Source organism: Streptomyces hygroscopicus subsp. hygroscopicus (genome assembly GCF_001553455.1).
In the GTDB taxonomy this organism is placed as follows: Bacteria; Actinomycetota; Actinomycetes; order Streptomycetales; family Streptomycetaceae; genus Streptomyces; species Streptomyces hygroscopicus.
In genome coordinates this window covers 1-46,224 of record NZ_BBOX01000053.1, presented here as the reverse complement: position 1 = coordinate 46,224, position 46,224 = coordinate 1, and the positions used below count along the sequence as shown (strand labels likewise).

The 46,224-nt window shown below is 72.5% G+C and carries 39 protein-coding genes and 1 pseudogene; 28 read left to right on the top strand and 12 right to left on the bottom strand.

Translation table 11 applies throughout. The features are described from left to right. Window positions 1–9: 9 nt before the first annotated feature. Window positions 10–264: pseudogene (locus tag AXW62_RS47540) on the top strand (SpnB-like Rossmann fold domain-containing protein); the annotation flags it as partial. A gap of 107 nt (window positions 265–371) precedes the next feature. On the opposite strand, the gene AXW62_RS43800 reads toward AXW62_RS47540, so the two are convergent. Continuing rightward, a complete protein-coding gene (locus AXW62_RS43800) occupies window positions 372–791 on the bottom strand; it encodes a hypothetical protein (protein ID WP_060943765.1) in 420 nt (139 codons plus the stop codon). A 216-nt stretch (window positions 792–1,007) separates the two neighbouring features. After that, complete coding sequence (locus tag AXW62_RS07275) at window positions 1,008–1,769, bottom strand: DJ-1/PfpI family protein (RefSeq protein WP_060943764.1); 762 nt, start codon at window positions 1,767–1,769, stop codon at window positions 1,008–1,010. Between the two features lie 642 nt (window positions 1,770–2,411). On the opposite strand from AXW62_RS07275, the gene AXW62_RS07270 reads away from it, so the two are divergent. The 3 genes from AXW62_RS07270 (at window position 2,412) to AXW62_RS07260 (ending at window position 5,460) form a co-directional block, all read left to right on the top strand. After that, window positions 2,412–3,449: an ABC transporter substrate-binding protein gene (locus tag AXW62_RS07270; protein WP_060943763.1), complete on the top strand. Its 1,038-nt coding sequence runs from the start codon at window positions 2,412–2,414 to the stop codon at window positions 3,447–3,449. Beyond that, the gene (locus AXW62_RS07265) at window positions 3,446–4,525 is read left to right on the top strand and encodes a FecCD family ABC transporter permease (protein ID WP_060943762.1); all 1,080 of its coding nucleotides are present in this window, start codon (window positions 3,446–3,448) and stop codon (window positions 4,523–4,525) included. Before AXW62_RS07270 ends, AXW62_RS07265 begins: the two co-directional genes overlap by 4 nt. Window positions 4,526–4,641: 116 nt before the next feature. Beyond that, a complete protein-coding gene (locus AXW62_RS07260; protein WP_060943768.1) occupies window positions 4,642–5,460 on the top strand; it encodes an ABC transporter ATP-binding protein in 819 nt (272 codons plus the stop codon). Between the two features lie 131 nt (window positions 5,461–5,591). Here the strand turns inward: AXW62_RS07260 and AXW62_RS07255 are convergent, their stop codons facing one another. Continuing rightward, window positions 5,592–6,461: a LysR family transcriptional regulator gene (locus AXW62_RS07255; protein ID WP_060943761.1), complete on the bottom strand. Its 870-nt coding sequence runs from the start codon at window positions 6,459–6,461 to the stop codon at window positions 5,592–5,594. 275 nt (window positions 6,462–6,736) lie between these two features. On the opposite strand from AXW62_RS07255, the gene AXW62_RS07250 reads away from it, so the two are divergent. Continuing rightward, a complete protein-coding gene (locus AXW62_RS07250; RefSeq protein ID WP_060943760.1) occupies window positions 6,737–7,549 on the top strand; it encodes an EamA family transporter in 813 nt (270 codons plus the stop codon). Between the two features lie 450 nt (window positions 7,550–7,999). On the opposite strand, the gene AXW62_RS07245 is transcribed toward AXW62_RS07250, so the two are convergent. Further along, the gene (locus AXW62_RS07245; RefSeq protein ID WP_060943759.1) at window positions 8,000–8,764 is read right to left on the bottom strand and encodes a nucleotidyltransferase domain-containing protein; all 765 of its coding nucleotides are present in this window, start codon (window positions 8,762–8,764) and stop codon (window positions 8,000–8,002) included. A gap of 188 nt (window positions 8,765–8,952) precedes the next feature. On the opposite strand from AXW62_RS07245, the gene AXW62_RS07240 reads away from it, so the two are divergent. Beyond that, window positions 8,953–9,417 carry a TetR/AcrR family transcriptional regulator gene (locus tag AXW62_RS07240; RefSeq protein WP_252368520.1) on the top strand — a complete coding sequence of 155 codons (465 nt, stop codon included), beginning with the start codon at window positions 8,953–8,955 and terminating at the stop codon, window positions 9,415–9,417. A gap of 169 nt (window positions 9,418–9,586) precedes the next feature. On the opposite strand, the gene AXW62_RS07235 is transcribed toward AXW62_RS07240, so the two are convergent. Next, window positions 9,587–10,456, bottom strand: a complete 870-nt coding sequence (locus tag AXW62_RS07235; RefSeq protein WP_060943757.1) for a helix-turn-helix domain-containing protein — start codon at window positions 10,454–10,456, stop codon at window positions 9,587–9,589. A gap of 229 nt (window positions 10,457–10,685) precedes the next feature. Here AXW62_RS07235 and AXW62_RS07230 point away from each other — a divergent pair, with 229 nt between their 5' ends. Continuing rightward, entirely contained in the window at window positions 10,686–11,600 is a 915-nt protein-coding gene (locus tag AXW62_RS07230; RefSeq protein WP_060943756.1) for an alpha/beta hydrolase, read from the top strand. Window positions 11,601–11,826: 226 nt separating this feature from the next. Then, window positions 11,827–12,558, top strand: coding sequence for a class I SAM-dependent methyltransferase (locus AXW62_RS07225; protein ID WP_060943767.1), 732 nt, complete (start codon window positions 11,827–11,829; stop codon window positions 12,556–12,558). Between the two features lie 162 nt (window positions 12,559–12,720). Here the strand turns inward: AXW62_RS07225 and AXW62_RS07220 are convergent, their stop codons facing one another. Continuing rightward, window positions 12,721–13,572, bottom strand: a complete 852-nt coding sequence (locus tag AXW62_RS07220; RefSeq protein WP_060943755.1) for a helix-turn-helix transcriptional regulator — start codon at window positions 13,570–13,572, stop codon at window positions 12,721–12,723. 85 nt (window positions 13,573–13,657) lie between these two features. Here AXW62_RS07220 and AXW62_RS07215 point away from each other — a divergent pair, with 85 nt between their 5' ends. Together AXW62_RS07215 and AXW62_RS07210 are read left to right on the top strand one after the other, a co-directional pair. Beyond that, a complete protein-coding gene (locus AXW62_RS07215) occupies window positions 13,658–14,452 on the top strand; it encodes an SDR family NAD(P)-dependent oxidoreductase (RefSeq protein ID WP_060943766.1) in 795 nt (264 codons plus the stop codon). Between the two features lie 464 nt (window positions 14,453–14,916). Further along, window positions 14,917–16,038 carry an FAD-dependent oxidoreductase gene (locus AXW62_RS07210; RefSeq protein WP_060943754.1) on the top strand — a complete coding sequence of 374 codons (1,122 nt, stop codon included), beginning with the start codon at window positions 14,917–14,919 and terminating at the stop codon, window positions 16,036–16,038. 290 nt (window positions 16,039–16,328) lie between these two features. On the opposite strand, the gene AXW62_RS07205 is transcribed toward AXW62_RS07210, so the two are convergent. The 6 genes from AXW62_RS07205 to AXW62_RS07180 all read right to left on the bottom strand — a co-directional run bounded on the left by AXW62_RS07205 (window position 16,329) and on the right by AXW62_RS07180 (window position 22,767). Beyond that, the gene (locus AXW62_RS07205) at window positions 16,329–17,075 is read right to left on the bottom strand and encodes a succinate dehydrogenase/fumarate reductase iron-sulfur subunit (RefSeq protein WP_060943753.1); all 747 of its coding nucleotides are present in this window, start codon (window positions 17,073–17,075) and stop codon (window positions 16,329–16,331) included. Continuing rightward, on the bottom strand, window positions 17,072–19,030 hold the full coding sequence (locus tag AXW62_RS07200; protein WP_060943752.1) for a fumarate reductase/succinate dehydrogenase flavoprotein subunit: 1,959 nt from the start codon (window positions 19,028–19,030) through the stop codon (window positions 17,072–17,074). Before AXW62_RS07200 ends, AXW62_RS07205 begins: the two co-directional genes overlap by 4 nt. Window positions 19,031–19,033: 3 nt before the next feature. Further along, the gene (locus tag AXW62_RS07195) at window positions 19,034–19,741 is read right to left on the bottom strand and encodes a succinate dehydrogenase (RefSeq protein WP_078961751.1); all 708 of its coding nucleotides are present in this window, start codon (window positions 19,739–19,741) and stop codon (window positions 19,034–19,036) included. 127 nt (window positions 19,742–19,868) lie between these two features. After that, complete coding sequence (locus AXW62_RS45045; protein WP_060943751.1) at window positions 19,869–20,516, bottom strand: helix-turn-helix transcriptional regulator; 648 nt, start codon at window positions 20,514–20,516, stop codon at window positions 19,869–19,871. Window positions 20,517–20,634: 118 nt separating this feature from the next. After that, complete coding sequence (locus tag AXW62_RS07185) at window positions 20,635–22,056, bottom strand: sensor histidine kinase (protein ID WP_060943750.1); 1,422 nt, start codon at window positions 22,054–22,056, stop codon at window positions 20,635–20,637. Window positions 22,057–22,071: 15 nt separating this feature from the next. Then, a complete protein-coding gene (locus AXW62_RS07180) occupies window positions 22,072–22,767 on the bottom strand; it encodes a response regulator transcription factor (RefSeq protein WP_107406240.1) in 696 nt (231 codons plus the stop codon). 221 nt (window positions 22,768–22,988) lie between these two features. On the opposite strand from AXW62_RS07180, the gene AXW62_RS07175 reads away from it, so the two are divergent. From AXW62_RS07175 to AXW62_RS07090, 18 genes are all read left to right on the top strand, one after another. Beyond that, on the top strand, window positions 22,989–24,326 hold the full coding sequence (locus tag AXW62_RS07175) for a cation:dicarboxylate symporter family transporter (protein ID WP_063817529.1): 1,338 nt from the start codon (window positions 22,989–22,991) through the stop codon (window positions 24,324–24,326). 123 nt (window positions 24,327–24,449) lie between these two features. Continuing rightward, window positions 24,450–25,157 (top strand): helix-turn-helix transcriptional regulator, encoded by a 708-nt coding sequence (locus tag AXW62_RS07170; RefSeq protein WP_060943747.1) that lies wholly within the window; start codon window positions 24,450–24,452, stop codon window positions 25,155–25,157. Between the two features lie 227 nt (window positions 25,158–25,384). Then, complete coding sequence (locus AXW62_RS07165) at window positions 25,385–25,978, top strand: NADPH-dependent FMN reductase (protein ID WP_060943746.1); 594 nt, start codon at window positions 25,385–25,387, stop codon at window positions 25,976–25,978. A 9-nt stretch (window positions 25,979–25,987) separates the two neighbouring features. Beyond that, window positions 25,988–27,355 carry a cation:dicarboxylate symporter family transporter gene (locus tag AXW62_RS07160; protein ID WP_060943745.1) on the top strand — a complete coding sequence of 456 codons (1,368 nt, stop codon included), beginning with the start codon at window positions 25,988–25,990 and terminating at the stop codon, window positions 27,353–27,355. Window positions 27,356–27,369: 14 nt separating this feature from the next. Continuing rightward, window positions 27,370–28,641, top strand: a complete 1,272-nt coding sequence (locus AXW62_RS07155) for a DegT/DnrJ/EryC1/StrS family aminotransferase (RefSeq protein ID WP_060943744.1) — start codon at window positions 27,370–27,372, stop codon at window positions 28,639–28,641. Further along, complete coding sequence (locus AXW62_RS07150) at window positions 28,635–29,603, top strand: ornithine cyclodeaminase family protein (protein WP_060943743.1); 969 nt, start codon at window positions 28,635–28,637, stop codon at window positions 29,601–29,603. The genes AXW62_RS07155 and AXW62_RS07150 overlap by 7 nt, the downstream gene beginning before the upstream one ends. Window positions 29,604–29,881: 278 nt before the next feature. Then, a complete protein-coding gene (locus AXW62_RS07145; protein ID WP_060943742.1) occupies window positions 29,882–31,429 on the top strand; it encodes a class I adenylate-forming enzyme family protein in 1,548 nt (515 codons plus the stop codon). Between the two features lie 68 nt (window positions 31,430–31,497). Continuing rightward, window positions 31,498–32,196, top strand: a complete 699-nt coding sequence (locus tag AXW62_RS07140; protein ID WP_060943741.1) for an ABC transporter ATP-binding protein — start codon at window positions 31,498–31,500, stop codon at window positions 32,194–32,196. After that, the gene (locus AXW62_RS07135; RefSeq protein ID WP_060943740.1) at window positions 32,196–34,712 is read left to right on the top strand and encodes an ABC transporter permease; all 2,517 of its coding nucleotides are present in this window, start codon (window positions 32,196–32,198) and stop codon (window positions 34,710–34,712) included. Before AXW62_RS07140 ends, AXW62_RS07135 begins: the two co-directional genes overlap by 1 nt. A gap of 83 nt (window positions 34,713–34,795) precedes the next feature. Next, window positions 34,796–35,569: a class I fructose-bisphosphate aldolase gene (locus AXW62_RS07130; protein WP_143712710.1), complete on the top strand. Its 774-nt coding sequence runs from the start codon at window positions 34,796–34,798 to the stop codon at window positions 35,567–35,569. A 49-nt stretch (window positions 35,570–35,618) separates the two neighbouring features. Further along, on the top strand, window positions 35,619–36,740 hold the full coding sequence (locus tag AXW62_RS07125) for a 3-dehydroquinate synthase II domain-containing protein (protein ID WP_060943738.1): 1,122 nt from the start codon (window positions 35,619–35,621) through the stop codon (window positions 36,738–36,740). Beyond that, a complete protein-coding gene (locus AXW62_RS07120) occupies window positions 36,730–37,734 on the top strand; it encodes a UbiA family prenyltransferase (protein WP_060943737.1) in 1,005 nt (334 codons plus the stop codon). Before AXW62_RS07125 ends, AXW62_RS07120 begins: the two co-directional genes overlap by 11 nt. 204 nt (window positions 37,735–37,938) lie before the next feature. Beyond that, window positions 37,939–39,126 carry an acyl-CoA dehydrogenase family protein gene (locus AXW62_RS07115; RefSeq protein WP_060943736.1) on the top strand — a complete coding sequence of 396 codons (1,188 nt, stop codon included), beginning with the start codon at window positions 37,939–37,941 and terminating at the stop codon, window positions 39,124–39,126. Then, window positions 39,123–40,292, top strand: coding sequence for an SDR family oxidoreductase (locus tag AXW62_RS07110; protein ID WP_060943735.1), 1,170 nt, complete (start codon window positions 39,123–39,125; stop codon window positions 40,290–40,292). The genes AXW62_RS07115 and AXW62_RS07110 overlap by 4 nt, the downstream gene beginning before the upstream one ends. After that, entirely contained in the window at window positions 40,289–41,308 is a 1,020-nt protein-coding gene (locus tag AXW62_RS07105; protein ID WP_060943734.1) for an NAD-dependent epimerase/dehydratase family protein, read from the top strand. Before AXW62_RS07110 ends, AXW62_RS07105 begins: the two co-directional genes overlap by 4 nt. After that, window positions 41,305–42,831 (top strand): PEP-utilizing enzyme, encoded by a 1,527-nt coding sequence (locus AXW62_RS07100; protein WP_060943733.1) that lies wholly within the window; start codon window positions 41,305–41,307, stop codon window positions 42,829–42,831. Before AXW62_RS07105 ends, AXW62_RS07100 begins: the two co-directional genes overlap by 4 nt. Then, window positions 42,824–43,150, top strand: a complete 327-nt coding sequence (locus AXW62_RS07095; RefSeq protein WP_060943732.1) for an acyl carrier protein — start codon at window positions 42,824–42,826, stop codon at window positions 43,148–43,150. The genes AXW62_RS07100 and AXW62_RS07095 overlap by 8 nt, the downstream gene beginning before the upstream one ends. After that, window positions 43,138–46,224 (top strand): AMP-binding protein (locus AXW62_RS07090; RefSeq protein ID WP_060943731.1); only part of this gene is annotated, 3,087 nt, incomplete at its 3' end. The genes AXW62_RS07095 and AXW62_RS07090, both read left to right, overlap by 13 nt.

Sequence of the window (46,224 nt, the reverse complement as noted above, 5' to 3'; positions counted from 1 at the left end):
CGGTGGCGGGTGGTCGCCAAGGACGGGGTGGTGCGGGGAGGGACGGTCGTTCCGTGGCGGACGGTGTCCGGGCACGGGTGGTACCGGGGGCCGGGGCGGTGTCCGGTGGCGGGGCGGCGCCCGGGGTTGGCTGTCCGCGCCGCCCACGCCGTACGGTCCTGGCTGGCCGGGGAGCGGTTCGCCCCCTCGCGTCTGGTGCTGGTGACCCGGGGCGCGCTCACCACGGCGGCCGGTGAAGACATCGAGGACCCGGCCGCGGCTGCGGTGTGGTCGCTGGCCGAGCCGGGGCCCGGTGCGATGGTGGCCGCGGCTCCCGGCCCGGTGCGGGCGGTGGCCGGTGGGTGCGGGAGGGGCCGGGTACGGCGGCGGACTCAGACGCCGAGCCGGCCACCGGTCAGCCGTGCCAGCGGGCGGCGGCGCCGGGCGGCGCGCTGCCGAAGGACGACCACGGTGGCGCCCGCGGCGGCGGCCCCCGCACCGGCGGCGGCGGTCAGTACCTTGCGCCCCTTCACCGCCATCCAGACCGTACCCGCCGCCGAGGCCGCCTTCTTGGGCGCCTGAGCCGCCACGGTACGGCTGGTTGCCACGGCCTTCTCGGCGGCCACCTGCGCCTTGTCGGCGGCGGCCTGAGCGGTGTGCGCCGCGCTGGCCGCCGTGGCCTTGGCCGTGGTCTTGGCCTTGGCTTCCGCGTCGTTCGCCGTGTCCTTGGCCTTTTCCGCCGTCTCCTTGGCCTTCGTGGCGGTGGCCTTCGCATTCCGGGTCGTGGTGTGTGCGTTCTTCTTCTCGCTCATGTCCTCCGCGTTACCACTCGGCCCGACAGCAAACCCGCGATGCCCGGCGGGCGCGGCCACCGGGGCAGCAGCAGCACCGGAAGCGGTGCGCCGCGCCGGCGCGCCCCCGGCTCACTCGGCGTCCACGCCGCCTCGCCGTGTGAACAGCGTGCCGCCCCGCCGCGTGAACGGCACGCGACCCCGCCGTGTGAACGGCACGAACCCGCCCGCCCTGGGCTACGGCGAGGACGCCGTCCAGACCGTGCCGCGCGCCTCGTACTCCAGCATGCCCTCCACTCCGATCGCCGCGTCCGCCCCGAGTTCGCGTCTGACCAGCCACAGGCCGAGCTCCAGGCCCGAGGAGATGCCCCCGGCGGTGACCAGGTCCCCGTCGTCGACGACACGGGCGTTCTTGACGATGCCGCCCTGTGCCGCCAGATCGGCCTTCGCGCCGTGGTGCGTGGTGCAGGGACGGCCCTTGGTCAGACCGGCGGCGGACAGCAGCAGCGCCCCCGTACAGAGCGAAGTGACCGTCAGTCCCTTGCGCGGCGCGGCGGCGAGCGCCCGTGGCAGGACGCCGCTGTCGATCTCCGCCCAGATTCCGGGGCCGTCGCGGCGGGAGTACCCACCGCCGGGCACCACGATCACGTCCGCTTCCTGCGGCGCCCAGCGGTGTGCCACCCGGATCTCGGTGCCGTACGCCGCGCGGACCGCCCCGAGCCGCCCGGTGGTGACGTAACGGACCCGCACCCCGCCCGCACTGTGCATGGCGGACGTGGAGAAGACCTCATAGGGAGCGATGCAGTCCAGCTCCTCCACTCCGTCGAACATCACGATGTCGACGCGCAGCGGCCCGGTCCGCCGTGGCGCGGCCGTCGTCTTCCCGGTGGTCATGGCGGTGGCCGTCCCGGTGTTGACGGCCGTGGCCGTCAGCGTCCCGGCGGCCAGAGCCGTCGCGCCCGCCGCCGTCGTCCGGCGGAGGAAGTGTCTGCGTTCCAATGTCCGGCTCCTGTCCCTCGCGCTCGTCGCGGTCGTCCCGGTCGTCCCGGTCGTCCCGGTTCAGTAGTCGGCCCGGAGGAGGAAAGAGTTCCGGCGTCCTGCGCGATCGTGGGAGCGGGGCCGCCGCCTTTCCGGAGTGATACATGCCACTTCACCTCCTCGCCTGGTCTCATTCGCCCCCATACGGGGTGCGCCCGCGCCCACCTCGCCGTAGCGGACACCGGCCGCCGCGCGTTACGGTCTGAGGAAAACGACGGCGTGACGGAAGTCCGGTGAGAACCCGGCACGGTCGCGCCACTGTGTGTCCGGCGGAAGCCCCGTACGCGGAAGCCCCGTACGTGGGAGCGCCACCGGATGAGTCAGACCCGCCGCCGTCGTATGAGCACCAACGACAGGGACGCGTGTTTCCCCAGGAGGTTCCGCCATGGCCCAGCTCTTCTCCGGTGAGGGCAGCCACGTTTCGGCGCATGACGCCGGCCGTCCGTTCGGCCGCTCCGGCCACTGACCCGGCCTCAGCCGTACCGGCCGCTCCGCCGCAGCCTGCGACGAGGCCGTACGCCACCGTGCCGGGCCGAGAGCGCCCGCCGCCCCGCCACCCACCGCCGCGGACCCCGTCCGAGCCCCGCCCCGCAGAGGAAACCTGTGCCCCCAGCACGTCCCGCCCGTATCACCGCACTCCTCCTGGCCGGCGGCCTGCTGCTGGCCACCGGCTGTGGCGGCGGTCCGTCACCGGCCGCGTCGCCGTCGAAGGGCGCCGCCGGATATCCGCGCACGCTGGACAACTGCGGCCAGAAGGTGCGCGTCACGGCCTCGCCGAAGCGGGCGGTGTCGCTGAACCAGGGATCGACGGAGATCCTGCTCTCGCTCGGCCTCGCCGACCGGATGGCCGGTACCGCCACCTGGACCGATCCGGTGCCGAAGAGCCTGCGGAAGGCGGCCGCCACCGTGCCCAGGCTGGCCGACAACGCCCCCTCCTTCGAGAAGGTGCTGGACCAGGAGCCGGACTTCGTGTCCGCGTCGTTCGAGTCCACCCTGGGCAAGGGCGGGGTGGCCACCCGTGGGCAGTTCGACAAGCTCGGCGTGCCCACCTACGTCTCCCCGGCCGACTGTACAAAGGACAACGGCGGCGACGGCGACGGAGCCCGCACCGACCGGCTGACCATGGACGACATCCACGGCGAGGTCCGGGACCTGGCGACGGTCTTCGGTGTGGCCGAGCGGGGCGAGAAGCTCATCGACGCGCTCAAGACCCGGGTGAGGGACGCGACCCGGGGCGTCCACGCCTCCGGTGCCACCCTGCTCTACTGGTTCGCCAACTCCGAATCCCCGTACCTGGCGGGCTGTTGCGGCGCCCCGGGCATCATCACCGAGGCCGTCGGCGCCAAGAACGTCTTCGACGACACCCATGAGGAGTGGCCCCAGATCAACTGGGAGACGGTCGCCGACCGCGACCCCGATGTGCTGGTGCTCGGTGACCTCACGCGCAAGCAGCAGTCGGCCGAGAACGCCGCGCAGAAGATCCGGTTCCTGGAGTCCAACCCGGTGACCCGGTCGATGAACGCGGTCCGCCACAAGCGGTACGTCCTGCTCAGCGGGCAGGCCATGAATCCGTCGATCCGCACCGTCGAGGGCATCGAGAAGGTGGCCGCCGTCCTGCGCACGTTCGGCCTCGACCGGTGACGCACCAGGCCGCCGCCGAGGGGCGGGCACCGCAAACGCGGCAGGCGGGGCGCGGACGTCGGCTGCGCTTCGCGGCACTGTGCGCCGCCGGAGTCGCCGCGCTGCTGGTGTCCGTGGCCCTCGCCATCACGATCGGCCCGGCCGATATCGGTGTCGCCGACGTATGGGCCGTGGTGGGGGCTCATCTGGGCCTGGGCAGCTCGGGCCTGACGCCCATCCGGGACGGGATCGTCTGGCAACTGCGCCTGCCACGGACCCTGCTCGCCGCCGTGTGCGGAGCCGGACTCGCGGTGTGCGGTGCGGTGATGCAGTCGTTGCTGCGCAACCCGCTCGCCGACCCCTTCGTGCTGGGGGTCTCGTCCGGGGCGTCCACCGGCGCGGTCGCGGTGGTGGTCCTGGGGGCCGGTGGCGGGGCGGTCACCGTGTCGGCGGGTGCGTTCGTGGGCGCGGTGGTCTCGTTCGCCCTGGTGCTGCTGGGCAGCCAGGTGCTGGGCGGCACCATGGACCGGGTGGTGCTGTCCGGGGTGGCCGCGATGCAGTTGTTCTCCGCGCTGACCTCGTTCGTCGTGATGACGGCCGCCGACGCCGAGCAGACCCGTGGAGTGCTGTTCTGGCTGCTGGGATCGCTCGGCAACGTCGGCTGGAGCGAGGTGTGGGTGTGCCTGGCGGTGCTCGCCGTGGTGCTGCTGGTGTGCGCGGCCCACGCCCACGCCCTGGACGCCTTCGCGTTCGGCCAGGACGCGGCGGCCACGCTCGGCGTCCATGTGGCCCGCACCCGTCTGATCCTGCTGTCCGTCACCGCGCTGCTGACCGCCGCGCTGGTCAGCTCCGCAGGGGCGATCGGCTTCGTCGGACTGGTGCTCCCGCACGCCACCCGTGGCCTGGTCGGCCCCGGCCACGCCCGGCTGCTGCCGGTGACCGCGCTGACCGGTGCGGTGTTCCTGGTCTGGGTCGACACACTGGCCCGCACCGCACTGGACCCGCAGGAGGTGCCGGTGGGCGTGGTCACCTCGCTGATCGGTGTACCGGCGTTCCTCCTGGTCCTCTACCGCTCCCGGAAGGTGACCACGTCATGATCGGTGGCACGGACGCATCCATGGAGACGGACACGGACGCATCCATGGAGACGGACGCGAGCGCGGCCATGGAGACGGACACGGACGCGGTCGTGGATACGGACGCGGGCAGGGGCATGGAGACGGCCACCGCCACGGACTCGGGTCTGCGGGCGGAGCGGGTGACCCGCACCGCGGGCGGCCACCTGATCGTGGACGGGGTCAGTGTCACCCCGCCGCAGGGATCGCTGGTCGGGCTGCTCGGCCCCAACGGCTCGGGCAAGTCCACCCTGTTGCGACTGCTGGCCGGTGTCCTCGCCCCCACCTCGGGGGTCGTCACCCTCGGCGGCCGCCCCCTGAACGACCTGCCCCGCAAGGCGATCGCCCGCCGCGTCGCCGTCGTCGAGCAGAACGCCGCCACCCAGTCGGAGCTGACCGTGGGCGAGGTGGTGCGCCTCGGCCGCATCCCGCACCGCCGCGCCTGGTCGGCCGCGTCGGCCGCGGACGAGGAGGCCGTGCGTCACGCCCTGGAACGCACCGGGCTCATGGACCGCGCCGACCAGCTCTGGCACACGCTCTCCGGTGGCGAACGCCAGCGTGCGCAGATCGCCCGCGCCCTGGCCCAGCAGCCGCGAGAACTTCTGCTGGACGAGCCGACCAACCATCTCGACATCCGCCATCAGCTCGATCTCCTCTCGCTCGTCGCGGACCTGCCGGTCACCACCGTCATCGCCCTGCACGATCTGAACCTGGCGGCGATGTACTGCGACCAGCTCATCGTGTTGCGGAAGGGCCGCGTCGCGGCCTGCGGCACCCCGCGGGACGTCCTCACCGAGGATCTCGTCGCCGAGGTGTACGGGGTGCGCGCGGACATCACCCACGACGACGGCCACGGCCGGCCCCACATACGCTTCCTGGGCGGCCACGGGCCCTCGTCGTCCGTACGGCCAGGGTGACCGGATCAGAGCGAAAAGGCCAGGGTGACCAGGTCAGGTGACCAAGCCAGGGTGACCATGCGATCCGTACCGGCCCCTATCGGAACGGTCCTCGCCGGGGCGGCGGGTCGGCCGTCCCGGTAGGGGCCGGGTCAGCCGTTGCGGTAGAGGGTGGTGAGCAGTTCGACCGCGGTCTGGGTGGCGGGGTGCGGATCGTCCCGCCACCAGGCGAGGCGTACCGCGATCGGCTCCGCGTCGCGGACCGGCCGGTAGGCGATCCCGGGCCTCGGGTACTGGTTGGCGGTGGCCTCCGCCGTCATGCCGACACAGCGGCCCGCGGAGATGACGGTGAGCCAATCCTCGACGTCGTGGGTCTCCTCCGTGGCCGGCCGGGAGTCGGGCGGCCACAGCTCCGCGGTGGTGGTGCCGGTCCGCCGGTCCACCAGCAGGGTGCGTCCGCTCAGCTCGGCCAGCCGGATCGAGCGGCGCCTGGCGAGGGGATCGTCGGCGGCCACGGCGCACAGCCGCCTCTCCAGCCCGACGATGGCGGAGTCGAAGCGGCGCTCGTCGAGCGGTCTGCGGACGACGGCCAGGTCGCAGGCGCCCTCCGCGAGCCCGGCGGTGGCGGAGTTGACCCGGACGAGGTGCAGATCCGTCTCGGGGTGCGCCTGGGCCCAGCGGCGCTGGAAGGCCGGGGTGTGGCGGCCCAGCGCGGACCAGGCGTAGCCGATCCGCAGATGGGCGTGGCCCGATGTGGCCTCCCGGATCAGACCGTCCACCTCGGCCAGCACCCGCCGGGCGTGTGCCACCACGCGCAGCCCGGTGCCCGTCGGGGCCACGTGGCGGGAGGTCCGCCGCAACAGCCTTACCCCCAGGGCGCGTTCGAGCGAGGCCAGGGTCCGGGACACGGCCGCCTGGGAGACGCCGAGCGCGATGGCGGCGTCGGTGAAGGTGCCCTCGTCGACGATCGCGACGAGACAGCGCAGCTGCCGAAGCTCCACATCGGTACCTCTGACATCCATACGCCCAGCGTATAGACGGCACGCCGAACGCATTTTGCGTATGCCGGGGCCGGTCGCACGATCGACGCATGCGAGCCGCCTCCGCGCCACGTATCCCTTCCGCACGACCGACCGGAACCGCAGACCGGATCCCGGCGAGCCCGTCCGCCTCTGCCGCCGAATCCGAATCCGCCTCCGAAGCAACCTCCGAAGCCGCCTCCGCCTCCGTATCCGGCCTTGGGGCGGAGCCGGGACCGGACCCGGCCCCGGGGCCGACCGGGCGGCGGTTCGCCGGTGTGGCCACGATGATCGGCAGTGGTCTGTCCAACCAGACCGGCGCCGCGATCGGGTCCCACGCCTTCCCCGTCCTCGGTCCGGTCGGGGTCGTCGCGATCCGCCAGTACGTCGCCGCGATCGTCCTGCTGGCCGTCGGCAGGCCCCGGCCGCGGTCCTTCACCTGGTGGCAGTGGCGGCCGGTGGTGGGGCTGGCCGCGGTGTTCGGGACCATGAACCTGTCCCTCTACAGCGCCATCGACCGCATCGGCCTCGGACTGGCGGTGACGCTGGAGTTCCTCGGCCCGCTCTGCGTCGCGCTGGCCGCCTCACGGCGCCGGGTGGACGCGTGCTGTGCGCTGGTCGCGGCGGGCGCCGTGGTGGCCCTGATGCGTCCGCGACCCTCGGCCGACTACCTGGGCATGGGGCTGGGGCTGCTGGCCGCGGCGTGCTGGGCGGCGTACATCCTGCTCAACCGCACCGTGGGCCGACGCGTCCCCGGCGCCCAGGGGTCGGCGGCGGCCGCGGTGCTCTCCGCCCTGATGTTCCTGCCGGTCGGGGTCGCCGTCGCGATCCGGCAGCCACCGACGGTGAGCGCCGTGGCGTACGCCGTCACCGCGGGTGTGCTCTCCTCGGCCGTGCCCTACCTCGCGGACCTGTTCACCCTGCGCCGGGTGCCCGCCCAGGCGTTCGGGCTCTTCATGAGCGTCAATCCGGTCCTCGCCGCGCTGGTCGGATGGGTCGGGCTGGGACAGGACCTGGGGTGGCCGGAGGGGATGAGCATCGGCGCCATCGTCGCGGCCAACGCGTTGAGCATCCTCACCCGGCGCGGCTGACGGGACGGGCGCACAGCCCCCGTCCCGGCCCACGCGCCCTGCGGCCATTCGGCCCGGAACTCCGGGAAACTTCACACGCAACAGGATGCTCGCCAGGGTCTCGTCCGTCGTCCCCTTGCCGGACTCGCCCTGCACCGACGGGCGGCGGAGTCGGCGGGGGCACGGGAGAGAGGTGCGCCGCCTTGGCCGGTCCGGGTCGGCGGAGAGCCGGTTGGAGCACCACGAGACCATCCGGCTTCGCGCTGGATGGCCCGGCTTCGGGCTGGATGGCTCGGCTTCGGGCCGGATGGCCAGGATCCGCGCCGCACGACCCGGCTTCGGGCCGGATGGCCTGGCTCGGCGCAGGACGGCTCGGCGCCGAATGGCTCGGCGCAGGACGGCTCCGCGCAGGACGGCTCCGCGCCCGACGGCCCTCGGGGGCGGGGTAGGGTCCCGCCCCCGGGCCGTAGGTCAGCCCGCGGCTTCGAACAGCGCTTCTGCCTCGGCGATCGCCCTGGCCAGGGCGGCGGGCTCCGGCCGCAGTCCCGCCACGATCGCATCGACGTCGCGCAGGCCCGCCCGCTGGAGGAGGCGCTTTTCGTTGGTGACCCACTCACCGCGCGCCGCCAGCACCGCGTGTGCCGTCTGCAGGGCGGCGGTGGCCACCGCGCCCGCGACCTCGGTGGCCTGACCGCGTGCCACGTACGCGGCCGAGGCGTACCGCAGCGTTCCCGCCGCGCGCTCGCGCCACATCGGGGGCGCGCTCTCACGCAGCGCCTCCGGGTACCCGGGGCGGGGGAGGGTGCCGCGTACCACCTGGTTGAGGGCGAGTTCGGCCACCACCAGATAGCTGGGGATGCCCGCGAGGTGGAACATCAGCGGTTCCCAGTGGAAGCGGCCCTGCCGCGACTCGGCGAGCTCGTGTTCCACCACGTCGAGGTCGCGATAGTGCACGTCCACGCGCCGCCCGTCGATGGTCAGCCAGGCGCCCCCGTTGAAGACTCCGCCGCCCCAGCCGCCGATGTCGGAGACCTCGCCCTCCCATCCGACGGCCCGCAGCTCGGCCGGGTCGAAACCGCCCCGGTAGTACAGGGCCAGGTCCCAGTCGCTCTCCGGGGTGTGGGTGCCTTGCGCGCGTGAGCCGCCCAGGGTGACGGCGCGCACGGCGGGCAGGGCGGCGAGCCGTTCAGCGACCTGGTCGAGGAAGATGTCGTCGGTGAGCATGTCGTCGGTCATACCGGATACGATCGTGTGACGTGGATGACGGGCGCGGTGGGTACACCGATCGGACGCTCGAGCGGACGAGGGCGCGGGCAGTACGGCGGCGCCCTGCGGATCGGTGCACCGGGTCCATCACTTCCTGTGGCAGACCCTACCGCTCCGGGGACGTGAGCGGGGCCCGGTGGAACACCGGAGCCGGCGGGGTGCGTGCCCCGCCGCTTTCGGGCGTCGGTACGCTCTACCGCCACTTCGAGACGCGCGAAGCGCTCGTCGCCGAGGTGTACCGCCAGGAGGTCGCCGAGCTCTGCGCGGCCCCCGCCCGACTGCTCGCGCAGTACACCCCGGACGAGGCTCTGCGCCGCTTCCTCCTGCTGCTCGTGGAGCACTCGGCAGTGGGCAAAGGCATGGCTGAAGCGCTGGAGAGCATCATGGCGACGGACTCTCCGATCTACGACGACGCACGCGCCGAGATGGCCCGCGCCCTGGATGAGCTGCTCTCCGCGGGCGTCGCCGCCGGTGCCATCCGCAGCGGCATCAGCGGACGTGTCCTCCTGCGCGCTCTCGGCGGCATCTGCGGAATGCGTGCGAAGGGGTGGGAGGACGATGCGGTACGCATCACCGAGATCTTCCACGACGGGCTGCGCTACGGCGCGGCGAGCCCCAGCTGAACGGCCGTGGCCGTCGACCGGCTCACCGCGTGGCGCGAGGCGCGCCACCGCGTGGCGCGAGGCCGGCGTGCGGGAGGAGACGCTGCGGCGGATGCGGGCACCCCGCCGTGCGCGGGCCCGGAACAGGCCGGGGACCCGCACGCGTACGGCGCCCGCCGGGAACCGTGCGTCAGCGGTCCGCCGCGGGATCGTCGGCGGATCGCGCGGTCCACGACGCGAGGATGCGCAGCCGGTCGTGGCTGGCCGTGCCGGGCTCGGCGGTCAGGGTGATGAGCTGCTGGTCGGGGTCGTCGGCGCAGGTGAGGAAGGACCAGTCGAGGGTGAGCCGGCCGACGACCGGGTGGTGCAGGACCTTCGTACCCGAGCCCTGGACGGCGACGCGGTGGGCGCCCCACCACCGCCGGAAGTCGGGGTCCTGGAGCGACAGCTCGCCCACCAGCGCCGCCAGCCGTGGGTCGTCCGGGTCCCGGGCGGCCTCCATGCGCAGCTGCGCCAGGCTGGTCTGTGCCACCCACTCCCAGTCCGGGTACAGCGCTCTGACGGCCGGTTCGCGGAAAACCAGCCGTACGAAGTTGCGTCGCGCTTCCGGAATCCGCGCGAAGTCGGTGAACAGGGCGGCGGCCAGAGGGTTCCAGGCGAGGATGTCGGTGCGCCGGCCCAGGACGACGCCCGGCGTGGTGGACAGGTCGTCCAGCAGGCGCCGCAGCTGTGGCTGGACCTTCTGCGGTATGCGCCGACGGGGCCGGGCGGCGTCCCTACCGGACAGTTCGAACATGTAGGCACGCTCACCGTCGTCGAGCCTGAGAACGCGCGCAAGGGCGTCCAGCACCGGTTCGGAAGCCTGGCGGCGGCCCTGCTCCAGGCGCGTGTAGTAGTCGGGGCTGATCGACGCCAGCAAAGCCACTTCCTCCCGGCGCAGACCCTTGACCCTGCGCCGGCCGGCCGAACCGGGCAGCCCGACCTCGGCCGGGGTCAGCTCCCCGCGCCGCGCCTTGAGGAAGGCGCCCAGTTCGCTGTGGTGCGCGTCGCTGCTGCTCATGGCCACAAGTCTGACAAATAGCGAGACCCGTGAGAGGGGGCCTGGCGTGTCCCAGGACAGCGCTGTCCGGGGACACCAGACGCCCCTTACCCGTCCGCCTACCGCGTGTGAGGGTCGGTCACGTGACCGGCGGACCGGCCGCCCCGAGGAGGACGGCCCGGCCGGAGGGATCCGTCGCGTCCGCGGTCACGGCACTTTCCCGCCCGCGGCACCCAGGAGACACAGCACCGTGAAGGCCAACGTCACCTTCCCCAGCAACCACCTCGCCATCGCCGGAATCCTCTTCACCCCCGATGGCCCCGGCGGCCGGTGGCCGGCCGTTGTCATCTCCCACCCCGGAGGCGGGGTGAAGGAACAGAGCCCGAGCATCTACGCCGAGCGGCTGGCCGGCGCCGGGTTCGCCGCGCTCGTCTTCGACGCCGCCTACCAGGGCGAGAGCGAGGGCGAGCCACGGGGTCTGGAGAACCCCTTCCAGCGGGCCGAGGACATCAAGTCCGCCGTGACCTACCTCACCACCCGCCCCGACATCGACCCGGACCGTATCGGAGCGCTGGGCATCTGCGCGTCCGGCGGTTACGTTCCCTACGCCGCGCAGACCGACCACCGCGTCAAGAGCGTTGCCACGGTCAGCGCCGTGGACCTCGGGTCGGTGTTCCGTGAGGGACTGGGCCGCACACAGGACCCGGCGGTCCTCGATGCCATGCTCGACCAGGCCGGTGCCCTGCGCACCGCGGAAGCACGCGGCGCGGCCCCGCGGCTGGAAGCGTGGATTCCCGACAATGCGGAGGAACTGCTGGAGACCGCCACCCGGCAGTTCCGGGAGACGTTCGAGTTCTACTGCACCCCGCGCGGCCACCACCCCCGCGCGAACCAGGGGTGGGTGCTGCGCAGCATCGACCTGATCGCCCAGTACGACTCGTACGCGATGATCCGGCTCATCTCGCCCCGCCCCCTGCTGATGATCGCCGGTTCGGAGGCGGAGACCGCCTACTTCAGCAGGGAAGCGATCGAGAAGGCGGCCGAGCCCAAGGAACTGGTCCTCATCGACGGCGCCACCCATGTCGACCTGTACGACAAGGACGAATACGTCACCCCCGCCGTCGCCGAACTCGTCGCGTTCTTCGGCAAGCACCTGGCCGCCTGACCCGAAGCTGCGAGCACAGCGTCCCCGCCGCGCGGACACCCCGGTCCTGGCTGACGCCGCGCTTCGGTGCGCGGTGAGTGGGGTGCGGTGAGTGGGGTCCGGTGGGTGGGGCGCGGCGAGCGGGGTGCGGCGAGGAGGGCGCAGTGAGCGGGGCCGGGCGCAGGGCCCGGCCCGCTTCGGACGGCGCCGTGGCCTCCCTGCCCCGGTCCGCTCTATGCTGACCGCGATGTTCGCACCCCAGGGCCCCACCTTCCGTGAGCTCGTCGTCCAGGCGCTGTCCTCGGTCGAACGCGGCTACGATCTCCTGGCCCCGAAATTCGACCGCACCGCGTACCGGACGCCGGAGCCGGTGCTGGAGTCCGTGACCGGCGCCCTGCGCCGGCTCGGGCCCTTCGGCAGCGGCCTCGACGTCTGCTGCGGTACCGGCGCGGGCATGGGCGTGCTGCGGCAGGTGTGCCGGGAATCGATCACCGGCGTCGACTTCAGCGCGGGCATGCTGGCCGTGGGCCGGGCCCACGCGCCGACGGCACCGGACGCCCCGCGCACGGACTGGGTGCGTGCCGACGCGCGTGCGCTGCCGTTCGGGCCGGTTTTCGACCTGGCGGTCAGCTTCGGGGCGTTCGGCCACTTCGAACCGCGTGAGCGGCCGGGGCTCTTCGCCCAGGTCCACTCGGTGCTCCGCCCGGGTGGCCGGTTCGTCTTCCCGATCGTGGCACCGGCCCGGCCGGGGTCCCGGCACTACTGGTCGCTGCTGGCCTTCGACACCGCCATGCGGGTGCGCAACGCGCTGTGGCGTCCGCGCTTCGTGATGTACTACCGGACCTTCCGGCTCGCGGAGGTGCGCGAAGAGCTGATCCGGGCCGGGTTCGAGGTCGAGCTGCGGGCACTGGAGGAACTCGGCCGACGGGCGGACGGCAGCCCTCGCTGCCGACTGGTGGTGGCCACCCGGACGCGGTGAGCGGGGCGACCGGGTCGGGCGGAGGGGGTCACCCGGGGTGCGTCGAGGGGGCACCCGGTCGCGCTGGGTGAGGTGATCCGGTCGGCCGGAGGGACGTTCCGCTCGGACACTTCTGGAATGTCGCGCAGTCGGCGATGGTGTTCGCGGTGGCCGGCTGTGGCGCTAAGGCGTGTAGTGACTGGCCTGTGCTCCCAGGACGTTCAGCAGGGCCAGGGCCTCGGCGCTGGGAGATCCCGGCGGCGCGGTGTAGAGCACGAGGTACTGGTCTCGGTCGGTGAGAGTGAGGGTGTCGCAGTCGACGGTGATCTCCCCGACGGCTGGGTGGCGGAAGGTCTTCGTGAGCATCGGCGTGCTCTGTACGTCGTGCCGTTCCCAGAGGCGGGCGAAGTCGGGGCTGGCATCGCGGAGTTCGCCGACGAGTCCGGTCACCGCGGGATCGGTGGGGTAGCGGGCGAGGGTGGCGCGGAGCTGCATCACGACGCCCAGCCGGAACTCGGCGGCGTCGGAGAGCCCGTAGAGCCTCGCATCGGCGCGCTGCGGCCCGGGGAAGGCCCGGCGCGCGAGGTTGCGGTCCTCGGGGGCGAGCGGGGCGAAGTCCTCCATGAGCGCGGCCGCGAGGTCGTTCCATGCGAGGACCTCGAACGCGGCGGACATCACGAAGCCGGCCGTTTGCGGCAGTCGTTCCAGGAGCGCGAGGATGCTCGGGCGGACGTCGCGCCGGTGCAGTCCGGTGCGGTTCGGCGCGGTGCCCGCGAGGACGTGGAGGTGGTCGGACTCGGCGTCGGTGAGCCGCAGCGCGCCGGCGATCGCGGACAGGACGTCGCCCGAGGGGCGTGGCGCCCTGCCCTGTTCGAGGCGGATGTAGTACTCGGTGGAGATGTGTGCGAGGACCGCTACTTCCTCGCGGCGCAGACCTGGTGTGCGGCGTCGCGGGCCGGAGGGGAGGCCGACGTCCTGGGGGCGGAGCCGCTCGCGGCGGCTACGGAGGAATGCCCCGAGCTCCTGCTTGTCCATACGGCAAGTGTGCGCGCAGCCCGGCGGCGGATCCTGGTACAGCCTGTGCCTGTATCCGGCCGGCAGCCGGCCGGACGCTGTTGCCATGACGAACAGCACGAACACCACCGACAGCGCACCCATCGGCCTGCTCACCGGCAAGATCATCTTCATCACGGGCGCCAGCCGCGGCATCGGAGCGGCCGCGGCCCGGCTCTTCGCCTCCGAGGGCGCCGCCGTCGTGCTCGCCGCCCGCAGCACCGACGCCCTCGACCGCATCGTGACGGAGATCCGCGCCGACGGCGGCGTCGCCGGCGCCGTCCCCTTGGACCTCGCCGACCCCGCGAGCGTCCGCGCCGCTGTTGACCACGTCGAAAAGCTGCACGGACGGCTGGATGGCGCCTTCAACAACGGCGCGGTTCCCCAGCGGCAGTTCGGCCCGGTCGAGACCACCAGCGACGAGGACATCGACGAGCAGTTCGCCGTGAACTTCCGCGCGCACTGGACCGCCATGAACGCCCAGGCCGCTCTCATGCGGAAGAACGGCGGCGGGGCGATCGTCAACACCTCCAGCATCGGCAGCCGCCGCGCGAACCCCGCCCTGCCCGCCTACGGCGCCATGAAGCGCGCGCTCAACAGCCTCACCGAGACCGCCGCGGTGAACTGGGCCGGTGACCGTATCCGGGTCAACGCCATCACCCCCGGCGGCACCTCCACCGAGATGATCGACACCTGGGAGGCGGCGACTCCCGGCATCGTCGAGCAGATGACCAAGTCGATCCCGCTCGGTCGGATGGCCGAGCCCCGGCAGATCGCCGAGGCGGCCGCGTGGCTGCTCAGCGACCGCGCCTCGTACGTGACCGGCGCGATCCTGCCGGTCGACGGCGGCGCCGGCGCCTGACAAGAGTGGCCCGGGTCTTGAACCGCGCCCCAGGCCCTGTCGACAACATCCAGACCGCGTCGACAGCGCCTGCCTGAGCCGTGTCCGCGCCTCGTACTCCAGCAGGATTTCGCTGTCTGACCTGCGAGGTTCGCTGGGCGGCTGGAGTGTAGCGGGCCGTGGCCTGGTCAGGGGCGGTCTCATGGAGACCGTCCCAGTTCAGCCGGTCGGGGCGGTTGGCGAGGATGAACGTGGCGGGCGGGGTGCGTCGCGGCGTGGACGGCCCCGGTCGCCGCGAGGCGGATGCGCGTTATAGTCCCAGGGTCGCGAAAAACGATGTTCCGCGGGTCCACCCGCCGGACATCGCACATACATCGATGCAGATGGTTCTGATCGGTGAGCGTCTCCTTGCCGAGATCGGGCACCCCGTCCGCTTTCGGCGCTGACCATCGCCGGCGCGTGCCGGCGCAACAGAGGAGCGCAGCGTGCAGAAGACCATCGCCATGGTCGGAGCGGGACTGGGCGGGCTGACGCTCGCCCGGGTGCTTCAGGCTCACGGCGTCGCCGCGACGATCTACGAGGGTGAGGTTTCGGCGACGACCCGTACGCAAGGCGGCCTGCTCGACATCCACGAAGAGACCGGCCAGGCCGCGCTTCGCGCAGCCGGTCTCCATGACGAGTTCCTCACTCTGGTCCGCCCGGGCGAGGACGCCAAGCGTGTGGTCGACCGCCACGGCACGATTCTGTTCGACCTGCCTGCGGACCCCGGTTCGGCGCGTCCTGAGGTGGACCGGGGCGAACTCAGGCGCCTGCTCATCGACTCGCTGGCGCCCGGGACGATCAGGTGGGGTCACAAGCTCGCCTCGATCCGGCACCGTGCAGAGGGCGGCTACGACCTCACCTTCGCGGAAGGTTCCACCACGCGCGCCGACATCGTCATCGGGGCGGACGGTGCCTGGTCGAAGGTACGTCCGCTGCTCACCCCTGCCGAGCCGCTGTACAGCGGGACCTGCTTCATCGATATCGCTCTCGCCTCAGGCGGCCAGGACTGTCGGGCGAGCGTGGCAGCGATCGGCAGTGGCACGCTGATGGCGGTCGCGCCGGGCAAAGGCATCATCGCCCATCGCTACGCCGACGGGCACGTGCGCGGATACGTGGCATTGAACAAGCCCGAGGAGTGGATGAGGTCGATCGACTTCGGCGACCCGTCCGCGGGCCTCCGTCAACTTGCCGATGAGTTCGATGGCTGGTCGCCGCTGCTCACCACATTCGTAACACAGAGTGACGCGGAACCGTGGCTCCGACCCATCTATGTCCTTCCCGTCGGGCTCACATGGGACAGGGTGCCCGGCGTGACGCTCGTCGGCGACGCCGCGCATCTGATGTCGCCCTTCGCCGGCGAGGGAGCGAACCTCGCCATGTACGACGGCGCGGACCTGGCGAGCAAGCTGGTCGAGGAACGTGACACCGAGGTCGCGCTGACCGCCTACGAAGAGCGGCTGTTCCCGCGTAGTAGCGACGCCGCCGGCCGCTCGGCGCGGAACCTGGAGATTTTCTTCGGCCGGGAAGCACCACAGAGCGTAGTAACTCTGTTCGATCACTCCTGATACCTCAGTCCGATTTCGTGATCTTGCTGCGGACCCGGAATGGCTTCCGGTCCCACCCAGGCCATCGGCACCACCGGCTGGGCCCAGCGGGCGGGTCGGCGCGGACCGGACCCGCGAGCGCACCGCGGCACCATCGCGCCCTGCCGCCCCGCGATGACGACGAGCCGATGGCCCGGGGCCATCGGCTCGGATCGCCGGGCGGCGGCGGAGGTCAGCGTCCGGGGACCTCCGCCGCCGGGACACCCCGTCCACGGAGCGTTGGTGAGGGGTGCCGTTCCAGGGGGAGCGGGTCAGCGCTTGACCTTGCGGGTCGCCCGCAGCCACTCCTTGTTCATCGACGTGATGGAGAACAGCGGGATGCCCTTGGGGCAGGCTGTGGCGCACTCACCGGTGAGGGTGCAGCCGCCGAAGCCCTCGGCGTCCATCTGGGACACCATGTCCAGCACCCGGGTCTCCCGCTCGGGAGAGCCCTGGGGCAGTACATTGAGGTGGTTGACCTTGGCCGAGGTGAACAGCATCGCCGCGCCGTTGGGGCAGGCCGCCACGCAGGCGCCGCAGCCGATGCACTCGGCGTGCTCGAACGCGTAGTCCGCGTCCGCCTTGGGCACCGGGGTGGCGTGTGCCTCCGGCGCGGACCCGGTGGGGGCGGTGATGTAGCCACCGGCCTGGATCACCCGGTCGAACGCGGAGCGGTCCACCACCAGGTCCTTGATGACCGGGAAGGCGGAGGCCCGCCAGGGTTCGATGTCGATGGTGTCGCCGTCCTTGAAGGACCGCATGTGGAGCTGGCAGGTGGTGGTGCGCTCCGGACCGTGGGCATCACCGTTGATCACCAGGCTGCACGCACCGCAGATGCCCTCGCGGCAGTCGTGGTCGAAGGCCACCGGCTCCTCGCCCTTGACGATGAGTTCCTCGTTGAGGATGTCGAGCATCTCCAGGAAGGACATGTCCTGGGAGACGCCGTCGAGCTCGTAGGTGGCCATGGCACCGGGGGTGTCCGCGTTCTTCTGGCGCCAGACGCGCAGGGTGAGCTTCATGCGTAGCTCCGCTGAGTGGGGTGGACGTACTCGAAGGTCAGCTGCTCCTTGTGGAGCACGGGGGCGGCGCCGGTGCCGGTGAACTCCCAGGCCGCGGCGTAGGAGAACTCCTCGTCCTTGCGGGCGGCCTCACCGTCGGGGGTCTGGGACTCCTCGCGGAAGTGGCCGCCGCAGGACTCGGCCCGGTGCAGGGCGTCCAGGCACATCAGCTCGGCCAGCTCCAGGTAGTCCACGATCCGGTTGGCCTTCTCCAGCGACTGGTTGAACTCCTCGCCGGTCCCCGGCACCTTGATGCGCCGCCAGAACTCCTCGCGGATCTGCGGGATGCGGTCCAGCGCCTTGCGCAGCCCCTCGTCGGTGCGGGCCATGCCGCAGAACTCCCACACCAGCTCGCCGATCTCGCGGTGGAAGGAGTCGGGGGTGCGGTCGCCGTCCACGGCCAGCAGCCTGGCCAGCCGGTCCTCGGTCTCCCGCACCGCCTCCACGGCCGCCGGGTGCGAGGCGTCGACCTCGTCCTTGTGCGGGTTGCGGGCCAGGTAGTCGTTGATCGTCGCCGGCAGGACGAAGTAGCCGTCGGCCAGGCCCTGCATCAGCGCGGAGGCGCCGAGCCGGTTGGCGCCGTGGTCGGAGAAGTTGGCCTCGCCGATCGCGAACAGCCCCGGCACGGTGGTCTGCAGGTCGTAGTCGACCCACAGCCCGCCCATCGTGTAGTGGATCGCGGGGTAGATGCGCATCGGGACCTCGTACGGGTTCTCCGCCGTGATCCGCTCGTACATGTCGAAGAGGTTGCCGTACTTCTCCTCGACCGCCTTGCGGCCCATCCGGGCGATGGCGTCGGCGAAGTCCAGGTAGACGCCCTGACCGCCGGGGCCGACCCCGCGTCCCTCGTCGCACACGTTCTTCGCGGCGCGGGAGGCGATGTCGCGCGGCACCAGGTTGCCGAACGAGGGGTAGATCCGCTCGAGGTAGTAGTCGCGCTCGTCCTCGGGGATCTCGGCCGGCGGCCGGGTGTCGCCCTTGGCCTTGGGCACCCAGATCCGCCCGTCGTTGCGCAGCGACTCGCTCATCAGGGTCAGCTTGGACTGGTGGTCCCCGGAGCGCGGGATGCAGGTCGGGTGGATCTGGGTGAAGCAGGGGTTGGCGAAGTACGCGCCGCGCCGGTGCGCCCGCCAGATGGCGGTCGCGTTGGAGTTCATGGCGTTCGTCGACAGGTAGAAGACGTTGCCGTACCCGCCGCTGGCCAGCACCACCGCGTCGGCGAAGTACGTGGAGATCTTGCCGGTCACCAGGTCGCGGGCGACGATCCCGCGGGCCCGGCCGTCGATCACGATCAGGTCGAGCATCTCGGTGCGGGCGTGCATCTCCACCCCGCCCGCCGCGATCTGGCGGGACAGCGCCTGGTAGGCGCCGAGCAGCAGCTGCTGACCCGTCTGGCCGCGGGCGTAGAAGGTGCGGGAGACCTGCACACCGCCGAAGGAGCGGGTGTCCAGCAGACCGCCGTACTCCCGGGCGAAGGGCACGCCCTGGGCCACGCACTGGTCGATGATCTCCACCGAGATCTGCGCCAGGCGGTGGACATTGGACTCGCGGGCGCGGAAGTCGCCGCCCTTGACGGTGTCGTAGAACAGCCGGTGGATCGAGTCGCCGTCGTTGCGGTAGTTCTTCGCGGCGTTGATCCCGCCCTGGGCGGCGATGGAGTGGGCCCGGCGCGGTGAGTCCTGGTAGCAGAACTGGATCACGTGGTAGCCCTGCTCGGCCAGGGTGGCGCCGGCGGCGCCACCGGCCAGGCCGGTGCCCACCACGATGATGGAGTGCTTGCGGCGGTTGGCGGGGTTGACCAGCTTGGCCTGGAAGCGCCGGGTGTCCCAGCGCTCGTGGACCGGCCCGGAGGGGGCCTGCTCGTCCTTGATCGGCTCTCCGACGGTGTACTCGGTGTATTCGCTGTACGAGGTCATGGGTCAGCTCACCACTCCGGTCATGACACCGACGGGTACGGAGATGAACCCGACGGTGAGGACGATCGCCAGGCCGTTCGCGAGGGCCTTGAAGGCACGGTCGCGGGTGCGGTTGCCCGCGCCGAGGGTCTGCGCGGCGCTCCAGAAGCCATGCCGCACATGCATGCCCATGGCCAGCATCGCCACGATGTAGATGACGTTCCCGTACCAGGTGGAGAAGGTGTCCACCACGTTCTGGTACGGATGGCCCTCCTGGAATCCGCCGCTGTGCACGGTGCCGGTGGTGAGGTCCAGGACGTGCCAGACGATGAACAGGCCCAGGATCACCCCGCCCCAGCGCATGGTCCGGGTCGCGTAGCTCATCCGTGGCTTGGAGTGGACGTACTTTTCCGGTCGGGCCTTGATGTCGCGACGGCTCAGCTGGTAAGCGGACACACCGTGCAGGATCACCGAGGTCAGAAGGATGACACGGGCGCCCCACAGACCCCACTCATGGTGCAGCACCGGTGCTCCCATGACGCGGAGCCAGTGCCCGTAGGCGTTGAACTCCTCCGGGCCGAAGAAGATCTTGGCGTTCGCGACCATGTGGACGACCAGGTAACCGATCATGATGAGACCGGTCACGCCCATGACGATCTTCTTGCCGACGGTCGATTGCCAGAAAGTGGACGCCATGGACGGCCGCCGGTCCGTCCGCGTTGTCAATGCCATGAACACGACGTTAGAACCGGACGGGTCCAAAGAGCCAAGATATGAAACCGATCATCTCCATAGGCTTGGCCTATCGACGCGGCCTGAAGAGGCCCGTACCGGTCCGGAGGGCCGGTACGGGCACCGCTCAGATCCAGCCGCGTTCGACCGCCCTGACTCCGGCCTCGAAACGGCTCTGCGCGCCCAGCCGCTCCATCAGCTGGGCCACCACCCGGCGCACGGTCCGGTCCGACATGCCCAGCTGCCGGGCCACCGCGCTGTCCGTCAGCCCCTGCATGAGCATCCGGAGCATCTGCCGCTCGGCCTCGCTGGGCACGTCCTTGCGCTGGTCCGGCGGGACCTCCGCGCGCTGCCAGAGCAGCTGCGCCAGGGCGCTGAACGCCGGCCGCACACGGGCGTCCTGGACCACCACGTACGTGGAACCGGGCCGCAGGCCGGTGGTCAGGACCGACCCCGCCTCGGTGAGCACCATCGCGCCCGGCGGCAGCCGGGAGCTGTAGCGCACCTGGACACCGTGGTCCTGCTGCCAGGTGATGTGCTCGGCGATGTCCGGAACGCCACGGGCGCCGCGCGGCAGTACGGTCCGCACCTCGCCCTCCCGGTCCCACAGCCGGCTGCCGGTGCCCCGCAACACCTCCAGCAGCGGATCCTTCGACGAGGCGTAGTTCCAGTAACAGAACACCTCCCCCGCCTCCGCCGCCAGGAAGCGGCCGACCGCCTCCGCGAGCGCCGCGGCACCGGGCAGTGCCCTGGATGTGGCGGTGATCGAAACCATGTCAGCTTCCCCCGTGTCGGAACCAATCGTTCCGGCCGTACCGGCCCCAGGCTCGGGGCCGCGGCCGGTACCGCATGGAAAACGAACGGCCCGGCCGCGGACCGGCGCCTCGTCCGCTTCACGCCATCTCCTGGCCGGAACCGGACACCGCCGCCCGGGACGGCGTCTCGCGGCCCTCGTCCCCCGGCAGCGCCCCCACCAGATGCAGCACCGCGCGCAGCCCGCGGGCCTGCCCGGGGCGCAGTTCCAGCCGGCCGCCGGCGGACTCGATCAGCTTGACCGCGATGGACAGCCCGATGCCGGTGCTGGGGAACGGGCCGCGCGCCCAGCCCCGTTCCAGCGCCGCCTCCCGTTCGGAGTCCGGCAGCCCCGGCCCCTCGTCCTGGACCTGGATCCGCAGCCGGGGACCGGCCACCGTGATACCGATCCGCACCACACCGCCCTCCGGCGAATACTTCAGCGCGTTGTCCAGCAGCACGTTCAGCGCCTGCTCCACCGCGCCGGGCCGGGTCAGACCCCAGGCCCGCCGGGGCATCTCGAGCTTCATCCGGATGGCGCGCTGCTCGGCGACCGAGGCCCAGCCGCGGACGCACTCCTCCACCAGCCCGCACACCTCCACCACCTGGGTGGAGCGGTCGGCCGGGGTGGAGCGGGCGTGCTCCAGCATCTCCGTCAGGGTGCGGTCGAGCCGGTCCACGTCGGCCAGCAGCCGCTGGTGCCGCTCGGCCGCCGCGTCGGGCAGCCGCGCGCCCAGGGTCTCCAGCCGCAGCCGCAGCGCCACCATGGGGTTGCGCAGCTGATGGGCGACATCGGCCAGGAAGCTGCTGCGGTCCTCCATCATCGACTGGACGACCGCGGCCAGCCGGTTGACCTCCGCGGCCACCTCCTTGAGGGCGTCCCCCTCGCAGTGCTCCGGCGTCCGGGCGTGGAATCCGCCGTCGGCCAGGGTGCGCACGGTGGACCCGATCCGTTCCAGATCGCGCAGCGTACGGCGGCGCTGGACGAGCGCCGGCAGGACGCATACCGCGATCCCCAGCGGGAGCAGCATGCCCAGCCCGGTCCACACGGTCAGGATCCGGCTGCGCAACCCCGCGGCCGGCTCCCGCAGGAGCACCGCCCCGGAGCCGGCGCCCTCCACCGGCACCACCGCCTCGGCGGAGACACTGCCGCCGACCGGCGGCAGCAGCCGGTCCCTGCCCGGGGCGCCCTCCGGCCGGAGGCGCCAGCCGCGCCCGGCGACGGCCGAGGCGGTGCCCCGGGCGCCGATGACCGAGGTGCGCACCCTGCCGTCGGGCCAGCGCACCGACACCCTCAGCCGGTGCGCCGCGGCGTAGTCGGCGAGCAGGGCGTCCACGAGCCCGCTGTCACCGCGGGACATGGCGTGCGAGAGGGGTACGGTCAGCGAGCCGGCGCCGTCCTCCAGCCGGGCGGCGGCGTTCCGGTTCTCCCGCTCGGCGTACAGCGAGCCGACGGGGACCAGCAGCGCGGCCAGCACCGTGCCGATCAGGCCGCACTGGACCAGCGCGTAGATCTGACGCATGGTGACCCGGCCCCCTCAGCGGGGTGCCGGCTGCGGGTGGAAGCTGAAGCCCACACCGCGCGTCGTACTGATCCACTTGGTGGACCCCAGCTTGCGGCGGAGCGCGGCCACATGCGTGTCCAGGGTGCGGGAGCTGCCCGTCCACCGCTGGTCCCATACGGCGTCCAGCAGCTGCTCGCGCAGGAAGACCCGCCCCGGCGCGCCGGCCAGCAGCACCAGTAACTCGTACTCCTTGCGGGTCAGCGGAACGGGACGGCCGTCCAGCAGCACCGTGCGCCGGTCCGGATCGATGGTGAGCCGGCCCCGGACCAGGACCGGGTCGGCGGCCTCGGCCGGGGGCGGCTGGGTCCCGGCGGTCCGGCGCATCACCGCGGCCATCCGGGCGAGTAACTCCTGCAGCCGGTACGGCTTGACGATGTAGTCGTCGGCGCCCAGCCGCAGACCCAGCACCTTGTCCATCTCGTCCGAACGCGCGGTGACGGCGATGATCGGCACCGCGCACGCCGCCCGCAGCCCCCGGCACACCTCGAGGCCGTCCATGTCGGGCAGGTTCAGATCGAGCAGGACGATGTCGCCGCACTCCCGTCTGCCGAGCGCGGCCGCGCCCGTGGACACGTGGTCCACGGTCCACCCGTACTGCTGCAGCCCCTCGGTCAGCGCGTCGGCCACCTCGACGTCGTCTTCGACAAGCAGGACCTTCAAATGGCTCATCCCCCCCGGCGATCAGCACATGCGTATGTCAGCGGTCCTACGACCGGTATCGAACAAACGTTGGTCTTCCGGTCGTTTCCGGGATCTTACATACGCTTGACGTTTCCCTGTAGGTACGTGCGCGGACAGCTTGCACAGCCTCCGTAGCATCTGTCGCTACCCGGGACGGACAGCGACACGGTGCTGTCCCGGCTTCGCCGCGATACGGGGGTGCGCGAAACATGGCGAAGGGACCACCTGGCCGTCCCCTGCACCGGACATTGACCTTCTGGACAATGTGTGGTTTGGGGCTCGGCATGTTATGCGGGGCGATCGCCCCCGAGGCCGGGGAGCGGATGCGCTTCCTCGCCGACGCCTTCATTTCCCTGATGACCATGCTCATCGGCCCGGTCATGTTCACCACGGTGGCCGGTGGCCTGGCCTCCCTGGGCGGCCGGCGCCCGCTGGGCAGCCTGTCGCTGAAGGCGGTTGTCTACTTCGAGGCGGTCACCACGCTGGCGCTGGTGACCGGCATGCTGGTGGGCAACCTGGTCGGCCTGCTGCCGAGCCCCGGCACCGACCCGGAGAAGGACGCCGGCGAGGTGGCGTCGCTGCAACGGCAGGCACAGAGCTTCGGCAACGGTTCGCTCAGCCTGGACGCGGTGGTGCCGCACAGCCTCTCCTCCGCCGTGATCGGCGGCAACGCGGTGCACACGCTGGTGGTCGCCGGGATCACCGGCGTGGCCCTGGTGCTGGCGGGGCGGCGCGGTGCGCCCGTCCTGGACCTCATCAACCGCAGCAGCCACCTGCTGTTCTGCATGGTGCGGATCGTGGTCACCGGCGCGCCGGCGGCGGCGTTCGGCGGCGCCGCGTATACGACCAGCCAGATCGGCACCGTCCCGCTGGGCGGGCTGGCCGGCCTGATCGGCGCCTTCTACCTCACCTGCGCGGTGGTGGTATTCGGCGGGCTCGGGCTGCTGGCCAGAGCCGGCGGCTTCTCGCTGTGGCGTCTGGTGCGCTATCTGCGCCACGAGATCCTGGTGGCCATCGGCACCTCCTCCTCCGGCCCGGTCTTCCCCCGGGTGCTGCGCAAGCTGGAGCTGGCCGGGGCGCCCCGGAGCACCAGCGCGCCGGTCCTGGCCGGCGGCTACTCGCTGCACCTGGTAGGCACCTGCCTCTACATCGCCATGGCGGCGATGTTCGTGGCGGCCGCCACCGGAAGCGGGCTGTCCCTCGGGGACCAGCTGTTCTTCCTGGCCATGGCCATGATCGTGTCCAAGAGCGCGGTGGGGGTGACCGGCTCCGGGCTGCTCACCCTCATCGCGACGCTCTCGGTGACCCAGTCGGTCCCGCTGGGCGCGGTGGGCCTGATCATCGGCATCGACCGGATCATGTCCGAGGCGCGGGCGGTCACCAACCTCATCGCCAACAGCGTGGCCACCCTGGTCATCACCAAGTGGTCCGGCCAGCTCGACCTGGACCGTCTCACCCACACCCTTTCGGCGCGGCGTCCCCCGGAGCTCGACTGGCCCGAGGACGATCCCACGGTCGTCGAGATCCATATCTCCGACGGCACTTGAGGCGCCACCGTCCGCCGGCTCGCTCCAGCGGGCCTCCTCGCGGAAACGCGCCTCCCGCGCTGTCCGCTCCCCAGCCCCACCTGCACGTCTCTCCACGTGAATCAGTGGAAAGGGAATCCAGGCATGACCGTGATCACCCACGCAGTCCACTCCGTCGACCACCGGGAGAATCCGGAGGTACGGCGGCCACGCCCGATCAACTCTTCCTTCCATTCCGCTCTGTCCGCCGCACGGCGGGAAATCGTGATGGTGCGCTCGGACGCCATGCTGCGCCCGGACGAACTGCGGCGCGAGGCCGCCCTGCTGATGAACCTGCTGCGCCGCTGGGTCAGGATCTCCGTCATCTGGGACGAGCGGCTGCTGTCCCGGCCGGCCATCGTGGAGTATGTGCTGTGGCAGGCCCGTTCCGGCATCCAGGTGCGCACCGCCGCGCGGGTGCCGGTCACCATGGCACTGGTCGACGACACCACCTCCGCGGTCGTCGCGGAGCCCGTCCAGGACGCGCCGCGGGGCGAGGAGGAGGTCAGCGTCTCCCGCTGTCCGGACACCGTGGGCATGCTGCACTATCTCTTCCTCGGCCTGTGGGAGGGCTCCACCTCGCTGGCCGTGGAGAACTGGTCGCCGGACGACGACCAGTCCCAGGACGTGCTGCGGATGCTCGCCCGCGGCCACACCGACGAACAGATCGCCCATCGCCTCGACGTCTCCAAGCGCACCGTGAGCCGGACCGTCGCCAAGCTGATGCGGGAGCTGAACGCGCGCAGCAGGTTCGAGGCCGGGGTGCTGGCCACCCGCCTGGGCTGGTTCGGCACACCGGACCGGCGGGGCTGACGCGACGCGCCCGCCGCGCCGCCGGATTGGGACAGCGGGCGTCGTGCAGCGGACAGCCGGCTTCAGCTGACGGCCCCGCCCGGTGATCGTGTCCCAAGGGCTCCAGTGCTCCGTCATCCCGCGGCACGGGCGAGAGGTGAGGCGTTGATGCATGCCAAGCGAGGCAGGCGGCCGGCGGCCGGCCGGGCGGCGCGGCGTTTCCGCGGTGGCCCGTCCAGGAGGCGGCCATGACCGGCCGCCCCGCGGTACTGCTGCTCGGCGGCAGTCCGAGTCCGCGGTCGCACACGGCGGCGGCCGTCGGGGCCGCCGCCGGGATACTGGCCGGGCTGGGCGCCGAACCGCTGGTGTGGGACCTGGCCGCGCGCCCGCTGCCGATCGTGGACGTCTCCTGCCACGGGCGGCCGGAGGCGTACGCCGATCCGCTGGCGCGCCGCCTGTCGCCGACGGCGGCGCGGGCCGACGCCCTCGTGCTCGCCACCCCCACCTACCACGGCTCCTTCTCCGGTGTCCTGAAGAACGCCCTGGACCACCTGGCCGGCCACGAGCTGCGGGGCAAGCCCGTCGGGCTGCTCGCGCACGGGGAGAACCTGACCGCGGTCCAGGTCTGCGACGCCCTGCGCACGGTGGTACGCGCCCTGAAGGGCATGGCCGTCCCCGAGCAACTCGTCACCGTCCCGGGCGACTTCGACCGCGTGGGCAACGGGCAGCGGCTGCTCACCGCCCCGCCGGCGCTGGACCGTCTCGACGCGCTGTGCCGCTCCCTGGTGACGGTCACCCGGCAGCTCGCCACCGGCGAGGCCATCGGCATCGGAACCGCTTAGGAGCGACGGATGAGCGCAACGGCGGCGCGGGGAGCCCGCGCCGGACGCGACAGAACGCACTACCTCTACCTCGCCGTGATCGTGGCGACGCTGCTGGGCATCGGGCTCGGCTTCGCGGCCCCCGACGCGGCGGTGGAGCTGAAACCGGTCGGCACCGGCTTCGTGAACCTGATCAAGATGATGATCTCGCCCATCATCTTCTGCACGATCGTCATCGGCATCGGCTCGGTCCGCAAGGCCGCCAAGGTCGGCGCGGTCGGCGGACTCACCCTGGTGTACTTCCTGGTGATGTCCACCGTCGCGCTCGCCGTCGGACTGCTGGTGGGCAACGTCCTGGAGCCCGGCCACGGACTGACGCTGACCGAGTCGGCGCGGAACGCGGGCGAGGCCCAGGCGGAGGGCGCCGAGTCCACCACCGCATTCCTCCTCGGCATCATCCCCACCACCGTGGTCTCCGCGTTCACCGGCGGCGAAGTGCTGCAGACCGTGCTGATCGCGCTGCTCGCCGGGTTCGCGGTGCAGGCCATGGGGGAGGCGGGCCGGCCGCTGCTGACCGGCATCGGCCATATCCAGCGGCTGGTGTTCCGGCTGCTGTCCATGGTCATGTGGGTGGCGCCGATCGGCGCCTTCGGCGCGATCGCGGCGGTGGTCGGCGAAACCGGGGCGGACGCCCTGAAGTCGCTGGCCGTCATCATGGCCGGCTTCTACGCCACCTGCGCCGTGTTCGTCTTCCTGGTGCTCGGCACGCTGCTCCGCGTCGTCGCCGGGATCAGCATCATCGCGCTGCTGCGCTATCTGGCGCGGGAGTTCCTGCTGATCCTGTCGACCTCCTCCTCGGAGCCGGCGCTGCCCCGGCTGATCGCCAAGATGGAGCACCTGGGGGTGAGCCGGCCGGTGGCCGGCATCACCGTCCCGACCGGCTACTCCTTCAACCTCGACGGCACCGCCATCTATCTGACCATGGCCTCGCTGTTCATCGCCGAGGCGCTGGGCGAGCCGCTCGCCCTCGGGCAGCAGATCACCCTGCTGGCCTTCATGGTCGTCGCCTCCAAGGGCGCGGCCGGGGTCACCGGGTCCGGGCTGGCCACCCTGGCCGGCGGTCTGCAGTCCCACCGTCCCGAACTGGTCGACGGGGTCGGCCTGATCATCGGCATCGACCGCTTCATGAGCGAGGCGCGCGCCCTGACCAACTTCGCGGGCAACGCGGTCGCCACGGTGCTGATCGGCACCTGGACCAAGGAGATCGACCGGGAGCGGGCCGCCGAAGTCCTGGCCGGCCGGCTGCCGTTCGACGAGACGACGCTGCCGGACGACGGCCACGGGGCCGCGCCCGGGGACAGCGACGACCGCGGGGCGCCGGCCCCGGCCGTGCGATGAATGTGGGGAGTGCCATGACCGGCCGAGACATACCGAAGACGGCGGCGTTCCAGCAGAGCCTCCGGGACTACCGGGTCCCGTACCTCCCCTACGGCTCCACGCTGGGCTCCGCCGAACTCGAGGCGGTGGCCCAGGTCATCGGCTCCGGGGAGACCCTCTCCGGCGGTGCCTGGCGCACCCGCTTCGAGGAGGGTTTCCGCGCCTACGCCGGCACCGCGCACGCGATGAGCGTGACCAGCGGGACGGTCGCCCTGGAGTTCGCCATCCACCTGCTGGACCTGCAGCCCGGGGACGAGGTGGTCGTCACACCGCAGACCTACCAGGCCACCGTCCAGCCCCTGCTGCAGTACCCGGAGGTCCGGGTCAGGTTCTGCGACGTCGAGGCCGATACGCTCAACCTCGACCCGGAGAGCCTGGTCAAGCTGGTGAACGACCGCACCCGCGCCATCATCGTGGTGCACTACGGCGGGCTCCCGGCGGACATGGACGCCATCATGGGCCTGGCCGGCGAACGCGGCATCCTGGTGATCGAGGACTCCGCCCACGCGCTGGGCAGCTCCTACCACGGCCGCCGCCCCGGCTCCCTCGCCGACATCGGCTGCTTCAGCTTCCACTCGAGCAAGAACATCACCACGCTCGGCGAGGGCGGAATGCTGACCTTCCACAACGACGACTGGGCCGATCGGGTGGACCGGCTGCGCGGCAACGAGGCGGACGCCGTCTTCGTCCCCCGGGACCACCGCTTCGGCACCTCCCGCGCGCCGCTGCCCGGCGCGCTGTACCCGGGGCTCGCCTACACCCACGACTGTGTGGCCCTGCTCCGCCACGGCACCAACGCCACGCTCAGCGAGGCGGCCGCGGCGGTGGGAGTGGCCCAGCTGCGCTCGCTGCCCGCGTTCGTGGCCGCCCGGCAGGCCATCGCCGGACGGCTCCGGGAGGTGCTCTCCGGCTATCCGGACCTGGTCGGCCTGCCCGCCGTGCCGGACGGGGTCGAACCCTCCCACCACCTCTTCACCTTCTTCGTCCGCGAACCGGAGCGGCTCAGCAGGGACCGGCTGATCCACGAGCTGGACGACCGCGGGGTGCAGGTCCCGATCCGCTATTTCCCGCTGCACCTGACACCGGAGTGGCGCTCGCGCGGCCACCGGTACGGGGAGTGCCCCACGGCCGAACGGCTATGGTTCGAGGAGCAGATGAACCTGCCCTGCCACCCCGGCCTCACCGACAAGCAGGTGGATCTGCTGTGTGAACTGCTGGCCGACTCGCTGAGGGCGTCACTGTGCTGAGGATCATCGACGCGAAGACCGTCCGCGCCCTGCTCCCGGTCTCCGGCCTGGCGTCGGAGATCGGGGCGGCGCTGACCGCCCGGGAGGACGGCGGCGCGGAGTTCGCGCGCAGTGCGGTGGACACCGGCAAGGGCGAACTGCTGCTGATGCCGGCGGTGCACTCCGGCACCCTGTCGGTGAAGCTGATCAGCCTCTACGACAACCCTCCGGCGCTGGGACTGCCCAGTGTGCAGGGGCTGGTGACGCTCTTCGACGCGGCGACCGGCCGTCCGGTGGCGGTGCTGGACGCCGCCGCCGTCACCGAGGTGCGCACCGCCGCGGTGACGGTCTGCGCCACCGACCTGCTGGCCCGGCCGGACGCCCGGGTGCTGACCGTGGTCGGGGCCGGGGTGCAGGGCCGCAGCCACCTCGAGGGGCTGGCCGCGATCCGGCCGTGGGAGTCGGTCCGGCTGCACAGCCGCGACCCGTACCGGGCCCGCCGGCTGGCCGGCTGGGCGGGGGAGCGGGGCATCGAGGTCGAGGTGGTGGAGAGCACCACGGCCGCGGTGCGCGACGCCGAGGTGATCTGCACGGTGACCTCCTCCCCGGAGCCGCTGTTCGAGGACTGCGCGGTGGCCCGCGAAGGGGTGCACATCAGCGCCGTCGGGGCCTACGGCGCCACCCGCCGGGAGCTGCCCTCGCAGCTGGTCGCGCGGTCCAGCGTGTTCGTGGAGTCCGCCGCCGCGGTGCTGCGCGAGGCCGGGGACATCCTGATCCCGGTGGCGGAAGGCGTCCTGCCGGCCGACCCCGCCCTGGTGGAACTGGGCGAGGTGATCTCCGGCCGGCATCCGGGCCGCCGGTCCGCCGCGGAGACCACCCTCTTCAAATCCGTCGGCGTTCCCGTGGAGGACGCCTTCGCCTGCGATCTCCTTTACCGGCTCGCCGTGGAGCACGATGCGGGGCACCGGATTCCGTTCGCATAGCCGCCCTTCTCCCCCGGCTGTTCTGACTCTCCCTTCCCTCCTTCCTTTCCCTCTCCTCTCGGCTCCTGTCCACCCTCTCTCCGACAGGGCTGGTCCGGCCGTGAACCGGTAAGGCCCGGAAGGCGGCCGGATCCGTTGATGGCCGCAGGAGGACACCCCTCTGGCGTCTTGCTGACAGACGCATTGCCGCGCCCATTCGCTCAGGGGAAGCATGTGTCACCTCACTCCCGTTGTACGGCCGACGCAATCCACTTTCCAGGCGAGGGGACACGTACGACATGCATGCGCCACGCTCCGCCGACCTGTTGTTCGCACAACTCGCCGCGGCCGGCCGTGCCGCCAAGCGCCCCTGGGCCGTGGACCACGAATCCGCGGCCGTCACCGTCAAGGACGGACAGGTGAATCCCGGGGAAATCGCCGAAGCCGCCCGGCGATTGGCGCGGACGGTGGCGGAGCGCGGCGTCCGGGAAGGCGATCTGTGTGTCGTACGGCTGGAAAAGCCGTTGGACATCCTGGTGGCCGTGGCCGGCCTCACCGGTCTCGGCGCCGTGCCCGTCCTGCTGAGCGCCCGGCTCGACGCGATGACCGCGCGGGCCGCGCTGGAGCCGGTGACCGCCCCCCTGCACCTGCTGGTCACCGCCTCCCGCGCCGCCGACTTCGCGGACCGCCACCCGATCGACGGGGCCAGGATGACCTGGGAGGACGTCATCTCGGCGGTACCGGCCGGGGAGCGGGCCGAACTGCCCGCGCACGGGGTGGAGCGCGCCCCGGGCCGGCCCTACCTGGTCACCCACACCTCCGGCACCACCGGGGTGCCCAAGCTGGTGGTCCACACCCGGAACAGCTTCTACCAGCAGTCCGCGGTCCAGACCCGGATGCTGCGGCCCATGTTCCTCACGGGGTATCTGGCGGCGGCCATTTCCCCGGTCCATGTGCGCACCCTTTCCGGACTTCTCAGCGCGCTGCGCCTGCGCCATTCGGTGCTGCTGCTCGCTTCCGAGGACAGCGACCGGGTGGGCGAACAACTGGAACGCTGGCGGCCGGAGTATCTGGAAACGCATCCGAACACCTACATCACCTGGGAGGGCCTGGCGGATTCCGGGGCCATGTCCTCGGTGCGGATGTTCCTGGGCACATTCGACGCGATGCATCCGCGGACCGTCGACGCGATGCTGCGCGGATCGCGGCGCCGGCTGGCCATGTTCACCGAGGTGTACGCCCAGTCCGAACTCGGCCCCATCGCCTTTCGGGCGCGCACCCGCCGGATCGGCCGGTTCCGGCGCGGAGTCGGCGCCGAACTGGCCGGGCACCGCGTCGGCCGGGCCATGCCCGGATACAGCCGCATACGCGTGGTGGACGAAGGGGGAAACCGGGTTCCGCGCGGTGCCGGCGGCCGTATCCAGGTCCGCTCCAAAGGCCGGTTCGCCGGGTATCTGAATTTCCCCGAGCGCGCTACGGAGAACCTTTTCGAGGGCGGCTGGTGGGATTCCGGGGACTGGGGTGCCCGGACCGCCACCGGGGCGCTGCGGCTGCACGACCGCCAGACCGAGCGGCTCGCCGGGGCCACCAGTGGCATCGCGCTGGAGGACGTGCTGCTCGACCGCATGCCGGAACTGGCGGAAGCGGTCGTCCTGGAGGAAGACGGGCGGCTGCTGCCCGTCCTCGCGAGCCGCTCCGCCGAGCCCGTCACGGACGAGCGGTGGCGGACGGCCACCGGCGATCTGCCGCCCCTCGCGCCACCCCGCTTCGTGGCCCGTGCCGACATTCCCCGGACGGCCACCGGAAAGGTGCGGCGAGAGGTGCTCCGGCACCGGCTGAACAGCTGACCTCGCCGGCCGGGGCCCATGGACTTTTGCTGACAATCATTCACATCAACTGGGGTGGTCTGCCGAACATGGCCGAAAACAGGGTAGTGCTGCGCGCCGAGAATGTGCGGCGCGAATTCGTCAGCGGGGATACCACCGTGGAGGTCCTCAAGGGGTGCAGCCTCGAGGTGCTCGCCGGGGAATTCGTCGCCGTCGTGGGCAGGAGCGGAAGCGGCAAGTCCACCCTGGCGAACGTCCTGTCCGGGCTGGACCGCCCCACCTCGGGCACGGTGACGCTGATGGACCGCGACCTGTCCGCGCTGAGCGAGGCCGAGGCGGCGGCGATGCGGGCCCGCGAGATCGGGTTCGTGCTCCAGAAGGACAACCTCATCCCCTCCCTGACGATCGAGGAGAACGTCGCCGCACCCCTGGTCATGGGGGGCACCAAGCTGAGCGAGGCCCTGGGACGGGCCCGGGAGATGCTGGCCGAGGTGGGGCTGTCGCACCGGGCCGGACAGTGGCCCGGCCAGGTCTCCGGAGGCGAGGCGCAGCGCGCCGCCGTCGCCCGCGCCTGTGTCGTCCAGCCCGCCATCGTCTTCGCCGACGAACCGACCGGGGCCCTGGACGAGGAGAACGGCCGTCAGGTCCAGGAACTCTTGCGCAAGCTGGTCAGCACCACCGGCGCGGCCGGGCTGATCATCACCCATGACCGGGACCTGGCCGCGGGCGCGGACACCGTCATCACCATCGCCGACGGCCGGCTGGCCGGCACCGAGAGGAAGGCGTGATGGCCCTCGATCCGCACCGCCTGGTCGCCCGCTCCCTCGGCCGGAGCTGGCGGCAGCGCCCCGCCCGGATGGCGGCCGCCATCGCGGCCGGCATCGGTGGCGTCCTGCTGACCACCGCCATGCTGCTGATCTCGGCGTCGGTGCTGGACGCCATCAAGGGCGCCTCCATCAGCGGCATCCGGGACGAGGTGGTCGCCGTCGAGGCCCGCGCCCCCGGCGGCATGTCCCGGGAACTGGTGGACCGCACCGAGCGGGAGACCGGGGTCAAGGGCTCCCGCGCCCTGGTCATCAGCACCCGCGCCGCTACGGGGGCGGACCACACCACCGACCCGGTCATCGTCTTCGGTGTCGACCAGGCTCTCGGCGGCCTCACCGACAAACGGCTGGCCGACCGGATCAGCGGCACCAAGCTGGCCGGCGACGAGGTCTTCCTGTCCGCGGACTGGGCCGGTGACCACGGTGTGCGCAAGGGCGACACGGTCCGCGTCACCTCCCCCCACGGCGTCCAGCGGTGGCGGGTGGCCGAGCTGCTCGACGGACAGGTCGCCAACCGCGGCGCCATGGTGATCGCGCCGCTGCCCACCGTCGCCACCGCCTTCGACCGCGGCACCCACAGCGATGTGCTGCTGCTGGACCCGGGCCACCGCGGCCGGTCCGCGGTCGTGGCCGCCGCCGAGAAGGCGGTCGACGGCGCGGCCGACGTCAAGCACCCCGGTGACCTGCTCTCCGGCTACAGCAAGACCTTCCGCACCTCGCTCACCATCCTGGGCATGTTCGCGGCCATCGCCGTCCTCACCGCCGCCGTGGTGCTCTTCCTCACCTGGCGCCTGGCGCTGGACGACGCCCGCGCCACCCTGGCCCGGCTGCGCCTGATGGGCGTGCGCACCGGGCATCTGATGGCGGGTTCGGCCATGGTGATGGTGCCGCTGCTGCTGGGCACGTATGTCATCGGCGCGGCGCTCGGCATCTGGGTGGGCTCGCTGCTCGGCTCGTTCACCCGGCAGATCACCGATCTCACCCAGCAGGCCGTCACCCCCGGTCTGCCCTGGCAGTGGCCGGTGGCCGGGGCGTTCGCCGCGGCCGTGGTGATGTTCCTGGCCGCCTGGCTGTCCGGAGTGCGCCGGTTCACCCGGATCACTCCCATCGAGGCGGTGACCGGACGCGACCGGACCGCCATGACGCCCGGCGGGATACGGCGGCCGCTCATCGCGGGCCTGGCCACCCTCGCCGTGGGCGCGGCCCTGGTGGCCCTGGGCGGCGAGATGATCACCTCGGCCAGTCTGGTGTTCCTGTTCATCGGGGCGGCGCTGCTCAGCGTGGTGCTCCCGGTGGTGGCCGGTGCGCTGCTGCGCAAGGGCGAACCGGGCCCGGTGCGGCTGGCCGTCGGCCGCCAGCTCCAGCTGGGCTGGCGCCGCAACGCCGCGCTCAGCATCACCTTCACCGTCGCCGTGGTGACCTCGCTGGCCATGGCGGGCACGGCCGGCAGCATCAAGGACGAGGTGGCCGGTTCGGTGGAGCGCTGGACCCAGGGCGAGCTGTTCGTCCAGGCCGCCAAGGTCGGGCAGAACCTCCAGAACGAGAAGTTCCCGCTCACCATGGAGCAGGAGCTGCGCCAGGTCGACGGCGTGGACGCGGTGACCCCCTTCACCTACGCCGGCGTCGGGCTCCACGGCCGCAAGGTGCAGGTGTGGAACTGGGGCGAGTCCGACGCGGACCGGACCACCGATCTGAAGGTCGCCAAGGGCAGGCGGGACTTCATCACCACGCTCGGCACGGACGAGATCGTCATCTCCTCCAACTACGCCCGCACCCAGGACCTCACCGTCGGGGACACCCTGGAGCTCCCGCTGCCCACCGGACACCGCACGGTGCGGGTGGCCTCGGTGCTGGAGGACTCCGCCTCCGACGGCGGCATGATCGTCGCGGGCACCCGGCTCTACCAGGAACTCACCGCCTCCCAGGGCGTCTACGAGTACTACGTCGGGGTCAGGGACGGTGCGGACGTCCACGCGGTCCGGGCCGCCCTGGAGAAGAAGCTGGCGGACCGCTACCCGCGGGCCGAGGTGCTCAGCCGCACCGGGATGCGGGACGCCTTCGCGGGCATCACCGCCCGGCTGGTCAGCTCCTTCGAGGCGTTCGCCTGGGTGATGTTCGTCCTCGCCGTCCTGGTCGGCGGCGCCACCCTGGCCTCCGGACTGGTGGAGCGGCAGCGGGGGCTCGCGCTGCTGCGGCTCACCGGCGCCACCCGCAAGGCCGTGAACCGGCAACTGGCCGGCGAATCGCTGGTCATCGCGGGCTGCTCCTGGATCGTGGCGCTGCCCGTCGGCTGCCTCGCCATCCCCGGGATGCTCGACGCCCAGGCCGGCCAGAGCGGCCTGCTGCCGGGGATCACCGTGCCGACGCTGCTCAGCGTCGCCAGCCTGCCCCTGGTGGTGGTCTGCATGCTGCTCGCCCTGGCGGTGGCGGGCCCCCGCCGCGCCAATCCGCCGCTGCGCGCCCTGCTGGCCCAGGAGTAGCCGACGGCCGCGGTGACGACGATCGAAGCCCACCTGCCGGCCGCATCCCGGCCGCATTCGGAACAGAAACGGGGAGAAGCACTGTGATCAGTGGGAAGGAGCGCCGACTCCGGCGCGTGCTGGGAGCGGACGCCCGCACCCTGCTGGTGGCCGTCGACCACGCCCTCACCACGGGGGGCGCGGGCGGACTGACGCGGATGAGCGGAGTGCTCGACGCGGTGGTCGCCGGAGGCGCCGACGGCATCGTCGTCCACCGCGGCTCGGCCGCCAACTCCATGCCGGTCCAGCGGGACACCGCGATGATCGTGCACCTGTCCGGGAACACCCGGCTCAGCTCCGGTGGCGAGCTGAAGACCCGGGTGTGCGCCCCGGAGACCGCGCTGGCCCTCGGCGCCGACCTGGTCTCGGTGCACGTCACCTTCGGCGGCGGCCACCAGGAGGACCGCGCCGCCCTCGCCGACCTCGGCAAGGTCGCCGCCTCCTGCGACCGGCTCGGGCTGCCACTGCTGGTCATGACGTATGTGGCCGGGGTCGGCGAGGACCCCGCCGAGCGCGGTCCGGCGGTCATCCACGCCGGGCGCGCCGCCGCCGAACTCGGCGCGGACATCGTGAAGGTGGCCCACCCCGGCACCGACTACCTGGACGAGCTGGCCGCCTCCATCGAGGTCCCGGTGGTGCTCGCCGGCGGCGAGGCCGAGGGCGGCTGGGACGCGTACGTCACCTCCGCCAAGGACGCCGTCGGCCACGGCGTGGCCGGGCTGTGCGTGGGCCGCCGGGTGTTCGGCAGCCCCGACCCGGCCGCCGCCGTCGCCGAACTGCGCTCGGTGGTGCACGGCGCGCTCCCGGCCGCCGCGTGAGCCGGGCCGCGGCCGTCGACGCCCCATCGCTTCGAAACGAGGGACCTTCGTGACACAGACCGAACTGTGGGTGGACGTCTCCACCCTGACCCCCGCCGAGACCCCCGGCGCCCTGGCCTACCTGCGCTCCTCCGCGGCGGCCGCGGTGGTGCTGCGCTACGACCAGTACGAGGAGTGGAAGCCGCTGGACCGGCTGCGGACCGCCTGCCTGGTGGGCGCCGAGGAGGCACAGCTCGCCGAGCTGATCGCCGTGGACGAGCGGGTGGACACCGTCATCGCCCGCTCGCCCGCGGACCTCGGCCTCGCCCGGGAGGCCGCCGGCTCCCGCCCCGTCGGCGTGCGCTGCGAGATCGTCGACGGTGACACCATGAACGAGGCCGCCGACCTGTCCGGCGCGGTCGACACCGTCGTCGCCGCCTTCCACGACGAGACCAACATCCCGCTCGAACTGCTGCTGGCCCGTGCCCAGAACACCCGGACCGCGGTGGTCAAGCAGCTGCTGAACACCGCGGAGGCGTCCACGGTGGCCGGTGTCCTGGAGAGCGGCCCGGCCGGGCTGATGGTGTCCGCCGAGCAGCTCTCCGCCGTGGACCTGGTCACCTCCGTGGTCGCCGCCCGCGGCCGGCTCCACAAGGACCTGGTGGAGCTGGAGGTGGTCCGGGCCGAACCGGTCGGCATGGGCTACCGCGGCTGCATCGACACCACCACCCTCTTCGGCCAGGACGAGGGCATGGTGGTCGGATCCACCTCCTCCGGCGGCATCCTGGTCTGCGCCGAGGTGCACTACCTGCCGTACATGAACCTGCGGCCGTTCCGTGTCAACGCGGGCGCGGTGCACTCCTACGTCTTCGGGGCCGAGGACACCGCCTACATCACCGATCTGCGCGCCGGGGAGCGGTCCTGCGCGGTGGCCGCGGACGGCACCTTCCGCGAGGTGGGCATCGGCCGGGTCAAGACCGAGCTGCGCCCGCTGCGGCTGATCGAGGCCCGGCACGGCGACGTCACCGTCAACGTCATCCTCCAGGACGACTGGCACGTACGGGTCATGGGCGGCGACGGCAAACCGAGGAACCTCACCGACGTCACCCCGGGGTCCACCCTTCTGGGCCTGATCACCGAGCCGGGCCGGCACGTCGGCATCAAGGTGGCCGAGCAGATCGATGAACGCTGACACCACGCCCGCCACCGGCCGGGCCGCGACCGCGCCGGACACCGGCGCCGCCCGCGGCGGCCCGGTGGACCGCTCCCCGCGGGGCATCGCCCGGTCCTTCCTGCGGCTGTCGAAGGTCACCGTCTACCAGCACTTCTTCCCCTGGGCGCTGGCCCTGGCGATGCTGGACGGGGCGGCCCTGGACCGCTCCGGCGCGATACCCGCGATGGCGCTGTTCCTGGTCGCCTCGGCCGCCATCGTGGCCTGCACGTCGGCGGTGGACGACATCGTCGGCAACCGCAACGGCAGCGACGCCGCCAACTACAAGGAAGGCGACCTGGGCCGGGACATCCGGCGCAAACCGCTGCTGAGCGGGGCCGTCACCGAGCGCGAGGCGCAGATCTTCGCCGCCGCCACCGGGGTGCTCGCGCTGCTGACCGGCCTCGGCGGTTTCGCCGCCCTGGGCTGGGCCGTGCCGCTGGAGTCGGTGCTGGTCTTCCTGGCGGTCGGCGCCTGCTCGGTGCAGTACTCCGGCGGCTTCCGGTTCAGCTTCCGCACCGGCGGTTCGGAGACCATGCTGGGCCTGGTCACCGCCGGCGGGCTGGTCTTCCCGTATCTCGCGCTGGCCCGGCGCTGGTCGGCGGCGGCCGTGCTGGAGGCGCTGGTCATGGGCCTGTGGCTGGTCATGGTCATCTCGTACTCCAACGTCAACGACAAGGACGGGGACGCCGCCGTCGGCCGCAAGACGCTCGCCGTGGTCAGCGGGCCGAAGGTGTTCAAGGGCGCGATGGTGCTGTTCTTCGCCGCCGACGTGGGCCTGCTGGCCGCCTGGGCGCTGCTGCCCGCCGTGCCGTGGTGGGGCGCGCTGACCCTGCTGCCGGCCGTCGCACTGCACGCCGCCCAGCTGCGGTTCGGGGTGGGCCAGGACAACTGGCTGAAGGCCCGGCTGTGCGGGTTCATCGCCTATGACCTGGGATTCCTGGGGCTGCTCGGCCCGACGCTGTTCATCGCCTGACGCGTCGGCACCTGACACGTTCACCGACTGACGCACCGACTGACGTACCGACGCGGTTCATCACCTGACACACACGGTGCGGTCCACCGCCCGATGACGACACGGCGCGGTCCACCGCCCGACGCGACGAAAGACATCCGTCCGCCGCCACTTCCGGACGCGCGGACACGGTGAGACAACCCTTCACAGGGGGTAGGGGGAGCCATGGCAGTCGGCTATGACGCCATATCCGTACCACCACGATCCGGCACGCTGGGCGACGACGTCCGCGAGGCCCTCTCCGGCCTCGGCGACGCCTCCCGGCTGCGCCGGTTCCCACGTGGCGTGCTGGAGAAACTGGGCAAGCTGGGCGTGCTGCGCCGCCGCTGGGCCGGTCCGCACCCCGGCGACGTGCTGCTCGGGGTCAGCCTCGCCGAGGAGGTCGCCGCAAGCGCGCCGACCGGTATCGCGGTGGGCGTGAGTCTGCACACCGAGTCGGTGCTGTCCATGCTGCACCGCTTCGGCACCGGCTCCGACTACCTCGCCGACCTGCGCGAACGGGCCCTGGACGGCACCGCCATCGGCGCCCTCGCCGCCAGCGAGCCGCAGGGCGGCAGCGATCTGTCGGCGGTGCGCACCCTGGCCACGCCGGTGGCCGGCGGATGGCGGATCAGCGGCAGCAAGAAGTACGTCTCGCTGGGCGCGGTCGGCGACTTCGTGATCGTGCTGTGCCGGCTGGCGGACGGCTCCGGCGCGCCCACCCGGCGGCTGGCGACGGTGGTGGTGCCACTGGCGCGGGCCGAGGTGGTGCGCGAGCACGACAAGCTCGGTACCCACGCCCTGGACACGGTGGCCGTGGAGTTCCACGATGTGCTGATCCCCGCCGAGGCCATGCTGGGCCGGCCGGGCCTGGGACTGGCCAACGTCAGCTACGGGCTGTCCTTCGAACGGCTCGCGGTCGGCGCGCAGGTGCTCGGCGCGGTCGGCCACGCGCTGGGGCTCGCCGTGGAGCACAGCGAGCGCCGGGAGCAGTTCGGCGGCCCGCTCCGCTCTCACCAGCACCTCGAATTCCGGCTCGCCGACGTGCTGGTGGAGCTCGAGGTGTTGCGCGCCGCCGTGCACCACATGGCCGGCCGGCTGATGGCCGAGCCGCTGGACCGCGCCCTGGTGGCCCGGATCGCCGCGGTGAAGGTGCACGCCGCCCGGCTGGCGGAGCGGCTGGTCAGCGAGTGTCTCCAGGTGTTCGGCGGGGCCGGCTACCTGACCCGCGAGACCCCGCTGGGCCAGATGTGGCAGGACGTGCGGCTGGCCCGGATCGGCGGTGGCACGGACGAGATGATGCTCGCACTGGTCGCCGGTGAACTGCGCGGCGCGGCCGAGGCGTACCGCTCCGCCGTGCGGATCACCGCATGAGCGGGGCGTACGGCACGGCGCCCGCCGGCCCGCCGGACGTCCGGGGGCTGCGCCTGCTGGTCGCCGGGGTCACCGGGCAGGTCGGCCGGGGGCTGCTGGAGGCGTGCGGCGCCCTCGGCGAGGACGCCCCCGCGATCGTCGCGCTGGTGCGGCGCAGGCCACGGGCCGCGCACATCATGGGCCCGGCCGTGGCCCGGCAGGTCGTCGGCGAGGTCACCGAGCCCGGCTGGGGGCTGACCGAGGCCGATCTGGACGGGCTCGGCGACATCGACGCCGTGCTCAACCTGGCCGGCGCCACCGACTGGACCGCCAGCCACGCCCTGCTGGACAAGGTCAACCTCCTGGGCGCGGTGCACGGCCTGGAACTGGCCCGCGCGCTCGGCGCCCGGCTCGGCCGCCCGGTGCCCTATCTGTCGGCGAGCTCGGTTTTCGTCGCCGGTCTCACCGACGGCAGCGTGGCGGAGGACCTGCTGTCGCCCGGCACCGACCGCACCCCGTACGAGCTGAGCAAATGGACGTCGGAGCAGGCGCTGATCTCCCGCGCCCGGCGCACCGGGCACCCGGTGGCGGTGGCCCGCGTCGGCGGAGTGATCGGCAACTCGCTGACCGCGAGCACCACCCGGCGCAGTTCGCTGTACCAGCTGGTGTCCCGCCGGGAGGAGGGCTCCGCGCTGCGGGTGCTGCCCGCGCAGCGCGGCGCCCGGGTGGACACCCTGCCGCGCGACCTGATCGGCGAGTCGCTGCTGCGGATGCTCGGCCACGGCCGCGGCGACGGTTTCGCCCGGTGGCGCTCCGGTGTCATCGCCCAGGTGGCGGCCGGGGAGCGGGCTCCCACCCTGGCCGCGCTGCTGGCCCACCTGGACGGCCTGACCGCCGGCTCCCGCTACCACATCCCGCGGCTGGTGCCCGCCTCGCGCGGGGTGCTGCAGACGGTCACCCGGGCCGGGACCCGCTATGTGCGCTGGAGCCGCCAGGCCGGGAACCGGCTGCACGGGCTGCGCTACGTCGCCGTCAACCGGGTCTTCGAACGCGGCAGGTTCGCGTCGCTGACCGGTGGCTGGCTGCCCGCGGTGCCGCTGGAGACCACCCTGCGGATCACCTTCGACCTGGCCGAGGAGCGACCGGTCGCCCCGACGGCCGAACTGCCGCTGGGGAGGTTCCGGTGAAGGTACTCGTCATCGGCTCCACCGGATACCTGGGCCACTGGGTGGGCGCGTCGCTCACCGAGGCCGGACACCAGGTGGTGGAGGTGAGCCGGCGCGGCCACGCCCGGCACGGCACCGGCCTGGCCGGGGACGTCACCGCCACCGGCCTCGGGCTCGGCCCGAAGGAGCTGGCGGAGCTGTCCGATGTGGCGGCGGTGGTGTCCTGCTTCGGCTCGGTCGACTGGGACGCGGACCCCTCCCGCCTGGTCAACCTCCATGTGACCGGCACCCGGAACGTGCTGGACACGGCCGCCGGGCTGCCGGGCGTCCGGCGGGTGGTGCACACCTCCTCACTGCTGGCGCTCGGCCGCGCCGAGGGCCTGGTCGGCAACCGCGAGCTGGCCGTCGGCCAGTCCTTCCGCAACTGGTACGAGTACGCCAAGTACCGCGCCGAGGCGGTGGCCCGGCGGGAGAGCCGGGTCCCGGTGAGCATCGTGCGGTTCGGCCCGCTGCTCGGCCCGGCGCCCGCCGGACTCGTACCGCGCACCGGCGGCCCGCTGCAGGCGCTGCCCACCCTGCTCCAGGGCATGCCGCTGATCCTGGAGCGCGGCGGCCGGTACCCCGTCTACGCCGGCGACGTGGCCGTCGCCGGACAGGTGATCGCCGAACTGGCCACCCGGCCCGGCGAGGTACCGGAGGTGTGCACCTACTTCGACCCCGCCCGGCCCACGCTGGCGCGGGTGCTGCACGAGCTGTGCCGGCCGTGGAACGTGGTGCCCCGGCTGGTGGAGGGCGGCACCCGGGGCGGCGGCCGCCCGGTCCGCTGGCTGCAGCGCCAGGCGGCGCGCCGGCTGGGCCTGGGAGCCGGTGCCCTGGAGTACACCTCACCGCTGCCCGACCTCGACCCCGCGGTGCTCGACACCCTGCCCCGGCCGGTGCCGGCGGAACGACCCGGATACCTCTCGGCGACAGCGGACCTGCTGCGTGACACGCGGCGGGTGCTGCTTCCCGTGGACGCGGAAGTGAGCCATCGATGACCACACCATCCGCCACGGCGCCCACCGGCACCGGACAGGACACCGGCCGCCAGCCGCCGTACTGCCGGGTGGACACCCACGTTCACCCCCGGCTGCGGGTCTACTCGGCGGGCAACTTCGGCGAGGTCGCCCCCGAGCGGCTCTCCCCGATGTCCTGGTCGCTGGTCGGCCGCCCGATGGAACTGGGCACCCGCCGCTTCATCGGCCGGGTGCTGGGCCGTCCGCGCTGGACCACCGGCTCGACCTATGTCTTCACCGGCTATCTGGGCCTGCGCCCGTACCACAACCTCACGGCCTACTGCCATGTCGCCGAGGAGGTCGTGCTCACCGAGCCGAGGGACGTCACCGAGGCGTACTTCGAGGGCGTCCAGCCGCCGCCGCCCTCCGACGTGGAACGGGTCAGGGGCTGGCGCAAGGTCATGGTCGGCCCGCGGATGCTGACCGAACTGCTCCGGCTGCGCACCCGCAACGCCACCCTGGAACAGCGGGTGTTCGCCTTCGAGCAGGAGGTGCGGGACGCGGCGGCGGCCGGTATCGACTGGCGGCTGGGGGAGTTCGTGGCCCGGGGCAAGCGGCTGCTGGAGATCGCCTGGGAGGTGCACATCACCTGCACCTCCGGCGCCGTCGCCGCCGAGGTGGTCCGCCGCAAGGTCACCGGAAAACTGGTGCCCGACGCCGAGTCGGTGGCGGGCTGGCTGCGGGAACCGGCCGAGCTGCCCTGGACCCGGCTGTACGGGCTCGGCGGCATGCGGGAGGGCCCGGCCGACTTCCTCGACAAGATCTTCTACGAGGTGGCCGACCAGCACCTGCCGTGGGTGGAGTACGCGGTGCGCCCGGTCGCCAAGCCCATGGCGGGCAGCGGCGGCCCCGCCGACGTCAGTCCGCGCGAGGCGCTCATCGGCATGCGGTCGGCGCTGCGCGGCCGGGCCGTCGACGCCTCCGTGCTCTTCCTCGGCGACATGATGTCGGTGCGGGAGCAGTCCAAGTCCCTGGCGATGCGGCTGCTGCACGTGCACCGCACCCTGGCCCGGGAGCTGGCCCGCGCCCGTGGCGTGGCCCACGCCGACTGGCCTTACCTGTCCATGGACGAGCTCAGCGGCCCGGACCTGCCCGGACCCGCCGAGGTCGAACGGCGCCGGGAGTCCTGCGCCGAGGCGCTCGGCCTGGACATGCCGGACTACCTGGACCTGCGGCCGGGCGCCGCACCGGACGCGGTGCCCCGGCGCCGCCCCACCGGCGTCTCGCCGGGGGTGTTCGAGGGCGTGGCCATCGGCGTGGAGGACATGCCGACCGAGGACGGTGTGGTCCTGGTCTGCGAGAGCGCCGACGCCAACATCATGCCCATCCTGCCCTTCGTCGGCGCGGTGGTGACCGCCCGCGGCAGTCAGTACTCGCACGTCGCGATCCTGTGCCGGGAGATGGGGGTGCCCGCCGTGGTGTCGCACCCGCTGGCCTCGGACATCACACCGGGCCGCCGCGTGCGGGTGAACGGCGACACGGGAGAAGTGAGGATCCTTGACTGAGAACCACGCGGCCACCGAGGCCGCTTCCGCACCCGCCGTCGAGGCGATCGTGGCCACGCTCGAAGAGGCCATCGCCGTCGACCGGCCCCGCCGCGACCTGCGGCTGACCGATTCCATCAGCCAGGACATCCGGCTGGACTCGCTCGCCCTGCTGGAGGTGCTGACCCGGGTCGAGGACGAGTTCGGCATCGAGCTGATCGACACCCCGGAGACCTACACCGCCGGCACCGTCGGCGACCTCGCCGCCCTCATCCGGTCCAAGGTCGCCGCCGGCGCCGATACCGGGCAGACCCCGCGGGAGACCGGATGCGCGATCTGACCAGCTGGCTCACCCAGCCGGCCACCGACGCCGGGATCAACACGTACGACGGCAGGCAGTGGACCCGCCACAGCTACCCGGAATTCGCCGAGCAGGTCTTCGGCGCCGCCGCCGACCTGCGGCGGCACGGCGTCGCCCCCGGCGACCGGGTCGCGCTGATCCTGCCCTCCGGGCCGGAGTTCGCACGGTACTTCTTCGCCGTCATGGCGGTCGGCGCCACACCGACGCCGATCGCCCCGCGCGGCTACCAGGGCCCCGTCGACTACGGCACCTTCGTCGCCGGGCTGCTGGGCACCCTGCGCCCCACCTGTGTGGTCGGCGAGGGCGCGGTCCTGGAGCTGCTGTCCGGACTGCCCGAGACGGCGCCGCGCGTGATCGACGCGCGCCGCCCGCTGCCCGGGGGCGGCGACCGTGGCCGCGCCGTGCTGGCCAAGGACGACCTGGCACTGGTCCAGTTCACCTCCGGCTCGTCCAGCGCACCGCGGGGGGTGACGCTGACCAGCGAGGCCGTGCTGTCCCAGGTCATGCTGCTGGAGAACAAGTACCGCATCACACCGGGCTGTTCCTTCGGCTCCTGGCTGCCGCTCCACCACGACATGGGGCTCATCGGGCTGTTCCTCACCCCAGTGGTGCTCGGCTGCGAGGTGTGGCTGATGCGGCCCGAGCACTTCGTCCGGCGCCCGCTGGAATGGCTGAAGATCTTCGGCGAACGCGGCGGCACCCACTCGGCGATCCCCAACTTCGCGCTGGAGCGGGTGGTGCGCCGGGTGCGTCCGGCGGACCTCACGGGCCTGGACTTCCGCGCCTGGCGGTCGCTGATCGTCGGTTCCGACCGGGTCAGCATGTCCGTGCTCGACGCCTTCCACGCACTGCTCGCCCCGCACGGGCTGGCACCGGACACCCTCTCGCCGTCCTACGGCATGGCCGAGGCGACCCTCGCGGTCTCCGGGGCCGGCTCCGGACAGGAACCGGAGGCGCTGCTGCTGGGCTCCACCGAATTCAGCCAGGGCGCCCCGGTGCGGATCGCCGGACGGCGCACGCTGGCCGCAGCCGCGCCGGGCGAGGAGACCCTGCACAGCGTGGTGTCCTGCGGCACCGAACTGGTCGGCGTCGACATCCAGGTGACCGGCGAGGACGGCCGGGCGCTGCCCGACGGGCACGTCGGCGAACTGCTGGTCCGCTCGCCCGCGCTGTCCGGCGGCTACTTCGGGGCGCCCCCGGAGGACGAGCGGTTCACCACCGGCGGCTACCGCACCGGCGACCTCGGCTTCCGCTTCCAGGAGCAGATCTACGTCCTGGGCCGGGCCGGCGACTCCGTCAAGGTCAACGGACGGTACGTCACCGCCGAGGACGTGGAGCTGGCGCTGGTGCGGACGCTGGGCCTCCAGCACGACAAGCTGGCCGTCGTCCTCAACTCCGCCACCGGCACCCCGGCCGTGTTCGTCGCGGTCCAGCGGGGGGCCGAGGCGGTGGACGTCGAGCGGCTCGGCGACGTCCTCGAATCCTTCGGCCTGGCCGTCGGCCGCACCGCCGTGCTGCATGTGGGCGCGCTCGCGGTGCCCCGCACCACCAGCGGAAAGCCCCAGCGCGGCAAGCTGTGGCGGTCGCTGGTGACCGGTGAACTCACCGGCACGCCGCTGCACCTGGGCGAGGGCTTCCCCCACCTCTTCGAGGAGGAGGCGGACAGCGGTCGGCTGAGGGCGGTGCCGCCCACGGGTGGCGGGGCGCCGGCGGAGCCGGTTGGGTACGGGGTTGCTGGGCCGGTTGGGTGCGGGGTGGCGGGTGCGGTGGCTGGGGGTGGGGTTGCTGGGCCGGTTGGGTGCGGGGTGGCGGGTGCGGTGGTTGGGGATGGGGCTGTTGGGCCGGTTGGGTACGGGACGGCGGGTGCGGTGGCTGGGGATGGGGCTGCTGGGACGGCTGGTCACGGGACGGCGGGGGCGGCCGGGCACGGGAGGATCGAGGCGATGGCCGGGGGCCGGGCCGCGGCCCGGCCCGCCGGGGAGTCGCGCGCCCTGCTCGGCGGCAAGGGCCACCACCTGGCGCTGATGCGGCGGCTCGGCCTTCCCGTCCCGCCGTTCACGGTGCTGGACGCGGCGGAACTCGCCGAGGGCGAGGTGCCCGAGGAGCGGATCCGCGCGGTCCTCGCCGAACTGGCCGGGGCGGCGGCGGACACCATGGCCCCGCGCGAGTCCGCGGTGGGGCTCGCCGTGCGCTCCAGCCCGCCCCGGAGCATGCCCGGCATGATGGACACCCTCCTCGGCATCGGGCTGTCCCCCGACGACGTCGAACCGCTCGCGCGGCGCCTGGGGAGCCGGACCGCCGCCTGGGAGGTCCTGCTCACCCAGGCCCGCCACCTGTGCCGGTACGTCGGCGGGGCCGACGCCACCCGGCTGAGCGCCGCCGAGGGCGGCCCGTCCGGCGACCCGGCGGAGCGCTCCGGCGACCCGGCGGAGCGGTACGACCGGCTGCGCCGGCTGTACGCCGAACTCACCGGCACCGCCTACCCCATGGACCCGGCCGGTCAGGTGCGGGTCGCCGTGGAGGCGGTGCGCGCCTCCTGGAACGGGGCACGCGCCCGCCGGTACCGGCAGGCGAACGGCATCCCCGAACGGCCGGGACCGGCGGTGGTGGTGCAGGCGCTGGCGTACGGCATGGCCGACGGCGTCTCCGGCAGCGGGGTGGTGTTCAGCCACAACCCGGTCAATGGCGACGCGGGCCTGTTCGGCGAGTTCCTGTCCGGCTCCACCGGTGAGGACCTGGTCTCCGGCACCCGCACCCCGCAGTCGGTCGACGCGCTCGGCGCACGGGACGCCACGGTCCACCGGCGATTGGCCGGGCTGGTGGACCGGCTGCACCGGGAGCTGGGCGCGATGGCCGATGTGGAGTTCGTCGTCGAACGGGGCACGCTGTGGCTGGTGCAGGTGCGCCCGGCCGCCGCCGCGCCGCACGTCCTGAACCGGGTCGCGCAGCGCCTGTGGCGGGACGGCCGGATCACCGGGCCCCAGGCCTTGGCCCGGATGGACGCGGACGCGCTGTTCGCCCCGCCGCCCGCCTGGGTCCCGGGAGAGCACGGC

Excerpts from the sequence above, each read along its gene's own strand:
- AXW62_RS43800 (WP_060943765.1), bottom strand. The coding sequence starts at position 791 with ATGAGCGAGAAGAAGAACGCACACACCACGACCCGGAATGCGAAGGCC.
- AXW62_RS07260 (WP_060943768.1), top strand. The coding sequence starts at position 4,642 with ATGGAGACGGCCACCGCCACGGACTCGGGTCTGCGGGCGGAGCGGGTG.
- AXW62_RS07255 (WP_060943761.1), bottom strand. The coding sequence starts at position 6,461 with ATGGATGTCAGAGGTACCGATGTGGAGCTTCGGCAGCTGCGCTGTCTC.
- AXW62_RS07245 (WP_060943759.1), bottom strand. The coding sequence starts at position 8,764 with ATGACCGACGACATGCTCACCGACGACATCTTCCTCGACCAGGTCGCT.
- AXW62_RS07235 (WP_060943757.1), bottom strand. The coding sequence starts at position 10,456 with ATGAGCAGCAGCGACGCGCACCACAGCGAACTGGGCGCCTTCCTCAAG.
- AXW62_RS07225 (WP_060943767.1), top strand. The coding sequence starts at position 11,827 with ATGTTCGCACCCCAGGGCCCCACCTTCCGTGAGCTCGTCGTCCAGGCG.
- AXW62_RS07220 (WP_060943755.1), bottom strand. The coding sequence starts at position 13,572 with ATGGACAAGCAGGAGCTCGGGGCATTCCTCCGTAGCCGCCGCGAGCGG.
- AXW62_RS07215 (WP_060943766.1), top strand. The coding sequence starts at position 13,658 with ATGACGAACAGCACGAACACCACCGACAGCGCACCCATCGGCCTGCTC.
- AXW62_RS07205 (WP_060943753.1), bottom strand. The coding sequence starts at position 17,075 with ATGAAGCTCACCCTGCGCGTCTGGCGCCAGAAGAACGCGGACACCCCC.
- AXW62_RS07200 (WP_060943752.1), bottom strand. The coding sequence starts at position 19,030 with ATGACCTCGTACAGCGAATACACCGAGTACACCGTCGGAGAGCCGATC.
- AXW62_RS07195 (WP_078961751.1), bottom strand. The coding sequence starts at position 19,741 with ATGGCATTGACAACGCGGACGGACCGGCGGCCGTCCATGGCGTCCACT.
- AXW62_RS45045 (WP_060943751.1), bottom strand. The coding sequence starts at position 20,516 with ATGGTTTCGATCACCGCCACATCCAGGGCACTGCCCGGTGCCGCGGCG.
- AXW62_RS07185 (WP_060943750.1), bottom strand. The coding sequence starts at position 22,056 with ATGCGTCAGATCTACGCGCTGGTCCAGTGCGGCCTGATCGGCACGGTG.
- AXW62_RS07180 (WP_107406240.1), bottom strand. The coding sequence starts at position 22,767 with ATGAGCCATTTGAAGGTCCTGCTTGTCGAAGACGACGTCGAGGTGGCC.
- AXW62_RS07175 (WP_063817529.1), top strand. The coding sequence starts at position 22,989 with ATGGCGAAGGGACCACCTGGCCGTCCCCTGCACCGGACATTGACCTTC.
- AXW62_RS07170 (WP_060943747.1), top strand. The coding sequence starts at position 24,450 with ATGACCGTGATCACCCACGCAGTCCACTCCGTCGACCACCGGGAGAAT.
- AXW62_RS07165 (WP_060943746.1), top strand. The coding sequence starts at position 25,385 with ATGACCGGCCGCCCCGCGGTACTGCTGCTCGGCGGCAGTCCGAGTCCG.
- AXW62_RS07160 (WP_060943745.1), top strand. The coding sequence starts at position 25,988 with ATGAGCGCAACGGCGGCGCGGGGAGCCCGCGCCGGACGCGACAGAACG.
- AXW62_RS07155 (WP_060943744.1), top strand. The coding sequence starts at position 27,370 with ATGACCGGCCGAGACATACCGAAGACGGCGGCGTTCCAGCAGAGCCTC.
- AXW62_RS07145 (WP_060943742.1), top strand. The coding sequence starts at position 29,882 with ATGCATGCGCCACGCTCCGCCGACCTGTTGTTCGCACAACTCGCCGCG.
- AXW62_RS07140 (WP_060943741.1), top strand. The coding sequence starts at position 31,498 with ATGGCCGAAAACAGGGTAGTGCTGCGCGCCGAGAATGTGCGGCGCGAA.
- AXW62_RS07135 (WP_060943740.1), top strand. The coding sequence starts at position 32,196 with ATGGCCCTCGATCCGCACCGCCTGGTCGCCCGCTCCCTCGGCCGGAGC.
- AXW62_RS07120 (WP_060943737.1), top strand. The coding sequence starts at position 36,730 with ATGAACGCTGACACCACGCCCGCCACCGGCCGGGCCGCGACCGCGCCG.
- AXW62_RS07115 (WP_060943736.1), top strand. The coding sequence starts at position 37,939 with ATGGCAGTCGGCTATGACGCCATATCCGTACCACCACGATCCGGCACG.
- AXW62_RS07110 (WP_060943735.1), top strand. The coding sequence starts at position 39,123 with ATGAGCGGGGCGTACGGCACGGCGCCCGCCGGCCCGCCGGACGTCCGG.
- AXW62_RS07100 (WP_060943733.1), top strand. The coding sequence starts at position 41,305 with ATGACCACACCATCCGCCACGGCGCCCACCGGCACCGGACAGGACACC.